This is a genomic window from Porcibacter vitabionis, from assembly GCF_046263795.1.
In the GTDB taxonomy this organism is placed as follows: Bacteria; Bacillota; Clostridia; order Lachnospirales; family Lachnospiraceae; genus Lachnocurva.
Genome location: NZ_JBJYZD010000004.1, coordinates 115,343 through 172,733, shown reverse-complemented (window position 1 = coordinate 172,733; position 57,391 = coordinate 115,343). Strand labels below are relative to the sequence as shown.

At 48.0% G+C, this 57,391-nt stretch carries 58 protein-coding genes (2 of these 58 cut by a window edge); 41 read left to right on the top strand and 17 right to left on the bottom strand.

The window, feature by feature from the left end:
• The 7 genes from ACKX2L_RS05135 to trxA form a co-directional block, all read left to right on the top strand.
• On the top strand, positions 1-40 hold the end of the coding sequence (locus tag ACKX2L_RS05135; RefSeq protein WP_497550544.1) for a V-type ATP synthase subunit I. 1,823 nt of this gene lie to the left of the window's left edge; the window shows 40 of its 1,863 coding nt (coding positions 1,824-1,863); its start codon lies beyond the left edge, outside the window; its stop codon occupies positions 38-40.
• Between the two features lie 27 nt (positions 41-67).
• On the top strand, positions 68-517 hold the full coding sequence (locus ACKX2L_RS05130; RefSeq protein WP_497550543.1) for an ATP synthase subunit C-like protein: 450 nt from the start codon (positions 68-70) through the stop codon (positions 515-517).
• 14 nt (positions 518-531) lie between these two features.
• The gene (locus ACKX2L_RS05125; RefSeq protein ID WP_497550542.1) at positions 532-1,272 is read left to right on the top strand and encodes a metallophosphoesterase; all 741 of its coding nucleotides are present in this window, start codon (positions 532-534) and stop codon (positions 1,270-1,272) included.
• A gap of 211 nt (positions 1,273-1,483) precedes the next feature.
• Entirely contained in the window at positions 1,484-2,278 is a 795-nt protein-coding gene (locus tag ACKX2L_RS05120) for a tRNA threonylcarbamoyladenosine dehydratase (RefSeq protein WP_497550541.1), read from the top strand.
• Positions 2,279-2,310: 32 nt separating this feature from the next.
• Positions 2,311-3,216 (top strand): ABC transporter ATP-binding protein, encoded by a 906-nt coding sequence (locus ACKX2L_RS05115; RefSeq protein WP_497550540.1) that lies wholly within the window; start codon positions 2,311-2,313, stop codon positions 3,214-3,216.
• The gene (locus tag ACKX2L_RS05110; RefSeq protein ID WP_497550539.1) at positions 3,188-5,473 is read left to right on the top strand and encodes a DUF6449 domain-containing protein; all 2,286 of its coding nucleotides are present in this window, start codon (positions 3,188-3,190) and stop codon (positions 5,471-5,473) included. The genes ACKX2L_RS05115 and ACKX2L_RS05110 overlap by 29 nt, the downstream gene beginning before the upstream one ends.
• A gap of 208 nt (positions 5,474-5,681) precedes the next feature.
• Positions 5,682-5,993, top strand: coding sequence for a thioredoxin (gene trxA, locus ACKX2L_RS05105; RefSeq protein WP_497550538.1), 312 nt, complete (start codon positions 5,682-5,684; stop codon positions 5,991-5,993).
• A gap of 78 nt (positions 5,994-6,071) precedes the next feature.
• Here trxA and ACKX2L_RS05100 read toward each other — a convergent pair whose 3' ends face one another.
• Positions 6,072-6,662: a histidine phosphatase family protein gene (locus ACKX2L_RS05100; protein ID WP_497552755.1), complete on the bottom strand. Its 591-nt coding sequence runs from the start codon at positions 6,660-6,662 to the stop codon at positions 6,072-6,074.
• Between the two features lie 243 nt (positions 6,663-6,905).
• Here ACKX2L_RS05100 and ACKX2L_RS05095 point away from each other — a divergent pair, with 243 nt between their 5' ends.
• The 22 genes from ACKX2L_RS05095 (at position 6,906) to ACKX2L_RS04990 (ending at position 27,269) form a co-directional block, all read left to right on the top strand.
• On the top strand, positions 6,906-7,268 hold the full coding sequence (locus tag ACKX2L_RS05095) for a Fur family transcriptional regulator (protein WP_497550536.1): 363 nt from the start codon (positions 6,906-6,908) through the stop codon (positions 7,266-7,268).
• Between the two features lie 129 nt (positions 7,269-7,397).
• Complete coding sequence (locus ACKX2L_RS05090; RefSeq protein ID WP_497550535.1) at positions 7,398-7,949, top strand: NADH peroxidase; 552 nt, start codon at positions 7,398-7,400, stop codon at positions 7,947-7,949.
• Between the two features lie 340 nt (positions 7,950-8,289).
• On the top strand, positions 8,290-8,850 hold the full coding sequence (locus ACKX2L_RS05085) for an HdeD family acid-resistance protein (RefSeq protein ID WP_497550534.1): 561 nt from the start codon (positions 8,290-8,292) through the stop codon (positions 8,848-8,850).
• Positions 8,850-9,080 (top strand): hypothetical protein, encoded by a 231-nt coding sequence (locus tag ACKX2L_RS05080; RefSeq protein ID WP_497550533.1) that lies wholly within the window; start codon positions 8,850-8,852, stop codon positions 9,078-9,080. The genes ACKX2L_RS05085 and ACKX2L_RS05080 overlap by 1 nt, the downstream gene beginning before the upstream one ends.
• Positions 9,081-9,371: 291 nt before the next feature.
• A complete protein-coding gene (iscB, locus tag ACKX2L_RS05075; protein ID WP_497550532.1) occupies positions 9,372-10,610 on the top strand; it encodes an RNA-guided endonuclease IscB in 1,239 nt (412 codons plus the stop codon).
• A gap of 26 nt (positions 10,611-10,636) precedes the next feature.
• On the top strand, positions 10,637-11,254 hold the full coding sequence (locus ACKX2L_RS05070; RefSeq protein ID WP_497552754.1) for a TetR/AcrR family transcriptional regulator C-terminal domain-containing protein: 618 nt from the start codon (positions 10,637-10,639) through the stop codon (positions 11,252-11,254).
• A gap of 167 nt (positions 11,255-11,421) precedes the next feature.
• The gene (locus ACKX2L_RS05065; RefSeq protein WP_497550530.1) at positions 11,422-12,000 is read left to right on the top strand and encodes a manganese efflux pump; all 579 of its coding nucleotides are present in this window, start codon (positions 11,422-11,424) and stop codon (positions 11,998-12,000) included.
• Between the two features lie 211 nt (positions 12,001-12,211).
• Positions 12,212-12,853: an endonuclease III gene (gene nth, locus ACKX2L_RS05060; protein ID WP_497550529.1), complete on the top strand. Its 642-nt coding sequence runs from the start codon at positions 12,212-12,214 to the stop codon at positions 12,851-12,853.
• 318 nt (positions 12,854-13,171) lie between these two features.
• Positions 13,172-14,713 (top strand): VanW family protein, encoded by a 1,542-nt coding sequence (locus ACKX2L_RS05055; RefSeq protein WP_497550528.1) that lies wholly within the window; start codon positions 13,172-13,174, stop codon positions 14,711-14,713.
• Positions 14,714-14,742: 29 nt separating this feature from the next.
• The gene (locus tag ACKX2L_RS05050) at positions 14,743-15,327 is read left to right on the top strand and encodes an AIR synthase family protein (RefSeq protein WP_497550527.1); all 585 of its coding nucleotides are present in this window, start codon (positions 14,743-14,745) and stop codon (positions 15,325-15,327) included.
• Entirely contained in the window at positions 15,309-15,791 is a 483-nt protein-coding gene (locus ACKX2L_RS05045) for an Lrp/AsnC family transcriptional regulator (protein ID WP_497550568.1), read from the top strand. The genes ACKX2L_RS05050 and ACKX2L_RS05045 overlap by 19 nt, the downstream gene beginning before the upstream one ends.
• A gap of 28 nt (positions 15,792-15,819) precedes the next feature.
• A complete protein-coding gene (locus tag ACKX2L_RS05040; RefSeq protein WP_497550526.1) occupies positions 15,820-17,019 on the top strand; it encodes an aminotransferase class I/II-fold pyridoxal phosphate-dependent enzyme in 1,200 nt (399 codons plus the stop codon).
• Positions 17,003-17,887: an energy-coupling factor transporter ATPase gene (locus ACKX2L_RS05035; protein ID WP_497550525.1), complete on the top strand. Its 885-nt coding sequence runs from the start codon at positions 17,003-17,005 to the stop codon at positions 17,885-17,887. Before ACKX2L_RS05040 ends, ACKX2L_RS05035 begins: the two co-directional genes overlap by 17 nt.
• 5 nt (positions 17,888-17,892) lie before the next feature.
• On the top strand, positions 17,893-18,750 hold the full coding sequence (locus ACKX2L_RS05030) for an energy-coupling factor transporter ATPase (protein WP_497550524.1): 858 nt from the start codon (positions 17,893-17,895) through the stop codon (positions 18,748-18,750).
• A 45-nt stretch (positions 18,751-18,795) separates the two neighbouring features.
• Positions 18,796-19,596: an energy-coupling factor transporter transmembrane component T family protein gene (locus ACKX2L_RS05025; RefSeq protein ID WP_497550523.1), complete on the top strand. Its 801-nt coding sequence runs from the start codon at positions 18,796-18,798 to the stop codon at positions 19,594-19,596.
• A complete protein-coding gene (locus ACKX2L_RS05020; protein WP_497550522.1) occupies positions 19,596-20,447 on the top strand; it encodes a tRNA pseudouridine synthase A in 852 nt (283 codons plus the stop codon). The genes ACKX2L_RS05025 and ACKX2L_RS05020 overlap by 1 nt, the downstream gene beginning before the upstream one ends.
• A gap of 333 nt (positions 20,448-20,780) precedes the next feature.
• Positions 20,781-21,197, top strand: a complete 417-nt coding sequence (rplM, locus tag ACKX2L_RS05015; RefSeq protein WP_497550567.1) for a 50S ribosomal protein L13 — start codon at positions 20,781-20,783, stop codon at positions 21,195-21,197.
• 22 nt (positions 21,198-21,219) lie between these two features.
• A complete protein-coding gene (gene rpsI / locus ACKX2L_RS05010; RefSeq protein WP_497550521.1) occupies positions 21,220-21,612 on the top strand; it encodes a 30S ribosomal protein S9 in 393 nt (130 codons plus the stop codon).
• A gap of 177 nt (positions 21,613-21,789) precedes the next feature.
• Positions 21,790-23,079: an MFS transporter gene (locus ACKX2L_RS05005; protein WP_497550520.1), complete on the top strand. Its 1,290-nt coding sequence runs from the start codon at positions 21,790-21,792 to the stop codon at positions 23,077-23,079.
• 83 nt (positions 23,080-23,162) lie between these two features.
• Entirely contained in the window at positions 23,163-24,275 is a 1,113-nt protein-coding gene (locus ACKX2L_RS05000; protein ID WP_497550519.1) for a helix-turn-helix domain-containing protein, read from the top strand.
• A 908-nt stretch (positions 24,276-25,183) separates the two neighbouring features.
• Positions 25,184-25,531, top strand: coding sequence for a hypothetical protein (locus ACKX2L_RS04995; RefSeq protein ID WP_497550518.1), 348 nt, complete (start codon positions 25,184-25,186; stop codon positions 25,529-25,531).
• Between the two features lie 328 nt (positions 25,532-25,859).
• Positions 25,860-27,269, top strand: coding sequence for an ATP-binding protein (locus ACKX2L_RS04990; protein WP_497550517.1), 1,410 nt, complete (start codon positions 25,860-25,862; stop codon positions 27,267-27,269).
• A 24-nt stretch (positions 27,270-27,293) separates the two neighbouring features.
• On the opposite strand, the gene ACKX2L_RS04985 is transcribed toward ACKX2L_RS04990, so the two are convergent.
• From ACKX2L_RS04985 to hisC, 11 genes are all read right to left on the bottom strand, one after another.
• Positions 27,294-28,268, bottom strand: coding sequence for a histidinol-phosphatase HisJ family protein (locus ACKX2L_RS04985; protein ID WP_497550516.1), 975 nt, complete (start codon positions 28,266-28,268; stop codon positions 27,294-27,296).
• 69 nt (positions 28,269-28,337) lie between these two features.
• Positions 28,338-28,865, bottom strand: a complete 528-nt coding sequence (locus ACKX2L_RS04980; RefSeq protein WP_497550515.1) for an NUDIX hydrolase — start codon at positions 28,863-28,865, stop codon at positions 28,338-28,340.
• Positions 28,866-28,871: 6 nt separating this feature from the next.
• On the bottom strand, positions 28,872-29,216 hold the full coding sequence (gene hisI / locus ACKX2L_RS04975; RefSeq protein ID WP_497550514.1) for a phosphoribosyl-AMP cyclohydrolase: 345 nt from the start codon (positions 29,214-29,216) through the stop codon (positions 28,872-28,874).
• 132 nt (positions 29,217-29,348) lie between these two features.
• Complete coding sequence (gene hisF / locus ACKX2L_RS04970; RefSeq protein ID WP_497550513.1) at positions 29,349-30,107, bottom strand: imidazole glycerol phosphate synthase subunit HisF; 759 nt, start codon at positions 30,105-30,107, stop codon at positions 29,349-29,351.
• Entirely contained in the window at positions 30,104-30,835 is a 732-nt protein-coding gene (gene hisA, locus ACKX2L_RS04965) for a 1-(5-phosphoribosyl)-5-[(5-phosphoribosylamino)methylideneamino]imidazole-4-carboxamide isomerase (protein ID WP_497550512.1), read from the bottom strand. Before hisA ends, hisF begins: the two co-directional genes overlap by 4 nt.
• Before the next feature lie 115 nt (positions 30,836-30,950).
• A complete protein-coding gene (gene hisH, locus ACKX2L_RS04960; protein WP_497550511.1) occupies positions 30,951-31,559 on the bottom strand; it encodes an imidazole glycerol phosphate synthase subunit HisH in 609 nt (202 codons plus the stop codon).
• Between the two features lie 118 nt (positions 31,560-31,677).
• Positions 31,678-32,964, bottom strand: coding sequence for a histidinol dehydrogenase (hisD, locus tag ACKX2L_RS04955; RefSeq protein WP_497550510.1), 1,287 nt, complete (start codon positions 32,962-32,964; stop codon positions 31,678-31,680).
• 128 nt (positions 32,965-33,092) lie between these two features.
• Complete coding sequence (gene hisG / locus ACKX2L_RS04950) at positions 33,093-33,749, bottom strand: ATP phosphoribosyltransferase (protein ID WP_497550509.1); 657 nt, start codon at positions 33,747-33,749, stop codon at positions 33,093-33,095.
• Positions 33,742-34,830 carry an ATP phosphoribosyltransferase regulatory subunit gene (locus ACKX2L_RS04945; protein WP_497550508.1) on the bottom strand — a complete coding sequence of 363 codons (1,089 nt, stop codon included), beginning with the start codon at positions 34,828-34,830 and terminating at the stop codon, positions 33,742-33,744. The genes hisG and ACKX2L_RS04945 overlap by 8 nt, the downstream gene beginning before the upstream one ends.
• Positions 34,831-34,959: 129 nt before the next feature.
• Complete coding sequence (gene hisB, locus ACKX2L_RS04940) at positions 34,960-35,547, bottom strand: imidazoleglycerol-phosphate dehydratase HisB (RefSeq protein WP_497550507.1); 588 nt, start codon at positions 35,545-35,547, stop codon at positions 34,960-34,962.
• A gap of 127 nt (positions 35,548-35,674) precedes the next feature.
• Positions 35,675-36,742, bottom strand: coding sequence for a histidinol-phosphate transaminase (gene hisC, locus ACKX2L_RS04935; RefSeq protein ID WP_497550506.1), 1,068 nt, complete (start codon positions 36,740-36,742; stop codon positions 35,675-35,677).
• Between the two features lie 180 nt (positions 36,743-36,922).
• On the opposite strand from hisC, the gene ACKX2L_RS04930 reads away from it, so the two are divergent.
• The 5 genes from ACKX2L_RS04930 to ACKX2L_RS04910 all read left to right on the top strand — a co-directional run bounded on the left by ACKX2L_RS04930 (position 36,923) and on the right by ACKX2L_RS04910 (position 42,478).
• Entirely contained in the window at positions 36,923-37,642 is a 720-nt protein-coding gene (locus ACKX2L_RS04930; protein ID WP_497550505.1) for a DUF2628 domain-containing protein, read from the top strand.
• Between the two features lie 95 nt (positions 37,643-37,737).
• Positions 37,738-40,227, top strand: a complete 2,490-nt coding sequence (locus ACKX2L_RS04925) for a cation-translocating P-type ATPase (RefSeq protein WP_497552753.1) — start codon at positions 37,738-37,740, stop codon at positions 40,225-40,227.
• A 170-nt stretch (positions 40,228-40,397) separates the two neighbouring features.
• On the top strand, positions 40,398-40,667 hold the full coding sequence (locus ACKX2L_RS04920) for a fatty acid kinase subunit FakA-related protein (RefSeq protein ID WP_497552752.1): 270 nt from the start codon (positions 40,398-40,400) through the stop codon (positions 40,665-40,667).
• On the top strand, positions 40,664-41,410 hold the full coding sequence (locus tag ACKX2L_RS04915) for an alpha/beta hydrolase (RefSeq protein WP_497550502.1): 747 nt from the start codon (positions 40,664-40,666) through the stop codon (positions 41,408-41,410). Before ACKX2L_RS04920 ends, ACKX2L_RS04915 begins: the two co-directional genes overlap by 4 nt.
• A 90-nt stretch (positions 41,411-41,500) precedes the next feature.
• Entirely contained in the window at positions 41,501-42,478 is a 978-nt protein-coding gene (locus ACKX2L_RS04910) for an alpha/beta hydrolase (RefSeq protein WP_497550501.1), read from the top strand.
• Between the two features lie 124 nt (positions 42,479-42,602).
• Here the strand turns inward: ACKX2L_RS04910 and ACKX2L_RS04905 are convergent, their stop codons facing one another.
• A complete protein-coding gene (locus tag ACKX2L_RS04905; RefSeq protein WP_497550500.1) occupies positions 42,603-43,205 on the bottom strand; it encodes a cytidylate kinase-like family protein in 603 nt (200 codons plus the stop codon).
• Positions 43,206-43,335: 130 nt separating this feature from the next.
• Here ACKX2L_RS04905 and ACKX2L_RS04900 point away from each other — a divergent pair, with 130 nt between their 5' ends.
• From ACKX2L_RS04900 to ACKX2L_RS04885, 4 genes are all read left to right on the top strand, one after another.
• A complete protein-coding gene (locus tag ACKX2L_RS04900; RefSeq protein WP_497550499.1) occupies positions 43,336-44,466 on the top strand; it encodes a tRNA-dihydrouridine synthase in 1,131 nt (376 codons plus the stop codon).
• 944 nt (positions 44,467-45,410) lie between these two features.
• Entirely contained in the window at positions 45,411-46,394 is a 984-nt protein-coding gene (locus ACKX2L_RS04895) for a hypothetical protein (protein ID WP_497550498.1), read from the top strand.
• A gap of 46 nt (positions 46,395-46,440) precedes the next feature.
• Positions 46,441-47,898 carry a nicotinate phosphoribosyltransferase gene (locus tag ACKX2L_RS04890; protein WP_497550497.1) on the top strand — a complete coding sequence of 486 codons (1,458 nt, stop codon included), beginning with the start codon at positions 46,441-46,443 and terminating at the stop codon, positions 47,896-47,898.
• Between the two features lie 15 nt (positions 47,899-47,913).
• Positions 47,914-48,552: an HD domain-containing protein gene (locus tag ACKX2L_RS04885; protein ID WP_497550496.1), complete on the top strand. Its 639-nt coding sequence runs from the start codon at positions 47,914-47,916 to the stop codon at positions 48,550-48,552.
• 191 nt (positions 48,553-48,743) lie between these two features.
• Here ACKX2L_RS04885 and ACKX2L_RS04880 read toward each other — a convergent pair whose 3' ends face one another.
• The 3 genes from ACKX2L_RS04880 to ACKX2L_RS04870 all read right to left on the bottom strand — a co-directional run bounded on the left by ACKX2L_RS04880 (position 48,744) and on the right by ACKX2L_RS04870 (position 53,083).
• The gene (locus ACKX2L_RS04880) at positions 48,744-50,024 is read right to left on the bottom strand and encodes an FAD-binding oxidoreductase (RefSeq protein WP_497552751.1); all 1,281 of its coding nucleotides are present in this window, start codon (positions 50,022-50,024) and stop codon (positions 48,744-48,746) included.
• Positions 50,025-50,026: 2 nt separating this feature from the next.
• Positions 50,027-51,586 carry a phytoene desaturase family protein gene (locus ACKX2L_RS04875; protein WP_497550494.1) on the bottom strand — a complete coding sequence of 520 codons (1,560 nt, stop codon included), beginning with the start codon at positions 51,584-51,586 and terminating at the stop codon, positions 50,027-50,029.
• A 135-nt stretch (positions 51,587-51,721) separates the two neighbouring features.
• Complete coding sequence (locus tag ACKX2L_RS04870; protein ID WP_497550493.1) at positions 51,722-53,083, bottom strand: FAD-dependent oxidoreductase; 1,362 nt, start codon at positions 53,081-53,083, stop codon at positions 51,722-51,724.
• 379 nt (positions 53,084-53,462) lie between these two features.
• On the opposite strand from ACKX2L_RS04870, the gene ACKX2L_RS04865 reads away from it, so the two are divergent.
• From ACKX2L_RS04865 to ACKX2L_RS04855, 3 genes are read left to right on the top strand one after another with little or no spacing between them, the layout of a single operon-like run.
• Entirely contained in the window at positions 53,463-54,839 is a 1,377-nt protein-coding gene (locus ACKX2L_RS04865) for a class I adenylate-forming enzyme family protein (RefSeq protein ID WP_497550492.1), read from the top strand.
• Between the two features lie 46 nt (positions 54,840-54,885).
• Positions 54,886-55,167, top strand: a complete 282-nt coding sequence (locus ACKX2L_RS04860) for an acyl carrier protein (protein ID WP_497550491.1) — start codon at positions 54,886-54,888, stop codon at positions 55,165-55,167.
• Complete coding sequence (locus ACKX2L_RS04855) at positions 55,164-55,889, top strand: acyl-[acyl-carrier-protein] thioesterase (protein ID WP_497550490.1); 726 nt, start codon at positions 55,164-55,166, stop codon at positions 55,887-55,889. The genes ACKX2L_RS04860 and ACKX2L_RS04855 overlap by 4 nt, the downstream gene beginning before the upstream one ends.
• Positions 55,890-55,954: 65 nt before the next feature.
• Here ACKX2L_RS04855 and ACKX2L_RS04850 read toward each other — a convergent pair whose 3' ends face one another.
• Positions 55,955-57,391: the 3' portion of a TrkH family potassium uptake protein gene (locus ACKX2L_RS04850; protein WP_497550489.1), read on the bottom strand. The gene runs 81 nt beyond the window's last position; the window shows 1,437 of its 1,518 coding nt (coding positions 82-1,518); the start codon falls outside the window, past its right edge; its stop codon occupies positions 55,955-55,957.

Sequence of the window (57,391 nt, the reverse complement as noted above, 5' to 3'; positions counted from 1 at the left end):
CTATGATCCCTTCCGAAAACAGGATCAGCTGAGGAATTAGTAGTAAAAATTGTAAAGGAGAAAAACTATGAATATCGCTTATGTTGGAATGGCAGCAGCACTTGGTTTATCCGCACTGGGATCAGCACTTGGAACCGGAATCGCCGGTCAGGCAGCCGTTGGAGCATGGAAGAAATGCTATGCAGAAGGCAAGCAGGCTCCCTTCATCATGACCGCTTTTGCCGGTGCACCTCTGACCCAGACCATTTACGGTTTCCTTCTTATGAACTTCATTGCAAGTGCATGGAAGGCCGGGACCATTGATCCGGCTCTGTCCTTCGGTATCGGTATCTTCGGCGGTGTAGCCATCGGAGCATCCGCACTCTTCCAGGGCAAGACGGCAGCAGCATCCGCAGATGCGCTCGGAGCGACCGGAAAAGGAACCGCGAACTACTTCATTGTTATCGGTGTCATTGAGACTGTCGCCCTCTTCTCGCTGGTATTCTGCATGCTGCTTCTGTCCGCAGCTGCCAAGTAAGGACCGGCTGAGGAATGGCGCTTTATGCGCTCGGGGATCTGCATCTTGCCTTTCAGAGGCCGGATAAAAGCATGGATATCTTCGGCGGCGTCTGGAAAAACCATGAGAGAAAGGCCAGAGACAGGATCAATCGCCTCATGGGACCAGAGGACACCCTGGTCCTTACCGGTGACCATTCCTGGGGGAAAAATCTGGACCAATGCCGGGATGATCTGCAGTTTATCTCAGATCTTCCCGGCAGGAAGATCCTCTTACGGGGTAACCATGACATGTTCTGGAATGCCAAGAAGACGGAAAAGCTGAACCGGGAATACGATGGCAAACTTTTCTTCCTGCAGAATAATTATTATTCCTATGAGGATTATGCCCTGGTGGGAAGTAAAGGCTACACTTTTGAAGGACCCTTTTATCTGAATGCCCGTGGCCGGGTGATCGGCTGGGATGAGGAGAAAGCGGCGGCCGCAGAGAAGCTTGTTCAGAGAGAATGTAAGAGACTTCGTATTTCTTTTGAAGCGGCTCGCTCGGACGGCTATCAGAAATTCATTGTCTTCCTCCACTACCCGCCGACCAATATCATGGAGCTGGATAGTCCCTTCACCAGAATGGCGGAAGAATACGGGGCCGAGCAGGTCATCTACTCGCACTGTCACGGAAGCGCACGCTTTCATGACTCTATCATGGGATATCACAACGGGGTCCTCTATCGGCTGGTTTCCGGAGATTTCCTGGATTTTACGCCGGTGAGGGTGCTCTGAAGGAAGTTCCCGCAATGCGAAATTATTGAAACAAGAGCTATGGAACAAGAGCTGTGGAAAATGAGGAATCATTTTTCACAGCTCTTTTGGAATCACGAGATTTTCCCACATCTGCTTTGTCATCGTCCCCATTCTATGTTAGATTAATCATAAATGAGTGGAAAAGTTGTTTAGACACTCATATCACAGCATACATCAGAAAGGAAGCACCATGTTAAACCAGTTTGCCCGTACCCAGCTCGTTCTCGGCAAGTCCGCAATGGAGATCCTGAAGGGGTCCCGCATTGCAGTTTTCGGAATCGGAGGGGTCGGGGGATATACGGTAGAGGCCCTGGCCCGAAGCGGAGTCGGCACCCTGGATCTCATTGACGATGATGAAGTATGTCTTACCAATCTAAACCGCCAGATCATTGCCGTCCGGGGAAGTGTTGGGAAATATAAGGCTGAGGTCATGGCGGATCGAATCCATTCCATCAATCCGGATTGTAAAGTCAATGTCCGAAAGACTTTCTTTCTGCCGGAAACTAAGGACCAGTTCGACTTCAGTGACTATGACTATGTGGTGGATGCCGTGGATACGGTAACGGCAAAGATTCAATTGGTCATGGCTTGTCAGGAGACGGGGACCAGGATCATTTCTTCCATGGGAGCAGGAAATAAGCTGCATCCGGAAATGTTCGAAGTGGCCGATATTTATAAGACATCGGTCGATCCCCTGGCGAAGGTCATGCGGAGGGAATTGAAGAAACGGCGGGTCCGTCATCTGAAAGTTGTTTACTCCAAGGAGAAGCCTTTACGACCGATCGAAGATATGGCGATCAGCTGCAGGACGCACTGCATCTGCCCGCCGGGAGCACAGCATAAATGCACGGAGAGAAGGGACATCCCGGGCTCGACGGCTTTTGTTCCGCCGGTTGTCGGAATGATCATTGCGGCGGAAGTTGTTCGGGACCTGACTTATGATGCCATGATGGAGGAGAGACGGGCAGCCGGACTGGCAGACTGAGTTGCAGGCGCTTTTCATCTGGGGGGAAGGATATGATTGAAATTCATGAATTAAGCAAGAGCTATGGGCCGGTCCAAGCCATACGATCCGTTGACCTGAATATCAGGGACCAGCAGATTTTCGGCCTGGTCGGTGCCAACGGGGCGGGAAAGTCGACCCTTCTGGGTCTTCTGGCGGATGTACTGGATGCAGACAGCGGCTGGATCCATATCGACGGCCAGCCCATCCGCGATCATGTGGAAAGCAAACAGGAACTTTTCTACATTCCGGATGACGCCTTTTATTTTCCATCCTCAACGCTTTCGAAGATGGCGGACTACTATGCTGCCTTCTATCCGGCATTTGACCGGCAGAAACTGGATGAACTCTTTCGATTCTTTGAATTGGACAGGAATCGAGCCATCGATACGTATTCGAAGGGAACCAGAAAGCAGATCTTCATTTTGATGGCACTTTCCGCAGGAACCCGCTATCTGGTTCTGGATGAGACATTTGACGGCCTCGATGTCTTCGTCCGACAGGGCATCAAGGCCCTGATCCGGAAGGAAGTGAAGGAGCGCGGACTCACGGCTGTGATCGCATCCCACGACCTGTCCGAAGTAGACGACGTCTGCAGCCATCTCTGCATCCTTCATGAGGGCAGGGTCCTCATTTCTCAGGATGGCATTGCCCAAACGAAGACCATACAGAAGGTTCAGTGCATCTTCCGAAATGAGGAGGACCGGAAGAAGACGGAAGGACTTATGACCATTCGAAGACATGAGCGGCAGGGCAGTATGCATATCTATATTACAGATGGAGGGAAAGAAGAAGTGGATGCGATCTTTAGGGAAGCGAATCCTGTCTTCTATGAATTCTTGAAATTATCCCTGGAAGAAGTCTTCTTTACGCGTACAGAGGAGGAAGGATATGACATCCGAAGATACACAAGGCTATAAGAAGCGGGGGATCGGCCACTTTGCTTATCAGCGCATGATCTGTCAAAGACGGTCGGCATGTCTGGTTCTGACATCTGTTCTGCTCTTTCTCTACTATGTCATCGGCCTTCCGGTTTTTATCATCTATACCAGAACAGAGAATGCGGTGGCAGAGGCATTAAAAAGCGAAGAAAGCCTGCGTGTTTTTCTGTCTCAGAGGATCCTTTTGGGCTTTGATCTCGGTGCACCGGCTGTCGTTCTGGTCAGCTTTCTTGCTCTGATCAATGGCCTGTCCGCTTTCTTTTATCTATTCAACCGGAGAGAGTCCGTTTTCTACCGGTCTCTTCCCATCAGCCGAAAGGTACGCTTCCGGGAACGCTATTGGAATGGCTTTCTGTCCTTCCTGCTTCCTTTTATCCTCTGTTCTCTGATCTCCTGGTCCATTGCCATCGGAATGAAGGCCATGACCGGTCAGATGCTGAAAGCAGTATGCTACGGTGCTTTCCGCATGATCGTTTTCTATCTGGCAGTCTACAGTCTGGTGGTTTTATCCGCCATGCTGGCCGGAAGACCCGGTATGTCCCTCTTACTCCTTTTGTTTTTTACGATCGTTGAAATCGCAGCCAATGTCCTGATCGGTCTGGCCCGGTCTGCATTTTTCTATACCTACTATGCCAGAAACAGTTCCTGGTATGATCAGTACCGGCTCTTCACATCGCCGGTCTTTTCCTTCTTTCTGGGACGCCATCGGATGAAGGATCTGATCACGCCGGAGGGCAGCCTGATCTCCGGAAACCGAATGGTTCAGGCGGACCTCACAAGCCTTCTCTGGATGCTGGTTCTGGCGGCCCTTTTTACCGGTCTGGCACTTCTGGCACAGCATTATCGGAGGATCGAAATGGCGGGGGAAAGCATTATCTTTGCCCCGGTCCGCATTCTGACCAAGATCTCCTGTGCTTTCCTCCTCGGAAGTTTTCTGGCTGTCCTCGGCGATACCATTCTCTGGCGCTTCTCCGCCGGCATCGCATCGATCCTTCTCTTGCCATTGGCTGCGATCCTTACGATCCTGATCTATCTGCTTTTCGATTTTGTCACCAAAGCAGACTTAAGGTCCGCATTCCGCCAGGTCTGGCCCCTTCTTCTCACCGCCGGCCTGTCGGTCTGCTTCTTATCGGTCTTCCGTTATGATCTGATCGGCTATGACAAATATATACCAAGCCCATCGAAGGTCAGTACAGCCGGGATCTATCTCCTGTCGCCCAATGATACCAGGACCTATGACGGGAAATCACTGCAGTTCAACATGGAATTGACAAAGATCCGGGCGGTGGAGAAAATTGCCGGGATCGGACAGAGGGAGCTTCGTAAGAATCCGGATGTCTCAAATGCCTCTCTTGGCAGCCGGCTGACCGGTCAGTTGTTCGGATTCGGACGGGAGAACTCGGAGACCAGTCATAAGGAGATCGGCTTCGATGCCCTGGTGGTTTATGCGATGAAGGATGGCACTACGGTCTATCGGAAGATGCTGATCCCCTATGATATTTCGCCGGACGACATGGATCCGATTCTGTCCTCGGAAGCCTATAAGGAAGCCTGGTTTCGATTTACGGAAGCATCCCAGCTTCCGAAACAGGCCAATCTCAGCCTGACCTATGACAGCGGCTATACCAGCCGGAGTGTAGCAGATACTCAGGGACTCATGGAGGATTTCATCCATGCCTACAGCGCGGATCTGACGCAGTACAGTTTCCGTTTCGCCAAGGACAATGATCCGATCGGGACCATTCGCTGGTCGACGGATACTTCGAATTTCAATTATGAAGTCTATGCTTCCTACACCAACACGATTGCTTTCCTTCGGAAAAACGGACTCTATACCTCAAGAGTCCCTTCCGGACGCCAGGTCGGAAGGCTGACTCTGATTCGTCAGGAGAAAAGCAGGCGGGAGTCGGAGGAAAAGAAGACTCTGCATGCGTCCGGTCTGAGCCGCCTGGAGCTGGCCGGCTCCAGAATCAGTGGAGAGAGGCTGGGAAGTGTGACTGAGCTTTCGGCAATGGAAGAGATCCTGGGCAGTCATCTGATGAATGACGGGGTTCGGGCGGACTGGAAGGATGATATCTCTTCCAAGTCGGATATCTGGGTCACGGAAGGCCAAAAACAAGTTTGCTACCGTCTGGCAGGGACTCTGAAAACAGATGAGGGAGGAAATGAAAGTATCGCTTATACCTTCCATGGCAAGCCGGCGGAAGAGATTCTGGCTTTGTTTGCGGAGAAATAGAAAAGTACCTTTTGATACGGTCATCCATTCATTAATATTTTATAAAATATAATCACATGAGTTGCAAACCGACAGGACTCGTGCTAACCTATCAAGAGATTCGAGATTGCTGAAATTACAAAATTGATGAAAAAACAATTGATGGAAAAAGCAATTGATGGAAAAAACAATGCTATAAATCATGCATGTAAACCAAAGGAGGTTTCTTATGGCAGCGATTCAGATTAAGAATGCAGATTTTAATGAGAAGGTAATGAAGTCCGATAAACCGGTTCTTCTGGATTTCTGGGCAACCTGGTGTGGACCTTGCCAGATGCAGGGACCGATCATCGAGGAACTGGCAGACGAACTGACCGATACACTGGTTGGTAAAGTCAATGTCGATGAGGAACCGGATCTGGCAGAGCGTTTCAATGTCATGTCCATCCCGACGCTTCTTGTGATCAAGAATGGTGAAGTCACAGCTAAGGCTGTTGGTCTTCAGGCCAAGGAAAGCATACTTGATATGCTTCAGAAATAAGTTTTTTTAGAATAAAAGAGTGGCAGAAGGTACTGTATGAATTGTACTTTTGCCACTCTTTTTTTATACCTATTCTGTTTATTTTCCGGGAAGGAGCAGATCTTTCGTTATTTTAAAGTGACTGCCGTCAGGGGTAAAAACCCGTACCTCGCAGTTATGAGGCTTAGGCCTCCAGACATATTGACTCTTCTTTCCCAGGAGACATCCTGTCAGGACACGCATGATTCCCCCATGACAGGTGATCAAGACATTTTGATACTTCTCTTCAGCCAGATCCCGGAGAAAGGACTGGCTTCTTTTTATCATGTCAGGAATGGGCTCTACCGTCTTTGGCTGGGACAGAATTTCCGGGAAGGCCCAAAAGAAGACCAGAGGGAGACTGCCCGGTCTTAAGTACTTTGTGGCATCATACTTTCCAAAATCCGCTTCGATCAGTCTGGGGTCGATCCTGATCTGGCTTCGGTCTACATTTCCGAGGATCGATGCGGTCTCGATTGCCCGGTCAAGAGGGCTGGCGTAGACGGCGTCAAAAGTTATATTTCCAAGCTTTTTTCGCATGGTTTGGGCCTGGATCCGGCCTGTTTGGTTCAGGGGCTGATCGATACGACCCTGCCAGCACTTGGCCAGGTTCAGATCCGTCTGTCCATGGCGCGCTAACCAAATCTGCATAAGAGGAATCCTTTCTACTGTTGGTGACCTTTCAGTTCAGCGTTGATCGCCAGATCATCATACCACAAAGGAAGGTCATCCGGATCGATTCAAATATTTTAAAGGAAGGTCATCCGGGTCGGTTCAAATATTTTAAGGGAAGATCATCCGGATCGATACAAATATTTTACAAAAATCACTTGCATTCTATTTTGGATTGGGTATAATAAGCTTAACGATAATGATTATCAATAAGGAGCGCTCTTGAGAAATACATTACAACGTACTGCAGTTCTCAATGATCTGAAAAAACGTAGTGATCATCCTACTGCAGAAATGGTTTATAACAATGTGAAAAATGAGATCCCGAATATCTCTCTGGCAACGGTTTATCGAAATTTGAGGAGCCTGGCAAAGGATGAGGAGATCATATCTTTTACACAAAATGGAAAGGAACATTTCGATGGGAATACCCTTCCTCACATGCATCTCTGCTGTAAGTCCTGCGGTAGTATCGAGGATCTGACACTTACGGAGGAAGCTGTCCAAAGAATGGAATTCCCGGAAGACTTTCTGGTTCGAAATATCATTGTGGAAGGCATTTGCAGTAAATGCATGCAAATGTGAGCACAGAAACAAAAAAACAGTAGAATCCGCATCGTTTGCGAAGAAACAAAAAACAGTAAGATCCGCATTATTTGCGATCTGATATAGAGAAAAGTTGTTATTGTAATACAAGGAAAAGGAGAAAGAATTATGGCAAAATGGGTATGTCAGGTATGTGGTTATGTTTATGAGGGAGAAGAGCCCCCGAAGGAATGTCCGGTATGTCATGCACCGGCTTCTAAGTTCACCAAGCAGGACGAGGGCCAGGAATATACATGGGCTTCCGAGCATGTAATCGGTGTAGCTAAGGGCGTTGAGGATGACATCATCGAGTCCCTTCGTTCTGAGTTCCAGGGTGAGTGCAGCGAAGTCGGCATGTATCTCGCTATGAGCCGCGCAGCTATGCGTGAAGGATATCCTGAAGTCGGTTTATATTTCGAGAAGGTTGCCAACGAAGAAGCCGTTCATGCTGCAAAGTATGCTGAGATGCTGGGCGAGGTCGTAAGTCCTTCTACCGCTGAGAACCTGAAGGTTCGTGCAGAAGCTGAGAACGGTGCAACTGCAGGTAAGACCAAGCTGGCTAAGCTCTGCAAGGAGCGTAACTACGATGCTCTGCATGATGCAATCCATGAGATGGCTCGTGACGAGGCTCGTCACGGCAAGGGCTTTGAAGGCCTCTACAATCGTTATTTCAAGAAATAATGAGAGCCTGGGAGAGTTTTTCCCGAAGGTTTTTCCAAAATACAGGAAATCATGAAAGTCCGGGAAAGCTTTTTTCTTAAATCATAATCATCGGAGGGATCGGCTTGGAATGCGTTTCCGAGCCGGTCCCTTTTTTCTTTTTTTCCGGACTTTTGCCGGACTTTTCCGGACTTGGCCGGACTTTGCCGTCTGCAATTTTCTCCTCGCACTTTTTTCTTTCCTTTAATGTGGTATGATTAAGAATAAGTTTTGAATCAGGCAGGCGAAGATTCGCTTTATATTTTATATAGAAATGCAGACCGGAATCAGGAAATGCATTGTGGGAAAGTGAGGCATAAGGATGAAGGAAAAGCTAAAAGAAATTCATTTCAGTAACATGATGGTGGCCGTTCTGACCATTCTTCTCGGCATTCTGATGATTGTCTTCCGAAGCGGCGTGATCTATACCCTGGCCAGGCTTATTGGTATTGCCATTGCTGTGATCGGCCTTGTTCAACTGATCCGTACTTTGACGGATGAAGTACATAACATGGGACTTACCGTCCTCTATATTGTCGTAACAGCACTTGGCTTATGGATGATGGCATTTCCGAGACCAATTGCGAACTTTATTCCGATCGTGATCGGGATTTTTCTGATCTTCCACGGAGCGGACACGATTCATACGGCATGGCGGGGGAAAGAGATCGGAGCATCCAAATGGGGACTGATGCTTGGCACAGGAGTCATCAGCGCAATCATCGGTGTCATCTGTGTCTTCCGGTCGGAGTGGTTTCTGTCCGCAGGCATGGTTCTTCTGGGGATCCTTCTGATCTATGATGGTATCAGCTCCCTTTTCGTCACCGGAAAGGTAACTTCGTTCGAGCGTGTAATCGATTCAACAGCAAAGGATCTGGACTGATGAGACAGATGGAATTCAAAATGGAGCGCCCCAATCTTACCAAGCCGGGAGATGTCTTGAAGGTGAAGGAAACCAAGCTTCCGAATTCTTATTTCTATACGCTGGAACATGCCATTGGGATGTCCGGAAATTATCCGACGGTAGAGAGGCTGAAATCTGACCAGGGAAAGGTCGTGGATGTCCGGGAGACTCCCCGTGGCTTCTTTGTCACGGTCGAGTTTGATGAGTGAGTGGTTAATAGGTGGATTCTCACTAATACCCACGGGCAAGCCCGTGGGGCTGTCTAACAACCCTTAGTGAGTAGCCTAAGTGCTTCGGGCACTACGTTAAGAGAGAATACATAGTTACCTACGGATGTAGTACCAAGTCTGTAGCTCTAAGGTCTGTGATTAAACAGTTCTGTGGTATAGGAACGGTGTTGCAGGCACATAAACCTCTCATTAACATTGGCGATGGTACACGAACCGCTCTTCGGAGCGAGTAATTAAAACCTTTCGAGGTTTTGAGAAAGGAGAATGCGTATGGTTTACGTACTGAATCAAAACGGACAACCTTTAATGCCTACAGAAAACCATGCTAAAGTGCGTGTTCTCTTAAAGCAAGGCAGAGCAAAGGTGGTAAATAAGTGTCCGTTTACAATACAACTGTTGTATAGCAGCACGAACTATACGCAAAGGGTAACTTTAGGCGTAGACAGCGGAAGCAAGCATATTGGTCTTTCAGCGACCACAAAAAACAAAGTGCTTTTCGAGTCAGATGTAGAGATTAGAAACGATATTGTAGATTTGCTTTCTACTCGTAGAGAATTAAGACGTTCCCGTAGAAATCGTAAGCTTCGTTACCGTAAACCAAGATTTAATAATCGTAAGCGTAGTGACGGATGGTTGGCACCCTCTGTAAAACAAAAAGTAGATTCTCACATTACGATGATAGCAAAGGTGCACAAAATACTGCCTATCTCAAACATCATAGTAGAAGTAGCCTCTTTCGATATACAAAAAATTCAGAATCCTGAAATTAGCGGTACGGATTATCAACAAGGTGAACAGTTAGGCTTTTGGAATGTCAGGGAATATGTGCTATTCCGTGACGGTCATAAATGTCAATGCTGTCACGGAAAGTCAAAGGACAAAATTCTTACTGTGCATCATATAGAAAGCCGTAAGACAGGCGGTAATGCACCTAACAACCTCATTACTTTATGTGAAACTTGTCATACTGGGTATCACAAGGGAATTGTAAAACTACCCAAGACAATACATAGAGGAATGTCTTTTAAGGATGCCACGTTTATGGGTATCATGCGATGGACTTTGTACGAAAAACTTAAAACGATATATTCGGATGTAAAACTTACTTACGGATATATCACTAAAAATATTCGTATTAAAAATGGCTTGCCAAAAGACCACTACATAGATGCTCGTTGCATTAGTGGTAATCCTAATGCTGTTAACAATGGAGATGTCTATTATTACAAAAAAGTCCGTTGCCACAATAGACAGATACACAAGAACACCATTCTTAAAGGTGGCTATCGTAAACGTAATCAGGCAGCCTACGAAGTGAAAGGGTTTCGGTTGTACGATAAAGTTCTATGGAAAGGGCAGAAATGCTTTATTTTTGCTCGTAGGTCAACAGGGCGTATGGATTTGAGGCTTTTAGACGGAACACATCTCAACGCATCTGTAGGATACAAGAACTTAAAGTTGTTAAAAATGCGTAGTAGTTATCTTATAGAACAAAGGAAGGTAGGTTAAAGGCGGTTCCTCCCACAGGTAAGCCTGTGGGTTTCCCCGCCATAGATTTTATGACGGTTCAGAGCAAAAACAATGCGATCGATCTCCTTCTGGCAGAAAGTCTGAAGGAGATTGCGATCACAAAGCCCATAGAGAAGATCACGATCCGTGAGATCACGGATCGGGCCGGCGTGATCCGGCCGACCTTCTACAACCATTTTCAGGATAAGTACGAACTCTTGGAATGGATCGTACAGAATGATCTGGTCGGCCCCATGGATCCCTTCATAAGGCGGGGCATGCTGAAGGAAGGTCTTACCCTGGCTTTGAAGAATATGGAGAGGGAGAAAGCTTTCTATATCCAGGCAGTCCATCTGGAGGGACAGAATTCTTTTCATGATATTCTGAAACGGTCGGCCAGGGATCTGATCCTTTCTTATATGAAAGACCGGGAATACGAACAGGTTCAGAAATATGAATGGCTGACCAATGAGAAAATCGCTGATTTCTATGCGGAATCCATCAGCTATATCATTACGACCTGGGCTTTGGAAAGCATGAAGGCACCGGAAAGTGAGGTCTCAGAGGTCTGCGTCTATCTCTATGGACACTCGATTGCGGATGTCCTGAACGGGCAGCGATCAAAGCAGCTGGGATCTCGTTAAACTTCAGTTGCGGGTGTTTGGCTTGGATCAGGAAATTGGCAGCCTGGTATACATTTTATAAGAAATGTATACCAGGTCCATACACGAAAGTTCGGTTGCATATTTCCACTGCTTTGAGAAATCATTAGACTGGTTTCGTTAAGTAGGAATAATGCCGGAGGGAATCAATGGTTTGGCTTGAAAATATATTGGTGATAGCGGGGATCAGCTTGGATATGCTGGCTTCTATGGAAGTTCAGGGTGCGATGCTTCAGAAGATCCAGAAGAAAAAACTTTTTGCAGTGACGACATTAGTGGTGCTTTTGCAGTGCATCTTTTTCTATGGGGGCTGCCTGATCGGTTTTGGCCTGGAAAAGTTCCTGGGGATCTCGAATCCTCACCGGGCAGGCTATCTCCTTTCTGCGATTATTTTTCTCCTTCTGGGAGTCCGCCTGATGGTGAAGGCGATTCGAAGCGAATTCGTCGATGAATGCCGGAGGGAGATCACAGTTAAGCAGTATGTCCAGATCATCGCGGTATCTTCCGTCTATACGATTTTTGCCGGACTGGCCTGCAAGCTGATCGGATCCAATCTCTGGTTTATGTTATTTATGATCATTCTGTTCTCCTTCTTCGCCGTATTCTGCGGGATTTATGTCGGCTACAACTTCGGCTTCGAAGCGAAGAACAAGATCTATATCATCGGAGCAATCGTACTTTTCCTGGCCGGAGTTACCATTCTGCTTGGAAATGTCATCTTAGTTTAGCCGGGGGTCCTTTCTATCCCTGCAATGGCTGTCATGAATGGCTGTCAGGAATGGTTGTCAGGATAGAAACAGGACAGAAATGAATGAAAGAATAAAGAGGGGCTGTGGAGGATGGAACTTCCATGGCTTTTTCTTGTATTGAAAGGCTTAATAAAGAGCCTGGGGTTTTATGATGTTTGCCGCCGGCCCTGGCGGTGGAATGGAGACTTTAATGACGAAAAAAGAACGCATCGCTCATATTCTGGAAGCGCTCGATCAGACCTATGGGGACCTCACGGAGGCAACTCTGGATTATCGGAATGCCTGGGAACTCTTGGTTGCGACTGTGCTTTCCGCCCAGTGTACGGATGCCCGCGTCAATCAGGTGACACCGGATCTCTTCCGGAAATATCCGGATGTCTATGCTTTTGCAGAGGCAAAGCAGCCGGACATGGAGAAGGCGATCCATTCCTGTGGCTTCTATCATAACAAGGCCAAAAATCTGATCGCCTGTGCGAAAAAGCTGGTCTCAGACTTCGGCGGGGAAGTGCCTTCCTCTCTGGAGGATCTGACTTCGCTTCCCGGTGTTGGCAGAAAGACAGCAAATGTAGTGCGTGGCCATATCTTTCATCAGCCATCGATCGTTGTGGATACGCATGTGGGTCGGATCTCCAGGAGACTGGGCCTGACGAAGAAGACGGATCCCACACAGGTGGAATATGATCTGATGAAGGTTCTGCCCAGGGAGTATTGGATCTCCTGGAATCTCTGGCTCATTACCTTCGGGCGGGAAACCTGTACAGCCAGGAATCCCAAGTGTAAGACCTGCCCCCTGAGGGAATATTGCAATTCCAAAGATCGGACAGATCGCTAGAGCGGCATCTTGCATGGTTATGGTAGAATAGTACATAACTGTAATGATTCGATTCGATAGAAAGAAAAAAGTTGAAAAATCCAAATCAAATGAGAAAAGTATTTGCCATGGTTTCCATGGTCTTAATTGTTACAATGGTTGTTACCATGATCGTTTCATTTATGATCTGAGGGAAATATGAAGAAAAAGAGCCTGAAAGTAACTCCTTTTAGATGGTCGACCGGCTTGCATTCTGGCATTCTGACCGGATTGCTTTTTGCAGGCATAGGAGTTTTCTGCCTTTTTTCAGCCGGCAAGGCTCTCGGCTCTCGGACGGTTATGGCAGATAATTCGGGAAAAAACACTGTTTCCACCATTCCCAAGGGAATCTCCATAGAAGGAAAAGATGTCTCCGGTATGACGGCCCATGAGGCAGAGGCAGTCATTTCTGATCTTTTGAAAGCAGAGGGAACGAGAGATGTTACTTTGCAGGCTTCGGACAAGACGATCACCGTTAAGGCTTCGGATCTTGGCCTGGAAACGGTGAACAGCGATCTGATTTCAAAAGCCATGCATTATGGCAAGAAGGGAAATCCGGCAGAACGTTTCCTGAATCAGAAGGCGCTGCAATCGGGGAAAGGGAAGGATTTTAAGCTTTCCTACGGATTGAAGAGCGATACGGCCAGGGCGCTTTTGACTGCAAGATCTGCCGATTTATCCCATCCGGCCGTAGACAACGGCTTGTCTCTTTCCAATGGTGTCTTCACCTTTGTCCCCGGGACTTCCGGAAGCAGTTTGAATATTGATCCATCGCTTGAGGTTCTGGAGGCTTTTTTTGATCAAAAATGGACCACAGGATCTAAGAGTCCTGTGACGATCAAACTTACTACTGAAGAGGCGAAACCCCGCGGAAGCAAAGCAGAACTGTCCCAGGTTCATGATCTCCTTGGAAGCTATACCACGGAATATCAGAACTCAACCAATGGGCGGAGGATCAATATACAGAGAGCGGCTGCTCTGATGAATGGGAAGATCCTCTATCCGGGCGACAGCATTTCCTTTTTTCAGACGGTTTCTCCTCTTTCAGCAGCCAATGGCTATGCAACGGCGGCTGCCTATTCCGACGGTGAGGTCGTGAACGAGGAGGGCGGCGGCGTCTGCCAGGTTTCCTCGACCACTTACAATGCGGCTCTTCTGGCGGAACTTGCCATTGAAAACCGTGCCGCACATTCCATGCCGGTTCATTATGTCCCTTTGTCTTTTGACGCAGCGACTGCAGGCTCTTCGGATGGGACCTATGCTCTGAAGGATCTGGAATTTAAGAACAGTACCAGCGCTCCGGTCTATATTGAAGAAGTGGCAACGGATTCGGCACTTACAGTCAATATTTACGGTAAGGAGACCCGGCCGGCCAATCGGAAGGTTTCTTTTGACAATCATCTGGTTTCCGAGACACCGATCAAGAACAAATATAAGGCGGATCCATCGCTCCCCGCAGGGACCCTTCAGAAGACCAAAAGCGGCAGTACCGGATATGTCTACCAGTTGATCAAGACAGTCACGATCGACAATAATGTGGAATCGACCAAGGTGCAGAATAAGTCCAATTACCGGGAAGTTGATGCAGAATACTCGGTTGGCGTCCAGTCCGGGGATCCGGCGGTCACGGCGGCTTTGCAGGATGCCGTAAAGAGCCAGGATGATACCAGGATCATGGCGGCGATCCAGCAGTATACCGGGGTAAGTGTCCGGCCGGACACCCTGTATCAGACGGAACAATTGAAAGCCCTGAAGGAAGTGGCAGAAGACAATCCGGATGATGAGAAAGCAAAGAAGGCTTATGAAGATGCCAGGAATGCAGTGAGTGGCGCATCTCAATAAGCATGAACAAAAGAGGAAGGGAGCCTTTCGTGCAAAAAGCAGACATTACGATTGCAGGTTCGGTTGGATTGGCCGGAACCTTCCATATCCTTCATGCAAATCGAGAGCTTCTGGAGAAAAATTTTCCTGCTTCTTTTCTGGAAGGGGCAGATCAGATCCTGTCGAAGGAGGATCCGAAGCGGCTGGCTTTTTCTGTGAAGGAGATGTCGGAGGAAGATTTCGGACTGGTCTATATTTGCGAGGGTGGACCGGGAGGAATCGAAGCGGATCTCTGGAAGGCCGGGGAGGCCTTGCGATCCGGACTTTCTGCGGATATAGGAGAAATCCCGATCCATCAGGAAACGGTGGAAATCGCAGAATTTCTGAATATTGATCCATATCGGCTTGACTCTGCCGGCTCCTGGGTTATACTTTCAGAAAACGGTCGCTCCATCACAGAGTATTTCAAGCGACTGGGCTTCCGAGCGGCCACGGTCGGAGCATTGACATCTGACAAGGGAAGAATCCTTCTTTTTGATCATGGAAGGGAGAAACGATTCCTGGAGAGGGTCAGAAGTAAGGAAATATCCGAAGGAAAGGAAGAGGAGAAATGGAAATGCAGGAAAAGATCTTAAATTACATTGAAAAAAACAGCAGGATCGATCTTCATGAGCTCGCGGTCATTCTTGGGGAAGATGAGGCGGCGGTATTGAACTGCCTGGAAGATATGGAAAATAAGCACATCATCTGCGGTTATCATACATTGATCAACTGGGAAAAGGCCGGCGTCGAGAAGGCTAAGGCCATGATTGAGGTCCGTGTGACTCCTCAGAGAGGCAGCGGTTTTGATAAAATCGCTCAGAGGATCTATAACTTCCCTGAAGTCAGCGATGTCTATCTGATCTCCGGCGGCTTTGATTTCATGGTCATTCTGGAGGGCAAGTCCTTACGGGAGATTGCGGACTTTGTTTCCCAGAAATTGTCTGTTCTGGATTCTGTCTTCTCCACTAAGACGAATTTCATTCTGAAGAATTACAAGGAACAGGGTACCATCATGGTGGATGTTCCCAAGGAAGAACGGATGAAGATGTCTTTGTGATGCAGAGGAAAGGGCAGGAACTTTTGTTATGAGAAGTATGGTGAATCAGACGATCACGGGGATCGCTCCCTCCGGGATCCGGAAATTCTTCGATATCGTAAATGAAATGGATGATGCGATTTCTCTTGGCGTAGGCGAACCGGACTTCGACACGCCCTGGAGGATCCGTGATGAGGCGATCTATTCCCTGGAACAGGGGCGGACTTTCTATACGTCGAATACCGGTTTGAAGCAGCTTCGGGAGGAGATCTCCAAATATCTGGAGCGCCGCTATCAGCTCTATTACAGCCCGAGCTCTGAAATCATGGTAACCGTCGGCGGATCGGAGGCCATTGATGTGGCTCTCCGTGCCATGCTGGATCCGGGGGATGAGGTGTTGATTCCTCAGCCATCTTATGTGAGTTACGGACCCTGCACGATCCTGGCAGGTGGAAAACCGGTCTACATTCCTCTGAAAGAGGAGAATGAATTCCGGTTGACGGCAGAGGAGCTGGAGGATGCGATCACGGAAAGGACCAAGGTCCTGATCCTTCCTTATCCCAACAACCCGACGGGCGCCGTCATGGAGAAAGCTGATCTGGAAGCGGTTGCCGAAGTGGTGAAGAAACACGACCTCTTTATTCTTACAGACGAGATCTATTCGGAACTGACTTATCTGGAAAAGCATGTGTCCATTGCTGCCTTGCCCGGCATGAAGGAACGGACGGTCTATATCAACGGCTTTTCCAAGGCTTATGCCATGACCGGCTGGCGGCTGGGTTATGCCTGTGCCCCGCGGGAACTTCTGTCTCAGATGTTGAAGATTCATCAGTTTGCCATCATGTGTGCACCGACCAACAGCCAGTATGCGGCAGTGGAGGCATTAAGAAACTGTCAGGATGAGGTCGACAAGATGCGGGAGGAGTATGACCACCGCCGCCGCTATCTCATGGACCGTTTCAAGAAGATGCAGCTCCAGTGCTTCGAGCCTTTCGGGGCCTTCTATATCTTCCCTTCCATCAAGGAATTCGGGATGACCAGTGATGAATTTGCAACACAACTTCTGAAGACTAAGAAGGTCGCCGTCGTACCGGGGACTGCCTTCGGTGACTGTGGCGAGGGATTTATCCGGATCTCTTATGCCTATTCTCTGGAAGATCTGGAGAAGGCGGTCGATCGGATCGAGGAATTTGTTACAGAGTTAAGAGCCGGGAAGAAAGCAGACGAAAACAGTGGCAGACAAGAATAAGAAATATGACAACATTATCGAGGCGGTCGATCTCTCTCATGAATATGTCCAGCGGGATGAAGAGGGAAATGTAGAGCGGATCCTGACTGCGGTGGATCATGTCGATCTGGATGTCCGCCCCGGTCAGTTTATTTCCATCCTGGGCCATAACGGTTCCGGAAAGTCGACATTGGCAAAGCATTTGAATGCTCTTTTAGCGCCGACCGGAGGAAGCCTCTATGTCGATGGCAAGGATGCTTCTCTGGAAGAGAATGTTCTTCCCATCCGAAAAACAGCCGGCATGGTCTTCCAGAATCCGGACAATCAGATCATTGCCAGTGTTGTCGAAGAGGATGTCGGATTCGGCCCGGAGAATATCGGTGTTCCGACCGATGAGATCTGGGAACGGGTAGAGAAAAGTTTGAAATCTGTCGGTATGTGGGAATATCGGAAACATTCTCCCAATAAACTTTCCGGAGGGCAGAAGCAGAGAGTGGCCATTGCCGGTGTCATGGCAATGGAACCCAAGTGCATTGTTCTCGATGAACCGACAGCCATGCTGGATCCGGACGGACGGAAAGAGGTTCTTGCTGCAGTGCATGAGCTGAATAAGAAGAAGGGCGTTACGATCATCCTCATCACGCATTATATGGAGGAAGTCGTGGGCTCGGACTATGTCTATGTCATGGACCAGGGCAAAGTCGTTATGCGCGGTCAGCCCAGAGAGATCTTCTCTGATGTCGACAAGTTGAAGTCCTTCCGCCTGGATGTTCCCCAGGTAACGCTTCTGGCGCATGAACTCCGCGAGGCCGGTCTGGACATCCCGGAGGGAATACTGACACGTCAGGAACTGGTAGAAGCCTTACGTATGGCAGCAGGGGAGGAGTAAAAGGCATGGGACTTCGCTTAGAGCATGTGACTTATCGGTACAGCAGCGGCACAGCCTACGAGATCAAAGCCTTGGATGACGTCAGTCTGGAGATCAAAGACGGCCAGTTCTTAGGCATCATCGGTCATACCGGATCCGGGAAATCAACCCTGGTTCAGCATTTGAACGGTCTCTTGAAGGCAAGTTCCGGGCAGATCTATTTTAATGATCAGAATATCTATGCAGACGGCTATGATTTGAAGGGACTTCGAACCAAGGTCGGTATGGTCTTCCAATATCCGGAGCACCAGCTTTTTGAGACGACGGTTTTCGCAGACGTCTGCTACGGACCTAAGAATCAGGGACTGTCGGAAGAAGAGATCAAAACGAGGGCAGGGGAAGCTTTGGAAGCGGTCGGCTTTCCGGAAACCCAGTATGATGCGTCTCCCTTTGAATTGTCAGGAGGGCAGAAACGCCGGGTGGCGATCGCCGGTGTTCTTGCCATGCATCCTGAGATCCTGATTTTGGACGAGCCGACGGCCGGCTTGGATCCGGCAGGCCGGAATGAGATTCTGGATTTGATCCGGGATCTTCATGAGCACGGGAATACCATTGTTCTGGTCTCTCACTCCATGGAAGATGTGGCAAATTATGTTGACCGGATCCTTGTTATGGACAAGGGGCGGCCGAAATACGACGGGACTCCGCGTGAGGTATTCCGCCATTATAAGGATCTGGAGGAGATCGGCCTGGCCGCACCCCAGGTGACTTATGTCATGCATGACTTGAAGAAGGCAGGTTTTCCGGTCGATGTCGACTGTACAACGGTCGAAGAAGCCCGGGAGGAGATCCTTCGGGTCTTTCGGGCGAAAGAGACAAAGTAAAACCTGATGCCAGATGTGGCACAGATATTTGCGAAAGGCAGCATTATGTTTCGAGATATTACACTGGGACAATATTATCCGGCGGACTCTGCTTTGCACCGGATGGATCCGCGGACCAAGCTTCTGGCGACCCTGGTCTATATTATTGCGCTATTTATTGCGGACAATCCGATTGCCATCCTCTTTGTGACGGTCTGCCTGCTTATCATCATTGCCCTTTCCAAGGTGCCCTTTTCCTTTATGGTAAGGGGACTTCGCGGCATTGTCCTTCTGATCGTGATTGCAGCAGTCTTCAATCTCTTCCTGACGCCGGGCAAAGTGGTCTTCCACTGGGCTTTTCTTACCATTACAGAGGAAGGTATCAAGAATGCAGCCCTTATGACAGCGCGAATGATCCTGTTGATTATCGGAAGCTCCATCATGACGCTGACGACCACGCCAAATCAGCTGACGGACGGCCTGGAGTCCGGTCTGCATTTCTTAACCTATATCAAGGTCCCGGTTCATGAAATCGCTATGATGATGTCCATCGCTCTTCGTTTCATCCCCATCCTCATCGATGAGACGGACAAGATCATGAAGGCACAGATGGCCCGTGGAGCTTCCTTTGATACCGGAAATATTGTCCAAAGGGCCAAATCCATGGTGCCTCTTCTGGTGCCGCTTTTTGTCAGTGCTTTTCGCCGGGCCAATGATCTGGCCCTAGCCATGGAAGCCCGCTGTTATAATGGCGGCGAAGGCCGGACCAAGATGAAACCGCTCCACTATGAGAGACGGGACGGCTATGCGTATGGCTGCCTTATCGTATTCCTGGCCCTTGTCATCTGTCTCGGGGTGCGTTTCTGATGAGGGTCCTCATAAAAGTCGCCTATGATGGCACAGATTTTGCCGGCTGGCAGAAGCAGCCCGGCCAGAGAACCGTGGAAGGGGAGCTTTTGAAGGCTTTGGCGGACCTCTTTTCAAGAGAAATTGATTTGATCGGTGGCAGCCGGACGGATGCAGGTGTGCATTCTTACGGAAATCCGGCGGTCTTCGATATCGAGACCAGGATGCCGGTGGAGAGAATCGCCCCGGCATTAAATGTAAGGCTTCCGGAAGATGTCCGTGTCCTATCGTCAAGTGCTGTGGCAGAGGATTTCCATCCTCATAAGATCAAATCCAGAAAGACTTATGAATACCGGATCCGGGTGGCAAGAACTCTGCTTCCGACGGACCGCTATTATTTCCATACGGTTCATGTAGCCCTGGATCTTACAGCCATGCAGAAGGCAGCGGATCTTTTGGTTGGAAAGCATGATTTTACGAGTTTTTCCTCGGTCCATGCCCAGGTGACAAGCCGTGTGCGGACGATTTATGAACTTCAGGTTACAGGGGAGAGGCATGACTCTCTGGAACCGGAAAGATACCGGAGAGTGGAAAACTTTGGCGGATCGGAGCATTTGCAGCAGGCAGATCCTTCGGATCAGCGAACAGACCACCCGGAATTGACAGAAATGGATGTCAGGATCCGTGTCACAGGCGACGGCTTCCTCTATAATATGGTCCGGATCATCGCAGGCACTCTGATCGAAGTCGGACGGGGCGCTATGAGTCCCCTGTCCATGAAAGAAATCCTGGAAGCAAAGGACCGGAGCCTGGCCGGACCGACGGCACCGGCAAAAGGGCTCTTTCTGATCGGGACAGAGTTTGAAAAATAAGTGGCAAAAGGGCTCTTTTTGATTGGAACGGCGTTTGAAGATTAAGTGACAAAAGGTACTATGGACACTCCTATTATCATGATTGTGAATAATTGATAAGAAACCTGGAAAAATATTGTATATTTTTCGTCGAGAAATAGCCAGAAATCGTTTGACACTAAAGGAAAACCGTAATAAAATGTAAAGGCTGATGTAGTTTCAGAAGGTATGTTCCAAAGCCCCGGAGCAGCCTTTGACTATATAGAGCGTATGGAATCCGGTTTGGTACATTTCCCGGAGGAAAGCGCATGAACCTGATTTAAGGAGGAAGCTCTAATGAACAATTCGACTTATATGCCGAACCCGACTAAGGTTGAGAGAAAATGGTATGTCGTTGACGCTGAAGGCCAGACACTTGGCCGCCTTGCTTCTAACGTCGCAAGAGTTTTAAGAGGCAAGAACAAGGCAATCTATACCCCTCACGCAGATACCGGTGATTATGTCATCGTTGTAAACGCTGAGAAGATCAAGGTTACCGGTAGGAAGCTGGATCAGAAGGTTTACTACAGACATTCTGATTATGTTGGCGGACTGAAGTCCACTACTCTGAAGGAAATGCTTCAGAAGCATCCGGAGAGAGTCATTGAAATGGCTGTTAAGGGAATGCTCCCGAAGGGACCTCTTGGCCGCGAAGAATACAAGAAGTTATTCGTATATGCCGGACCGGATCACAAGCATGCAGCTCAGAAGCCGGAAACTTTAACATTTTAATCCTTGAGGAGGGTATCGAATAATGGCTGATAACAAGTATTACGGAACCGGTAGAAGAAAATCTTCTGTAGCAAGAGTTTATCTTGTACCTGGCACAGGCAAAATCACGATCAATAAAAAGGACATCGACGAGTATCTTCCCCTTGAGACTCTGAAGGTTGTCGTTCGTCAGCCTCTGGTTGCAACCGAGACTGTTGATAAGTTCGATGTACTGGTTAATGTAAAGGGCGGCGGACTTGCTGGTCAGGCCGGCGCTATCCGTCACGGAATCTCCCGTGCACTGCTTGAAGTCGACGGTGACTTCCGTCCGACCTTGAAGAGTGCAGGTTTCCTGACACGTGATCCTCGTATGAAAGAGCGTAAGAAGTACGGTCTCAAGAAGGCACGTAGAGCACCTCAGTTCTCAAAGAGATAATACTTCTGCAATGGCAGATTTCAAAGGCTCGGTACATTGTACCGGGTCTTTTTTTATACAGTTCAAAAACTTTCCACAACGGAAAGCTTTTCTTTTACACCTAGTACAACAAGTGTATTATAATTTGTGTGCTTACATATAAAATGAAGTCATGAAAACAAGTAAGGGGCTTCAGATATGGAACAGAACAGGAAAATGTATGGGGAAATTATTAAGGAACATGAATATAGAAAGCTGATTTTTGCTACGGTTATCAACAGATTTGGTGATTCTGTAGATGCAATTGCTTTTACATGGTTGGTTTATCAGATTACACATAGTGCAGCATGGTCAGCAATAGTTTTTGCGCTTAATACACTTCCAAACGTGGTGGTGCAGCCTTTTGCAGGAGCCATTGTTGAGAAGATGAACAAGAAGCATGTGATTGTAGCAACACATCTTCTTAGAGCAGTCATTATTACATTGTTTGCACTTTTATATAGAGCAGGTCTGGTGAATGCCCTGGTTATAGCAATATTTACTTTGGTCATCACAACAGTGGAGTCCTTTAATCTTCCTGCAACTTCAGCATTTACAATGCAGGTGTTCAAGAAAGAGCATATGACTTGCGGAATGAGTCTTAATTCCATGCTTTCAAGTGCTGCATCACTGGCAGGTACAGGTGCTGCCGGCATAATCATTGCAACAGCAGGTGTTACTACAGCAATGATGATTGATGTAGTAACTTTTGCAGTTGCAGCGGCTCTTGTCGGAGCAATGAAGGCTGGAAGAGTAGCAATTACTGAAGCAGCACAAAATGAAGCATTCAAGACAACATCCGCTACCGGAGAAACAGAGAACAAAATGGAGCAGAGTAAAATTGAATTTTTCCTGGATGGATTTAGATATGTGGCAAGCTCACGAGTTATTTGTAATTATGTCTTACTTGCAGTCGCTCTTAATTTTATGCTCATTCCAATAAATGCACTTCAGGCACCAATTGCCAGCGAGATATTCAGAATGGGCGGTGAAATCCTTAGTATTGCAGGCGCATTTGCTGCAATCGGAGGTATTGCTGGATCTGCATTTGTACCAGTTCTTTCACAGAAACTCTCTCCACTTAAGATGATCATGTTTGGAACATCACTTCTCGCGGCAGGAATGCTTGGTATGGCCTGCGGTGGAGTTTTTGCTGGAAATAATATTGCTTGTTATGTGGACGTAGCTGCTTCATTTTTTATCATGATGGTGGCAGCTTCAATCATAGGCGGCACAATCAATATCCAGTTTATGAAAAATGCTGATCCAAAATATATTGCAAGAGCAGCCGCAGTAATGGGAGCTTGCGGAAAAGCATGTATGCCTGTGGGTTCACTTCTTTTAAGCGCAGTTGTAACTAAGGTCAGCATAGAAGCAATTCTTGTATTCTGCGTGATTTTTGCAATAGCTATTTTTGCAATCTTAGTCTTTGTAAAGCCACAGATGTAGCTTGAGGAAGGCTCCATTGGAATTAAAAACGAGAAAGTATCAGAAAATTTAGTATAAAAATTATTTCATTAAAGGAGTTTGCTATGCAAATAAAGCTTAATGAAAACATAAAAAAATACCGAAAGAGCATGAATTTGACACAGGAAGAACTGGCGGAAGCCTTTGGAGTTACGGTTGGAGCTGTATCAAAATGGGAAAGTGGCAGTAATATGCCGGATATTCTAACTCTTATGCAGCTGGCAGACTTTTTTAGCATTTCTGTCGATGTACTTCTGGGCTATAGCATGTCCTCCAAGAACGTCAAAGATATTTCTGACAGGCTGGAAGCTCTTTTACATGAGGATCAATATGACGAGGCTATTGCTGTGGCAGAAAAAGCGCTGGTTAGATATCCGGGTAACTTTAAGATTCTCACAAGTTGTGCGGATGCATACCATATTGTTTCAGCGATAAAAGATTTGAAGGATTATCGTGACAAAGCAATCGAACTTTATGAGTCGTCTCTTCGCTATGTTCCACAAAGTGACAATCCGGAGCAGGAAACCTTTAGCATTAAATATCGCATCGCAACTTTAAAAGGTCGTGATAACCCTGAGAAAGCTCTTGAGGAGTTTAAAAAGATAAATTATCAGGGGATAGCAGACATCAATATTGCCAATATTTTAAGAATGACGGGCAAGCCCGAGGAAGCAATGGAGGTTTATACAAGAGTTTTGGTTTCAATTCTAGTCAAAACCATGGAGTTTTCTACGGAAATGTTTATGGTGCTGGTTTCTATGGATAACACGAAGACATACAAGGAAGCCTGCGAGATTATGGATTGGTATATGACTATAGTAGATGCCACCAGCATTGATAGGAGCAAGAACAGTTATCTTTCCAAGATGAAGATCATGGGGCTTGTCTTTAAATCATTGGTTCTTTGTTGCCTCAAAAAGGATGATGAAATGAAAACCTGCATCGATACAGCTTTACAAATAGCAAAGCAGTACGACAAAAACCCTTCAAATGATTTCGCCGGAAAGATCAAATTCTGGCATGGAAGTAAGGATTATCACCATTCTCTATATGATAATATTGGTGTTGGTGCCGTGGCAGGTATCGATAATATTTTTAATATGGGACCAAAAGAGCTGCCTTATAATGTTATGAAAAAGATGGAAGCAGCCCTTGAATACTGGAATAGCGTAAAATAGACTGATTATGAAGATTTAAAAAGAATTTCCTCGTTCGCCGGAGGCATCATATTTGAGTAAAGCGATACTGAAATTTGGATTTTTTGAAAGAAATGACAAAGTTGCAACCAGCCGCATACAGTAGCCCTGAACTTTCTGCCGTACGCAGCAGGCGAACATCGAGTTTTCAGGATATAGCTTGAAAAAAAGCTAAAATATAGTATTATAAAGCTAACAGAGTTGCCAGGTGCGAATAACACATGGGACCAAGCCGAGCGTTGAGCTTGGCTTTTTTACTTTATGGAGATTGTATGGATTTAAAGAAATATGAGAAGGATATAGATCTCAGCCTTATAGGATTTTCCAAAAACTATAGAGAACTGATGTATATAAAGAATTTGAAGAATATTACTTAAAGTTGCCATCAACCGCATACAGTAGCCCTGAGCTTTCTACCGTACGCAGCAGGTAAACAGCAACTTGAAGGAGAAATGCCAAAAATACGCACTTTCACTTCATTAACAGTTCTCAAAGAGATAATCGTTTCACAACGTATTACGTCTTTGGACAATCATATACGATTTATTACACCTCAGGACAACTGTTCTGGGGTGTTTTTTCATAGGTACATTACGTGGTGATAGTAATGTGAAAGTGATAATTCAAGATTCGAATGCTGTAAAAGCACCCGAGTTTTCACATACCCCAGGCAGAGTATACGCTGTAGTCAAAGATGGTCAGTTAAAGCATGTAGCCTATTATGATGAGAATCATAAACAAGCTGTGAGCATAGATTTAGCACATCCGCATAAAGGGGTACAACCACATAGACACGTATATCTTAGTCACAACAAAAATGATCCTGGAATACCACCTACTGATGCAGAGACCGCGTTAATTAAAAAAATAAAGAAGGAGTTTCAGCTAAAATGAGAAAAAATGAATATGAATCATTAGATCAATTTAAGTCACAGTATGTTGGCGAGTGGAATCCTTCAGGAGGACACTGGTTTGGGTTGGATTTTATATATGAAGGAGTGGAATATCGATTTCATACAGGATGTATGTATGATGAATCAGGGGTTCTTCCAGATGGAAGAGAAGTTATGTTTGGATTATATTGTAAAAAAGAATTTGTTGGAGCGGATAAAAGAGAATATGAATTACTGGGCGAGTATGCAGACATGAACGATGTACTTGAAAGTACTGTAATAAATGGTAGACCATTTAAAGAAGTTATTATGGATGATGATACTGAGATTGTAGGTCAGGATTAAAAATTGTACTTACCGAGAGCTCTGGGGCGCAAGAGGTCCAGAGGACCTCTGCTATGCGCCGACCGGAGTGGAACGAAGACCTCTCGGTAAGCAACAGGTAAGAAACAAAGCTTTCAAGAAATGCTGTATTTTCAAGGATTTCGCCCATACCAATGTTTCCAAAGAGATAATCATTTCACAACGTATTACGTCTTTGGACACACAGAGCGACCTTTTTATTCGGATACAACCGACTCGGTGATGACCGAATAAAATCTGTACAGAAAAACAAATATAAGGTATAATCATTTTAACTCGATAGCGGCCGAGTCGGAAAGGACCGAGTAAAATGAAATTTATCGGTAGAGTAAAACAACTGACACAGATCAAGAAAGAACTGCTTACAGATGGTATGCGAATGGTTCTGATCTATGGAAGACGCCGGGTAGGGAAGAGTGAGCTTGTGAAACAGGCGATCAAGGAATCCGGAGTCAAAAGCTTTTATTATGAATGCAAACAGGTGACAGAGGCGAGTAACGTCCATAGTATCTGTGAAATCATTTCTGAAGTGCAGAAACTACCGAAGTTAGGATATTCATCCATAGAAGAAGTACTGAACTATGTGTTTAAGCTTGCAAAAGAAGAGAATATTGTCTTTGTTTTGGATGAATATCCCTATCTCAGGGAAAATGTAAAAGGCCTCGATAGCATTCTTCAGTCATTGGTCGATAAATACAGGGAAACATCAAAACTTAAATTGGTCATCCTCGGCTCTTATGTAGATATCATGAAATCGTTATTGGAACCTTCGAATCCCCTGTTTGGCAGAGTTGATCTGCCTATGAATCTGAAGCAGATGGATTATTACGAGTCAGCGATGTTTTATCCTCTTTTGTCGAATGAGGATAAGGTCAGGATCTATTCTGTCTTTGGCGGGATCCCCTATTTTAACCGGTTAATTGACGATAAGAAATCTGTAAAAGAAAATATCATAGATTTAATAGCCTCTTCCGGGGCAAGACTGGAAAATGAGGTCTCCATGTACTTAAGCTCTGAAATCTCCAAGATCGTGAATGCAAACGAGGTATTCTATACACTTGCCAAAGGATTCTCTAAGTATAGTGATATTCTGTCCCAGTCTCATGTATCAAGCGGTCCCACTCTTGTTGATGTCCTTGACAAGCTCATCAATATGGAAGTGGTGGAAAAGAAAGCACCGATCAATGATGATAGTAACAAAAAGAAGATGGGGTATTATATCTGTGACAATCTTTCTCTTTTTTATTTCCGCTATATCTTTAAATATTCTTCTCAGATGAAAATAATGGACTCGGATGTATTTTATGAGAAGTATATCCAACAGGATTTTGAGGAAAATTATGTCCCCCATAAGTTCGAGGAAATTTGCAGGCAGTATCTGATCCGTCAGAATCGGCTTGGAAATATAGACCCTGTTCTTGAGAAGATCGGAAAATATTATTATGATGATCCGAAGACTAGGTCAAATGGAGAATTCGATGTTGTGTCGGAAGATGAAAAGGGATATATCTTCTATGAAGTCAAATTCAGAAAAAGAAAAATATCACAGGAAGTGATCGATGAAGAAATACAACAGGTAAAGAATACCGGTCTCAATTGTTATAAGTATGTCTTCTTTTCGAGGGCCGGATTTACGGTAAAAGAGACCGATACAGTAAAGCATATCGAACTCGACCGGCTATTCCAAGGAATGCTTCCGGAAGTTCGAAGGAGAAATTAAGAAACTGCACGAAGAATTGGGACTCTACTTGTGACCTTCGATTACTCCGCCGATCTCCACTTCCTCCCAATAAAGGGGAAGTGAATCTCCCTGCCAGGAAGTAAGATCCGATTGGCTGTTTTTCGCCGGATGGCGGGTTTTCTGCCGTGTAAGAAGAAGGATATGATCGAATCCTAAGGAGCGTGCCAAAGTAATCCCGTCGGAGAATCCGCCGTCTAACAACTCCTTTTGGTGGGCATCGCTGCTGAGAAGGATCTCGCCGCCAAGCTCATGAAGCGTGCCGAGGAGTTCCCGCCTGGGATAAGGCTCTGCCTTTCGTCCCCGGTTATAGGCACCAAGATTCAGTTCAAAGGGGATCTGATAGGAAACAAGCTTTTCCAAAGCATCTTTTGCCGGATTCAGATATGCCGGATTGGTCTCGTCCAGGAAATGACCGCCCTCTTCCCAAGGCAGGTCATTGAAACGGCTTACGATATCAAAATGCCCGATGAAAGTTGGCCTGGTTCGTTTCACGACGTCTGCTTCAAAACGGTAATAATCCCGGGCCAGTGCATAGAAATCGCCCTGGTAATAGGTCTTGCAGTCTTCTCTTAATTTCATCGGGTCCCCATCCATTCCGATGATCTGGTCGCCATTCTGCCCGCCTTCCCGGATCTCACTCAGGGCACAGGTCTCCTGCCACAAAATGCTGTCCGGAATGGGAATAAAATGCGTGGAACCAATGCGGTATTCGACATTCGGGGCACAATCCGGCCCTGTAATACTGTCAATTTCCGCCCCGCGAAGGATTTCAATCTGGTCCGCATAGCATTCTTGCAGGCGGCGGATCTCGGCATCATAGGAAGGAAAGTCCATCCTTACACCGGGATCCATGTGCCCGGAGAAACCCAGATGCAAAAACCCCTTCTTCAGGGCTTCACGGACCATATCTTCGGGCGTGTTTGTCCCATCGCAGAAGCTGCTGTGTGTATGATAATTTGCCGGAATACAGCTTGACATGATGAACGATTTCCTTTCCGGATCCTGGAATTGATGCCGTTTAACCTGTCGATGGAAGGTTCCTTTGGATCAAGGGATTGATTCCATCTTCAGGGCATGACAGATCCTTTTATAATGGAGAAATGCGGACCGGTCGTTTAATTCCCGGATTTCATCCCATGAGGCAAGCCGGCAGGCGATCGCTTCTGATTTCTGCAGGGTGATATCTGTTTCTGTAAAGGGAAAGCAGAAGTGATAGATATCCATAAAATAAGGATCCCCATCGTCATTTCGATAACGATCGATTGGAATTGCCTTGGATTCAAATCCCGGAATACGAGAGGCAAGATCCAAACCGGTTTCTTCCGCTACTTCACGCTTCAAGGCATCCATTGACGATTCACCGGACTGTACTCCACCGCCTGGTACTTCCCAGTCGCCGGCTGCCCACTTTTTATCCAAAGCCCGCCGTGTGATCAGAAACTTATGATCCGGTGTCTCCAAGAGGGCAAGAATATAGAGCATGTACTGCCCGTCCTTGAGATGGTCCGACTTCCGGTCGATGATCTGCCCGGTTTTTTCTCGGTTTGCATTATATACGTCGATCCATTCTGCCATTCTGTCTTACTCCCAGGTCTTTACCATACTATCATCAAAACAGCTGTCACAGCCTCTGTGACAGGCCGGCCCGTCCTTTTCCACCAGAACCAGGATGGCATCCCGGTCACAGTCCGCTTCCATGCGGACGATATGCTGGTAGTTTCCGGAAGTTTCTCCCTTCAGCCAGAGCTCTTGCCGGGATCTTGACCAGAAGCAGGTCAGACCGCGTTTTAAAGTGATCTCCAGAGATTCCCGGTTCATATAGGCCAGGGTCAGGACCCGCTTGGTATGCACATCCTGAACAATGCAGGGAACCAGGCCCTTGTCATCAAATTTTACTTTATTTATATCAAATGCTTCTGTTGCCATTGGTCTGCCTTTTCCTATTATGACTTTTATCAGATAAATTTAGAGTGGAATGATACATCCTTATGAGGATCTGTGCTTAGAAAAATAAATCATTCCCTGTTTCTACTTCTGGTGAATTCAAAGCGGCTCTGTTCAAATTCTGACCGGAATGCCTTCTTCCTTAAGCTTGGCTTTGAGATCCGGAATGGTCACTTCACCGAAGTGGAAGATACTTGCAGCAAGTCCTGCCGAGATGGTCGGAATCTCATGGAATAGATCAATGAAATCCTGAATAGAACCTGCGCCGCCGGATGCGATGACCGGAACCTTGACAATCTCATTGACGGCCTTTAGCATTTCGATATCAAATCCCTGTTTCACACCGTCGGTATCAATCGAATTCAAAACAACTTCTCCGGCGCCGTTTTCGACTCCCTGCCGGATCCATTCCAGGGCATCCATACCGGTGTCGATTCGGCCGCCGTTCTGGAAGACATGGAAGCTTCCATTCACCCTCTTTGCATCCACGGAGAGGACCACGCATTGATTCCCGTATTTCTGCGCTGCTTCCGGGATCAGATCCGGATTCTGAATGGCTCCGGAATTGACGGATACTTTATCTGCTCCACATTTTAAGACCCGGTCAAAATCATCGAGTGTGCGGATTCCGCCTCCGACAGTCAGGGGAATGAAGATCTGGGATGCCACTTGTGTCAGGATCTCGGTGAAGAGATTTCTGCCCTCGGCAGAGGCTGTGATATCATAGAAAACAAGCTCATCAGCTCCATGGTCGGAATAATATTTACCGAGGTCTACCGGGCTGGAGACATCCCGCAGACCTGTAAAGTTTACGCCCTTTACAACACGGCCGTCACGGACATCGAGACAGGGAATAATTCTTTTCGTTATCATTCGCTTTCCTCCTCGCTATAAACCAGCTTCAAGGCTTCTTTCACATCTACGGCACCGGTATACATGGCTTTTCCGAGAATGGCTCCATAGATACCGAGTTTTTTCAGAGCTTTTATTTCCTCCAGACTGGATATGCCGCCGGATGCTGTGATCTTAAGCTTTTTTGTGCCTGAAAGTTTCTGATAGAGGGGAAGATTGGTGCCCTGCATGGCACCGTCTTTGGAAATATCTGTGACGATGGCGCATCTTACGCCGATTTCTTCCAGATGACGGAGAAAGTCGATCATGTCGACATCCAGTACTTCAAGCCAGCCCTTGACTGCCACTTTTCCGTTTTTTGCATCCACGCCGACGGCGATTTGATCACCGAAACGTGCCAGAGCTTCCTGAAGGAAAGCTTCATCGGTAACGGCCTTGGTGCCCAGAATGACCCGGCTGACTCCGGCATGGAGATACTTTTCAATGGTTTCAAAGGATCGGATGCCACCGCCGATCTCGCATTTCAGACCGGTTTCTTTACAGATGGATTCGACGACCGGGAAATTCGGTGTACTGCCGTCCCGAGCCCCCTCGAGATCCACCAGGTGAAGCCAGCGGGCGCCGGCTTTTTCCAGATTCTTGGCATTGGCCAGGGGATCATCGGAATAGACGGTCATTTTCTGGTAGTCGCCGTGCAAGAGGCGGACAACTTTTTTGTCATATAGATCAATGGCAGGGAATAAGTCCATATTTTTTACTCCATAGCGGGATACTGCGAAGCGAGGAAACCACGCCTAATCATTTCATATCATTACTTTATTACATAGCACAGAATTACATAACACAGAATTACATGGCACAGAATTACATAGCACAGAAATTCTGTAAGATCTTCAAGCCGACAGGGCCGCTTTTCTCCGGATGGAACTGGGTACCGCAGACATTGCCATGCTGGACGGCAGCGGTCAAGGGGCAGCCATATTCCGCCTGGGCAATCAGGTCTTTTTCACAATCGAAAGCGGCGTAGGAATGGACGAAATAGACAAAAGAGCCTTCCGGAATGCCCTGAAAAAGAGGGGAGGGATTCCGATAGATCAGGCGGTTCCAACCCATATGGGGGATGTCGAGATCCTTTGGGATGACATCTTCGATGCCCCTTACCTCGCCATGGATCAGTCCAAGGCCCTGATGGAGACCATATTCTGTAGACTGGTCGAAGAGGAGCTGCATACCGAGACAGATGCCGAGGATAGGCTTTTTCGCCCTGGCTTCTTCCCGGATCCTTTCAAAGAGACCGACCTTATGAAGCTTTTTGGCGGCATCTTCAAAAGCGCCGACACCGGGCAGGATGATATGGTCGGATGCCTGTATTTCTGCCGGATCCCTGGTAACAATCACTTTCTGACCAATCGCCTTCAGGGAAGACTGGAGAGAGAAAATATTGCCGGATCCGTAGTCGATGATTGCTATCATGGCTTATACCTCGTCTTTCTGCTATGTATCCATTCGATGAGCATCTCGCATCGGTCTATCTTTCCGCACGGAAAAATGGATCATCCATCTTCAAAGAAAGGGTTCTTAACAGGTGGTTTTAGTCCCGGTCTTCCTTGCCAAAACGGATATCTACGGCTCTGGCATGTCCGGTCAGACCCTCCCTCCGGGCGAAAAGAGAGACCTTATCGCAGTCTTTTTCTAGTGCTTCTCTGGTATAGTAGCTGTACTGCATCTTCTTTACGAAATCATCCACAGACAGAGGGCTGTAGAAACGGGCTGTTCCGGAGGTCGGCAGGGTGTGGTTGGGGCCTGCGAAGTAGTCGCCTAAGGGCTCTGGATTGTAGCGGCCCAGGAAGAGCGATCCGGCATTTTTGATCTGTCCGAGATAGTCGAAAGGCTGGTCAAGGGCCAGTTCCAGGTGCTCCGGGGCGATCCGGTTGGCAGCGGCGATTCCTTCTGTGATATCGTGGGCTACGATGATTTTGCCATGATTGTCTATGGAGGCACGGGCGATTTCTTCCCGCTTCAATTTCTTCAATTGAGCTTCGATCTCTGTCTGGACCGCCTTCGCTTCTTCGATGGAAATGGTTACCAGAACAGCGGAGGCATTCTTGTCATGCTCGGCCTGGGAAAGGAGATCGGCGGCCAGATAGCGGGGATTGGACTTTCCATCGGAGAGAACCAGGATCTCGGAAGGCCCGGCGATCATATCGATGTTGACCTGGCCGAAGACCTGCTTCTTGGCTTCTGCAACGAAGGCATTTCCGGGGCCGACGATCTTATCGACGCGGGGGATGCTTTCGGTTCCGTAAGCCAGGGCTGCAATGGCCTGGGCTCCGCCGACCTTGTAGATCCGGCCGACGCCGGCGACCTTGGCGGCTGCCAGGATATAAGGATTGACCGAGCCTTCCTTGGAAGGCGGCGTTGTCATCACAATCTCGTGAACGCCTGCGATCTCCGCAGGAATGGCATCCATGAGAACGGTGGAAGGATAAGCTGCGGTGCCGCCCGGTACGTAAAGGCCGACCTTATCGAGCGGAATGATCCGCTGTCCTAAGACAACGCCTTCCCGGTCCGTCTGAATAAAGCTCTGTCTGACCTGATTCTTGTGGAAGGAACGGATGTGGTCGGCTGCCTCTTTCAGAACCTCCAGAAATTCAGACTCTACTTTCTTTAGAGCGGTCTCCATTTCCTCATCAGTGACAAGGAAATCATCCAGTTCTACGTGATCAAAGCGGGCGCTGTAGTCATGAAGGGCGGCATCGCCACGGCTTCTGACATCGGAGATGATGTCCCGGACGATTGCCTCGACCTCGGAGGTCGGTTCGCTCCGGGCGAAGATCTCTTCATCCTTGATTTTTCCCATTTCAAAAATTCGAATCATGTCGAGCCTCTTTTCTTTCTTTGGTGTAATGTAGACCGGCCCCGTCGCTTTTCAGACGGCCGGCCATTGGAATCATACTTAAGATCCCTGCTGCAGGTGCTTCCTTTCGGATCGAACCTTTCAAAGGCTTAGTGCTGCAAACTGATCGTTTCTACTTTCTGCCCGGAAAGGATCAGGTTCTTCAGGCCGTCCCGAACCGCCTGGATCTCGTCATGGCGGAACTGGAAACTGACCTTATTACTGATCAGCCGGGCACTGATGGGGATGATCTCCTGGAGGACCACGAGGTCATTTTCCCGGAGGGTGCTGCCGGTTTCTACGATATCGACGATGACATCGCTTAATCCCAGGATAGGAGCGATCTCGATGGATCCGTTCAGATGGATGATATCGATATCACGGCCGACGGATTCATAATATTCTCCGGCAATGTTCGGAAATTTTGTTGCGACACGAAGGGTCCGGTCTCTTGGATCGATAAAATCACGAGGACCGGCGACGCACATGCGGCACTTGCCGATTCCGAGATCCAAAAGTTCATAGACATTGGGCTGATATTCCAGGAGAATGTCCTTGCCACAGACTCCGATATCCGCAGCGCCGCGTTCCACATAAATCGATACGTCGGATGGTTTGACCCAGAAATAGCGGACTCCCTTTTCGGAATTCTCAAAGGTCAGTTTCCGGTTCTTTTCCAGAATGGCAGGGCAGTCGAAACCGGCAGCTGCCATCAGACTGTAGGTCCGGTCACCCAGACGCCCCTTGGGCAGTGCGATATTAATCATTGGATTTGATCTCCTTCTCTGCTTCCGTCGGATTCAGCACAGATCGTGCATTGACTTTCTGCTCCATGGTCTTCCTTTCATCTTCGCGGACCGTGCGGACCTTGTGCCCCCTGGCAATCAGGCCTTCCACGATGGAGGCAAGTTTTGCCGGATCTTCCTCCTCGGAATAGACCAATAGATCATCCACATCATAGGTTTTCGGCTTGGAAAGATAATTTTCCACCAGATCCAGATCCAGGGCGAAGCCGATGGCACCCTCTTTCTTTCCCATTTTCTCAGGCAGCCGGTCGTAACGGCCACCGGTCAGGATGGTGAAAGGAATCTCGGCAACAGCTCCCTGAAAGAGTATGCCATTATAGTAGTCCATAGAATTGACAAGAGAGAAATCCAGGTAAATAGAGTCCAGAACACCATAGGCATCGAGGACCCTGGCAAGGTCAGAGAGATTACGAACCATCTCCATGGAAGCGTTGGAAAAAGCATATTTCCGGATTTCTTCCACGCCTTCGCGGAAGGGGAGATAGAGGTCTATGAGATGGCGGATGCTGTCTGCACTGGCAAGGGTCAGGCGGCCATCCTTCACCATTTCATCGATTCCCGAGGTGTTCTTCATGGAAAACATGACAAGCAGTTCTTCCCGGGTGGAAGGGCTGATGCCGAAAACCTGAAAAAGTTCCCCGAGAAAAGCCGCATCCGAAAGGCGGATGATGTACTTTTTACTGATGAGTTGAATGGATTTTGCAGCCAGGGCGATGACTTCGGCTTCAGAGAAACGATCGATCTTCCCGATCCGTTCCACGCCGGCCTGGAGGATCTCCCGGTAGTGGTTTTCCTTGGGACGGTAGACGGTCTCATTATAATAGACCTTTTCCTCGCCGCCACTGTTGGACTTTACAATGCTTAAGGTGACATCGGGTTTTAGAGCGAGAAGGGATCCGTCCAGATCCGTAAAGGTGATGAGCTGGCTGGATTTCAAAAAGTCCCGGTTATCGGCATAGAGATCATAGGGTTCAAATTTGGAGATCTTGAATTTCCGGTAGCCGTAGGTCTCATATAAGGCATTTAATTTCTGTTCGATCATGCGGTTGGTCTTCTTTCAAAATTTTCGGATCGTGTTGGTGAACAAGACATAAGGAAGGCAGAGACAGCAGTTCGCTTTTGTCTGCCAGATCCCCTTTCTAAACAAGTTCCTGCGATTCTAAGGGGCCTTTTACAGGAGTCCCTTGGTGGAAGGAATGCGATCAGCCTGCTTTGGGTCGATGGAAACTGCAGCGCGAAGGGCATGTCCCAGTCCCTTGAAGGCAGCCTCAGCGATATGGTGGCTGTTTTCTCCGGTCAGTTTCCTGACATGAAGCGTGATTCCGGCATTGGCTGCCAGAGCCAGGAAAAATTCCTTCACCAGCTCCGTATCGAAGCTTCCGATTTTTTCGGAAGGGAAGGTCAGGTCGGTGAAGGCCTGGCCCCGGCCGGAAATATCGACCGCTACCAGAACAAGTGCTTCGTCCATGGGAAGCGCCAGCGAAGCGTAGCGGCAGATCCCACGCTTGTCTGTGAGCGCTTCGCGAAAGGCAGCGCCAAGAGTAATACCGATATCCTCTACGCTGTGGTGGTCGTCTACCCAGGTATCTCCCTTGCAGATCAGGGCCAGATCAAAGTTGGCATGGCGGGCAAAAAGGGTCAGCATATGGTCGAGAAAACCAACCCCGGTGTGGATATCGGACTGGCCGCTTCCATCCAGATTTAAGGTGAGCCGGATATCGGTTTCTGTTGTTGTGCGGCTGACTTCAGCAGCTCTCATGGCAGGCTCCTTTCTTGATCAGATCAGTGTTGTTTTTAGTAATAGTATAGCAAACAGCAGGGCTTTTATTCTATGAAATAGATGCGAAATAGATGCCAAAAACCTTTTGATATGGCAAGAGTTCACTCTATTTGATACCGGCTTTGTCCAAGAGGCTTTCGATCGTCCGGATCAAGGCCTCCATTTCTTCCATGGCTCCGATGGTGATCCGGTTATAGGAAGTGATCTTCGGATCGGTGAAATGACGAACCAGGATGCCATTTGCCTTCAAATCCTGATAGAGCTTTTCTCCGTTGTAAGCGGGATGACGGGCAAAGACAAAATTGGAGGAAGAAGGGATCACCTGGAAACCGAGTTTTTCCAGGGCGTCTTCCGTATAGGCACGATTGGCCTTGATTTCCCGGATCCTTGCCTGATAATAGGCAGGATCCTCGACGGCTGCAATGGCACAGGCCATGGAGATCCGGTTGACATTATAAGGATTCAGGGCAAATTTTATCGTTTCGAGATCCTGAATCAGGGCCTTTGGGCCGATGGCATAGCCGACACGGGCGCCTGCCAGAGACCTGGACTTACTGAAGGTCTGGATGACTAAAAGATTATCGAACTCCTTTGTCAGGGGAATGGCAGTCTGGCCGCCAAAGTCAATATAGGCCTCATCGATCATGACCACATGCCCGGGGTTGGATCGGGCAATCGACCGAATGTCATCAAGAGATAACAGGAGACCGGTTGGTGCATTGGGGTTAGCGATACAAACGGCCTGGTCTACATTTGTATAATCAGAAATATCGATGGTGAAGTCCTTTCGGAGGGCTTTCTCCTCATAGGGAAGATGGTTGGCCTCGACCAGGACTTTGTAGAAGCCGTAGGTGATGTCAGGGAAAAGGATACCATCCTGTCCGAAGGCCATGAAGGCGTAATTCAGGGCCTCATCCGATCCGTTGGAGACGAAGACATTCGAAGGATCCAGTCCATAGGCAATAGCCAGGGCAGCTTTCAATGGTTTTAGTTCAGGGTCTGAATAGAGGCGGAGGTTTTCAGCCTCCTTCTGATTCACAGCATCAATGACTCCAGGCGCTGGCGGGAAAGGAGACTCGTTGGTATTCAATTTGATATACTTCTTGTCCTGAGGCTGCTCTCCCGGTGTATAAGGGGTCAGATCCTGATAAAGACGGTTGAGAAATTTTGACATATCTGTATTTTTATCCCTTTATTCTAAAATCTCTTTTGCGTGTTAACTTGCTAAAGTTATAAACCAAATGGAAGCACAAATCAAGATTTAAGTTAGAAACAAGAGTCTTTCTTGGCATTCGGATGCGGTTTTGTGGTATTGTAAAGTAGACGAAAAAGCATGAAATGAGAAGGTGATACTATGCTGATCTGTAAAAATTGCGGAGCCAGACTCGCAGATCATTCGAAAATATGCTATGCCTGCAAAACCCCTGTGACGCCGGAGACCGTCATAAGGGAAGACCCTTTTGCAGAGGGAGAGCCGACTGCCGATGGAGAGCCGGCTGCCGTTGGAGAGAAGCAGGGCCCGCGTAATATCTGGGAAGAGCGTTATGGCAAGGATGCAGAAAATAAAAAAGACCCCATTGCCGATTATGACTGGCAGGATGAGGGAGACCTGCAGGATCTGTTAAAGCGCCTGGAGTCCGGCGAGGCAGGGCTTACGGACGAGGAACTTCTGATCGGGCCCGGTGCCTTCGGTTATGGAGAAAAGTTCAAGAAGATGCGGGAGAAAAACCGCCTTTTCGGATGGAACTGGGGCGCCTTTCTCCTGGGACCCATCTGGTTTGCCTATCGGAAAATGTATCCCATGTCGATTGTAACCATACTGATGGCCGGCTTTTTCGGCCTCATTTTCCGTTCTCAGCTGGCAATGATCATTTCGCTGATCCTGGATGTATCCATGGCACTCTTCGGAGATCGGATCTATCTCGAGCATATCAGTCGTCTTTTGAGTAAGGTAAAGAAACTGTCCAAGGATCAGAAACCGGCTTTTATCCGCCGCCATGGCGGAGTTGCCATTGTCCCGGTCATGATCTTGTTTCTGGTTTACTGGATCTTCAGTCTGGCCGTGATGCGGTGAGGCTTGTCATTTGAATAACAGGGAAGCTCAGACTGGAATAAAGTTGTAAGCAAGAGAATATCAGTCACAAGAGAATATCAGTCAACAGGTGATTTATGGAAGAAACGATTCAGGGTCTGACCTCAAGGGAGGCAGCCGAAGAAATCAGAAAAGGAAATCAGAATATTCAAAGTGATAAGACCCAGAAAACAGTCGGGGATATTATTCGTGAGAATGTACTTACTTATTTTAACCTGATCTTTCTGATTCTGACGATTCTTTTGATTGTCTCCGGGAATTTCCGGGGACTGACTTTTCTCCCGGTCATTATTGCCAATACTCTGATCGGCATTGCCCAGGAGATCTATGCGAAGAGTGTTTTGGATAAGCTGTCTATCATGAACACAATGGCTGCCCATGTCATGAGAGACGGGGAAGTCAGAGAAATTCCGATCGACAAGCTGGTTTTACATGATCTGGTTCTTCTGCAGAGTGGAGATCAGATCCCGGCCGATGCCAGAGTGGAGAAGGGGACGGTTTCTGTCAATGAAGCACTACTCACCGGTGAAGCAGATGAGATTGAGAAGAAACCGGGGATGAATCTCATGTCCGGATCCTTTGTCGTATCCGGCAGATGTTTTGCCAGACTGACAAAGGTCGGGGAAAATTCTTATCTGTCCAGACTGACCAGGGAAGCAAGGGAGATGTCAAACGGGGAGCAATCGGAGATGGTGCGGTCGATTGACCGTCTGGTCCGAGTCATGGGTGTCCTTTTGATTCCAATCGGCCTGATGTTATTTATCCAGGGCATGTTCTGGAGAGGCAGTTCTTTTCAGGCTTCGGTTTCTTCCATGGTAGCCGTTGTTCTCGGTATGATTCCCGAAGGACTCTACCTCCTGGTCAGTGTAACTCTTGCCATGAGTGCTGCAAGGCTTGCCCTGCAGAAGGTCATGCTGCATGATATGAAGAGTATTGAGAGCCTGGCCCGGGTCGATGTCCTCTGTGTAGATAAGACCGGAACCATTACAGATACCAAGATGCTGGTTGCAGACTGTGTTCTGCCCGGCGAGGAGGCTGACATTTTGAAACCGGATGCCGATGGGAATCCCGGAAAACCGCGGTCAGTGGAGGAAAAACTGAATTCGGAACTGGTTCTCCGCTTCGGCTCTTATCTCTCGGCTCAGACGGATGACAATATTTCCATGCAGGCCATCCGTTCTTATTTTCCTTCCAATCGAAATTTCCCGGCTAAGGAGGTCCTTCCCTTCAGCTCGCGGAATAAGTACTCCGGAGTGGCTTTTTCCGATGGGGTTTACCTTTTCGGGGCACCCGAGATCATTCTGGGTAAGAATTTTGAAAAGTACCGGCATCAGGTCGACAGCTATGCCGAAAAGGGCTACCGCGTGATGGTCTTTGCCCGCCTTGTCGGAGAAGGGAAAGACCAGCTGCCGAAAAAGGGGATGGGCCTTTCTGAGGCAGAGGCACTCTTTTTCACTCTTCTTCAGAATCCGGTCCGGGAGAATGCGCCCAGGACCTTCCGCTTCTTCCGAAAGCAGGGCGTCTCGATCCGGGTGATTTCCGGAGACAATCCTGTGACGGTATCGAATGTGGCCAGGCAGGCGGGCATTGAAAATGCAGACCGTTATGTCGATGCTTCCACTTTGAAAACAAGGGAGGAGATTCGAAGGGCCGTCCAGACGATGACGGTCTTCGGTCGGGTGACGCCGGAACAGAAACGCACGATCGTGCAGGAATTAAAGGCCCAGGGACATACGGTTGCCATGACGGGTGATGGTGTCAATGATATCCTTGCCATGAAGGACTCTGATTGTTCGATCGCAATGGCATCCGGTTCCGATGCAGCGGTGCAGTCGGCCCAGGTGGCCCTTCTGGATTCCGAGTTTTCCCATCTTCCGGAGATCGTCGGAGAGGGCAGGCGGATCATCAATAATATTGAGCGGTCGGCAACGCTTTTTCTGGTAAAGAATATTTTCTCGGTTCTTCTGGGTCTGTTTTCCATTTTCTCTATCATTCAGTATCCTCTGGAACCGAATCAGATCTCTCTGATTTCTGCTTTCAATATTGGAATACCGGCTTTCTTTCTCGCTATGGAGCCTAACCGCCAGAGGATCAAGGAGCACTTTATGCGGAGAGTCCTCATTCGGGCACTGCCGGCTGCATTGACGGACTTTCTGGCAATCGCCGCTATGGTCGTCTTTGCAGATACTTTTGGCGTGTCAGGGCGGGATGTCTCGGTGGCAGCAACCTTTCTCCTTGCGATCGTAGGTTTTATCATTCTGTTGAACATCAGCGCACCATGGAATGCTTACCGAATCGCGGTCATTACGGGCTGTATTGCCGGGCTGCTTTTTACAGGGATCTTCTTCAACGATCTCTTTGGAATCAGCTTTGTCTCGACCAAATGCGCCATGCTTTTTGTTCTCTTTGCTATTGCGACGGAACCCTGTATGCGCTATCTGACCAGGTTTGCAGACTGGGTGAACCGGAAGGTGGACGAGAGGGCCGGGCGAAAGAGGAGAGGAAGGTCTGTGAAAAGCAAAGGGAAGAATAGGAGCAGGGAAAATAAAAGACGAAAAAACCTATGAATGTAATCCATGCACAGGTGTGATATAATATTTCATTCCAAGGTCATCTGTATTACAGTAGGATATGTGCGATGTTGAGCAGTTTGTTGATGGCACTGAAGCAAAGACGCGTAAGCGTACTTTGGATACTGTGATCAGCATATTTCATTTGAAATCAGGAGGAAACCAAAATGGCACAGTCAATTGAATTCCGCTATGACACACAGCTTCTCTTAGAACCGGTAGATGATGAGGAACTGGATGTGGATGAGATCCATGATTATATTGCCGACCATTTCAAAGGGGATGAGCTTCTTTGCGTCGGAGATGAAGATTTGATCAAGCTGCATTTTCACACCAATGAACCTTGGAAGGTTCTGGAATATTGCGCTGGCAAGGGCGAGATCTATGACATTGTAGTTGAGGACATGGATCGGCAGACAAGAGGCCTGCAGGGATGATAAAGTCGCCACATCACAGACGTTTTCTTGCAGCCGGAATCTTTTTTTTGATTTCTACGGGCTTAGTCTGTCTGGTCCTAGCTTATGCATCTACTGCCTATTCTGCGGATGCCAGAGCTTTGCAGACCGAGAAGAGGCTGGAAGCTGATGGCCATCTGACCTGGGAAAACGGCTATGCAGTTCTAACCCCGGATGACTCGGATCAGCAGTCCGAAGGAATTATTTTCTATCCGGGCGGGCTGGTAGATGCCAGGGCATATCTGCCTCAGTTAGATGCTTTCCGAAAAAAAGGCTTTACCTGCGTTCTTCTTACGATGCCCTTCGACTTGGCGGTATTTGATATGAAGGCCGCGGACTATATTTATCCGAACCTTAAGAAACTTGATGTGAAAAACTGGTATCTGAGCGGGCATTCTCTGGGCGGTGTTGCAGCCGGTCAGACCTTCAGAAGTCAGAAGCATCCCTATGCGGGTTTGATTTTACTCGCTTCCTATGTGACCGATCCGAAGACAGATGCAGGGGATGTTCTGACCATTTACGGTAGTCAGGATCATGTCCTTCATAAGGAAAAGGTTTCTCTGAAAACGAGTCAGGTCGAGGTGCTGGATGGCGGAAATCACGGACAGTTCGGGGATTACGGTCACCAGGCCGGCGATGGGAATGCCAGGATTGATCACAAGACTCAGCAGAGTCGGACGGCTGAGGCTGTATGGGATTTTGTCTCCGGAGAGAGTCGGAAATAGTTCTTTTTTTCAGGCGGAGGGCCCGGCAGGGCTTCGAATCCGGCACATAATGAAATGAATCGTAAGAAATTCCAGAAAGGGTAAAATGATATGGGCCATTTGTTACGCCAGGTTATCATCATTTATCTCATTCTGTCACTGGCTTTGACAGTATTTATGATGGCCCGGATGTATTGGGTCGATCATAAGGCAACCAATAAGAAATTGGGGAAAGCACGTGTTCAGGACTTGAAACGGGCCGGCCGCTGGCGGCAGCTTCCTCTCTATACCATGGAGGAAATTCAGGCCGATAAGAAACTGGGGGATGTTCGGCTGACCATTTTCCCGTGTGACAGTGGAAAACGGGGAAAATATGCCATTGTTCTTCCGGGCGGCGGTTATGCTCATGTGATTACGGATACGGAAGGATACAGTGTCGCAGCCAAGCTGAACGAAGATGGGGTCACTGCCTTTGTCCTCGAGTATCGGACCGGCTTCAGCTGCTCGGATCATGCGCCCATGCGGGATCTGGCACGTTGCGTCCGCTTTATCACAGAGCATGCAGATTCGTTCAATGTAGACCCGACCGGTTATGCCCTGATCGGCTTTTCAGCGGGCGGCAATCTTGCAGGTATTTATGGCACTCGAAAATACGGCTGGCATCTCTATGGGACAGAAAAGCCGGGAACTCTGATCCTGGGTTATCCCTGGAGTAATATCAATCACTGGATGCAGCATCCTTACTGGAATATCTGGGAAGGCCTGATCGGCATCTGGTTCCAGGAGCGGGGGAATTTCTTCATGTTCCGTACCCACCAGGGAAAGGAAAAAAGAGATTCGCTCTGTGTACAGAAATGGATCGATGACGATTATCCGCCGGTCTATATGTTTACCGGGGATGATGACATTTTGGTCAAGGCAGGTGCACATACGGATGTTTTAGCGAAAGCGCTTCGGAAGAAGAATATACCGCTTTTGTATCAGCGTTTCTTCCAGGTTCCCCATGGAGTGGGCCTTGGAATTGGCACCAATGCAGAGGGCTGGCTGGAAGAAGCCCTGGAGTTTTGGAAAAAAGAGGCCGGGGAATAATTCCCCGGTTTGGATTCGCTTTTTTCCACTGTTCATCTGGTTTTGGAAAAAAAGAGGCCGGGGAATCATTCCCCGGCCCTTCCTGTGGGTAGATTTATTTCGCCCTCATCTCTTGTGGGCAGATTTATTTCGCCCTCATCTCTGCCAGCTGACAGATGATGTCAATGCAGCACTCTTCACCGAGGGTACCGGAATCCAGTGCCAGATCATAGTTGCTGTAATCGCCCCAATGCTGGTCTGTATAATAACGGTAGTAAGTGCGACGCTGCTTGTCCTTTTTCTTGATTCGCTTTTCCACATCCACGTCCTTGATTTCACCATAGCGTTCCAGGACTCTGGCTCTCCGATGTTCCATATCGGCATGAATCAGGACATTGATGCAGGGGATCTGTGCCCGCCGAAGGATATAGTCGGAACAACGTCCGACAATAACGCAGGGTCCCTTCTTGGCGGTTTCGAGAATGACCTTCCTCTGCGCCAAAAAGATTTCGTCCTGGGGACTCTGGAAGTACATGGTGCTGGCTGCGGAAACGTCGAACCATTTATTCGCCATGCTTGCTGTCTCGCCCTGCTCCTCGATCAGTTCCTTACAGTAACCGCTGTTGATTGCCGTCTGGTTGACGATCTCTCCATCCAAGAAGGGAATATTTAATTTCTTTGCCACCTGTTCTCCGATGGAATGTCCGCCACTGCCGAATTCACGGCTGATCGTAATAATAGGATACATAAAAATCACTCTCCTTGTATGGCTGGGAATATTCTGACTACACTCTTAGTTTAGTGAATTTGTTGGTAAAATGCAAGATTCCAGAATGCATACAAGGCAGTTTTTACAAAGAACTATAAGGAGATTTCACTTGTTACATATCGAATTTGCTCCCATGGAAGGAATCACCGGATTCCCCTTCCGAAATGCCTTTGCGAAGATTTATGGAGGAATCTCTGTCTATTACACGCCTTTCTTAACAGTGAACCAGAATAAGAAGTTCGGCAGTCATGATATCCGTGATGTCAATCCGGAGGTCAACCGGTGGATTCGTGGTGCTAATCCAGAGGTAAACCGATCGGTTCGTGATGCCAATCCAGAGGCAAACCGATGGATTCGTGATGCCAATCCAAAAGGAAATCAATCGGTCTGTGATGATGTGAAAGGTAAACAATCTATAGCACTCATTCCACAGATATTAACAAATAAGGCAGATCAGCTGGCTTGGGGAGCTGAAAAACTGTATGAACTGGGTTATGGGGAGGTGAATCTGAATCTCGGATGTCCTTCACCGACGGTTACAAAGCGACACAAGGGCGCGGGTCTCCTTTCTGACCCGGAGGATGTAGACCAGTTTCTGGAGGGAACATTTCGCATTTTGGAGGCAGATGGCTGTCCGGTCTATATTTCCGTAAAAAGCAGGATCGGGATGCAGGATAAGAGTCGGTTCGATGACTTGCTCCGGGTCTATGCTTCTTATCCTCTGCGCCGCCTGGTTCTGCATCCGCGGCTGGGATGCCAGGGTTATGATGGAAATGTGGATCTGGAGTGCTTTTCCGAGGCTCTGCGAGTCTTGCCCTGCCCGGTGATTTATAACGGGGATCTTCGGAAGGTGGAGGATGTAGAGGATGTTCGTGAGAGGTTCCACCAGGCGGCGGGGATCATGATCGGTCGAGGACTTCTCTATGATCCGAGCCTGGCCCTGAAAATTCAGGAGGGCCCGGATGGCGAGGGCCTCGGTCAGGATCTAAAAGGCCGCTTGAGTTTGTTCGTGTCCTTTCATGAGACACTTCTGGAGGAATACATCCGGGCAAATCCTTATCCGGACAGCTGTGTGCCACGGATGAAGGAATTGTGGAGCTTCTGGCTGGAGAATCCGGATCTTTTGGAAGTTTTTGGCAGAGAACCCCTCCGAAAGATGGTAAAGAAGATCAAAAAGAGCCGGAATCTGGAAGATTACCGGCTGGCAGTCAGGAATCTAACCGACATTTGTCTGATATGATCATGGATTGACATAGGCATCTCTTGCCTTTGGGAGCATCGTTTTTTCACAAAACCTTCTTTTCTTATACACAAAATCATCACAATTAGACGATATGATGTAATCATCAAATGAATGAATACTTCATTTGAAAAACTTTTTTTCATAATCCTCCCCCATACGAGCCGCGTCGAGAGACGCGGCTTATTTATTGCAAATAAAACGTCTGCAAACGGCCACGTCAGGAGACGCGGCTTTATTATTGTACTAGGAAAATATCTGTAAGCGGCCACGTCAAGAGACGTGGCTTTATTATGGTCTTGTCCCGGGCCAATTATCGTAATGCAGAACATTTTTCTGAAATACGATAGTACCGGACGTTGATCTGCAGCCTATTATCGTAATAGGAATTGTTTTTTTAAAATCCGATAGTAAGAACTTGAATTCAATATCTGATTTTGGAGAGTTACCTCCTATTACGATAAATTGGTCCAAAACCGGGCAAAAACAAGTGCCTAACTATCATAATTTGAAGAGTTTCCTCCTATTACGATAAACTGGTTCAAGATCGGGCAAAAACAGGAGCCTAACTATCGTAATTTGAAAGATTGACTTGTATTATGATATTGCTACAATATTTCGCATGAGGGCAGGCAAGACCAAATGTGTTATAATAAAAAAATCTGTAAGCACTTGAAACTAAGTACTGTAGTGTTACGGTAGGCTGACCAAAGTATAGTAGCAAGCTAACAGAAGGTCTGCAGCAAGCCAATAGAAAGCCAACGGAAGGCCTGCAGCAAGCCAACAGAAAGCGAACGACAGCCAACAGAAGGCCTGCAACAAGCCAACGGAAAGCCAACAGAAGGCCTGCAGCAAGCCAACGGAAAGCCAACAGAAAGCCTGCAGCAAGCGAACGAAAAGCCAACCGAAGGCCAACAGCAAGCTAACAGAAAGTGTACAAAACCATGGATCCTAGAGAACCTGCCAGGGCGAGAGTCCGGAAGGGAAGCCAAGAGGACAGTCAAGATGGAAGATTGGAGCTTACACCTTTTCCCATCATCGGACTTGATATGAGTGGAATTCTTCGGGAAGAGACCCTGCCTCTGACACGTCCTCTGATTGACTGCCAGGATATCAGCGGCACGGATTGTTATTGTGATGAGATCGCAGAAGAAGAGATTAAGTCCCGCCTGACCGGGATCGGGCCGGAGGGGGTTCATTTTCTGGATTCCGGGAACTACCATTACCTGACACTTTTCTTTCTGCAAAAGCTGCCAGAGGATCAGCCCTTTGAATTGATCCTGTTTGACAATCATCCGGATTCCAAAGAACCGGCCTTTGGAGATATCTTGTCTTGCGGTGGCTGGGTCAGGAAGGCTTGGGAGAAAGTCCCCGGACTTTTGAAGATCACGATGATTGGCATGGATCCTCTTCTTTTGAAAGAAGAGGGACTAAAGCCGGGCAGGAATTCTTTGAAGCGAAGGCCGGATCTTTCCCCTTTGATCATTGAATGTTATCCGAGTGGGCAAAATATAGACCAGAGGCCGGATCTTTCTCCTTTGATCATTGAATGTTATCCGGGTGGGCAAAATATAGACCAGAGGCAGGATCTTTCTCCTTCGATCATTGAATGTTATCCGAGTGGACAAAATGTAGACCAGAGACAGGATCAAGCATATGACATCCCGGTCTATATTTCCATCGATAAGGATGTGCTTCGAGTCGAAGATGCCAGATGCAACTGGTCGCAAGGAAATATGTCGAAAGAGGAATTGCTGGAGATGGTCAGTGAGATTTACCGGACACGGCGGGTCCTGGGCATGGATATTTGCGGTGAGGAAGACAGGAAGGACCTGACGGAAGGCACGAAGGAAAACGAAAAGCGAAATCAGGAATTAGCAGAGCTGCCAGGATGGTGTCATTTTACTGCTAAGAGCAAAAATAAATAGATCATGTGAAAGACAACGATGACGAATCGTGAAAGGAAGGAAGATTATGACAAGTCAGTCAGATGCCAGAAACCTCTCCATGGTCATGGATCTCTATGAGATGACCATGGCGAACGGATACTTTAAATATAAAGACGATCATACGACGGTCACATTCGACGTATTTTATCGCCATAATCCGGATCAGGGCGGATATGCGATTTTCGCCGGTCTGGAGCAGGTGGTGGATTATATCGAGCATCTGCATTTTTCGGATGAGGATATTGCTTATCTGGAATCGCTTCATATTTATCGGAAGGATTTCCTGGAGTGGCTTAGAAATTATCGTTTCCATGGGGATGTCTTCGCTTTTCCCGAAGGAACTATCATGTATCCCAATGAGCCGATCCTGACTGTCCATGCGCCACTTCTGGATGCCCAGCTGATCGAGACGGCAATTCTGGCTCTGATCAATCATGAGTCATTGATCGCCACCAAGGCCAGCCGAATCGTTCGTGCGGCCGATGGCAGAGGTGTTTCGGATTTCGGCGCCCGCCGGGCGCACAATATGGATGCAGCGGTCTATGGGGCCAGAGCTGCTTACATCGGCGGTGCCGGCTCAACAGCAACTGTTCTCGCCGGTCAGATGTTCCATATTCCGGTCAGCGGAACCATGGCTCATAGCTGGGTCATGTATCAGGAGGATGAATATACCGCCTTCAAGGAATTTGCAGAAACCTATCCGGATAACTGCATTCTTTTGGTCGATACTTATAATGTTTTAAAATCCGGCATGCCCAATGCCATCCGGGTAGCAAAAGAAGTGCTGGAGCCTATGGGTAAGCGCTTAAAAGGTGTTCGGATTGATTCCGGCGACCTGGCTTATCTGTCACAGAAGATGCGGAAGATGCTGGATGATGCAGATCTCAAAGATGCCATTATCGTCGGATCAAACAGCCTGGATGAATATACGATTTCTTCGATCATTTCTCAGGGCGGCTGCTTTGACAGCTTCGGAGTCGGTGAACGCATGATCACGGCAGAGTCCAACCCGGTCTTTGGTGCAGTTTATAAGATTTCCGAAGTTGAGCACGACGGTGTAAAGATTCCGAAGATCAAGATCTCCGAGACGGTTGAGAAGATCACCAATCCCGGAAGAAAGAAGGTCTTCCGGATCTATGACCAGGACAAGAAGGCGGTGGCAGATCTCATCACCATGGAGGATGAGACTCCGGACTTTAGTAAACCATATCGTTATGTAGATTCCAGAAAGCCTTGGAAGAACCTGTGCTTTGAAGGCTGTACGGCCAAGGAACTTCAGGTTCAGGTCATCAAAGATGGCAAGAGAACCTTCCCGGAGAGAGATCTGAAAGAAATTCAGACTTATGTCAAGGATCAATTGGATCATGAGATCTGGGCATCCGAGAAGCGGTTTGAAAATCCCCATGTCCACTATCTGGATATGAGTCCGGCTTATTACGAAATGAAGATGGATCTTCTTTATAAGAGTCAGAAGGCAGATTGAGGAGGCTGGTACATCATGTCAGAGGAAATCAAGGCCAATTTGCCCAAGGACCTTCCGGAGCGGCTGCGCCGGCAGCTGGAATTTGCTCTTGCAATTGATCAGGAGAAAAATGTCCTTCGTCAGACCCATTTGACCGGTCATGGCAGGAGAGAGGATGATGCGGAACATGCCTGGCATATGGCAGTAATGGCGGCAGTCCTTGCAGAGTATTCGGATGAAAAGATCAATAAAGGCCACACGATCCTTCTCTGTCTGATTCACGATCTAGTGGAAATCTATGCCGGTGACACCTATGCCTATGACGAAGAGGGTAAGAAGTCGCAGAAGGTGCGGGAAGAAGCAGCGAAGGAAAGGCTTTTTTCCATTTTGCCGGAAGATCAGAAGAGCTTTTTTTCGGATCTCTTTGAGGAATTTGAGGAAGCGAAAACACCCGAAGCACGATTCGCAAGGGCCATGGACAATCTCCAGCCCCTCCTTCTCAACAATTCGAATGACGGAGGCGACTGGAAGGAACATGGTGTCTCTGTCGATCAGGTGGAAGGCAGGCAGAAGAGGACACGGGAAGCCTCGCAGACGCTTTACCGTCTGACGGAAGAAATCCTGAAAGAGAATGTGAAGAAGGGAAGTCTTCGTGGCAGTGAAGAAGACCGGTGATGTAGAGCCTGACAGGTGACACAGTAATTCTTGTAAGAAAAAAGCCGTAACTCTGGTGAATCACTAGAATTACGGCTCTTTTTATAGGCAGACTTCAAATGCAAAGCAGGAAGCCAGGGCTCTTTTTATAGGCAAACTTCAAATGCTAAGCAGGAAGCCAAGGCCATTTTCTTAAGAAATCTTAACAAATCTTAAGAGATAATGATCTGAATCGTGCAGTCTCCGAGAGGGAAGGTGGAGCAGGCGTGGATATAGCCGAATTTCTTATCGGCATAACGTCTTCCGTCTCCAGCGTCCGGGACGAAAACTTCTCCCTCGATCAATTTGGATCGGCAATAGCCGCATGCACCGCTTCTGCAGCGGGTTTGATTGGGAATACCGGCTCGTTCCAGAGATACAGCCAGAGGCTCTGTTGAGAGAGCATCGATGACCGTTTTTTCCAGACCGCGGAGTACGGTCAGATGGTAAATCGTTTCGGCCTGATCCTCGGGATAAGGAGCAATCTCGCTATTTACCGGAAGGTCTTTATTTGCCTTTCGGATACGGTAACCACTGGCTTTCGTAATATCTCGAGGTGCACCGAAGACCTCCATCCGGATTCGTTTGGCCGGGACATTCAGCGCTTTTAACTCACCGCTTACGAAGTTGTACATAGGCAGAGGACCGCAGACAAAGTAACTGGTCTCTCCATCCGACGGTTTTCCGTAAGAATATTTCTCGATCAGATCCCGGGAAAGGAATCCCTTCTCACCATCATAGTCCGGATCATCGGACAAGACGTTAATAAAGCGGACTCTGTCACATTCTGCTTCGATCTTCGAGAGCTCATCGACCAGAATAATATCCTTTCGGTCACGGGATCCATAAAGGATCGTGAGATCACAATCCAGACTTCCGTGAGCAATTTCCTGAGCCATGGAGTAGAAAGGCGTGATTCCGGAACCACCGGCCAGAGCCAGGATATGTTTTGCATCCCGCAGGGGCTCATAGTGGAACTGTCCGAAAGGCAGATGGACCGTAAAGTGATCGCCGACATGAGCTTTTTCATAGAGATAGCTGCTGATAAAGCCCTGACCGGGGCGGCCGTTTCGGATGGTCAGTTCGAAAAAGGATTTCTCTCCCTGTCTGGCCTGATAAGGGGCCGATGAAATGGAGTAAGGCCGGGTGGTGACAGTCGTTTTGCCACTTTCTTCATCCTTTACCTTAAGGTCAATCGAACAGTACTGGCCTGCATAGAAAGGGGGAAGCGTATCACCGTCTTCCGGAACAAAGGTGAACTTCCGGGCAGTTGGGGAGACTTCTTCGACTTTGGTGATCCGGACATGAGTCTTATTGGGATGAACTTCCTCTGCAACCTCCCGGATATGATCCTTATAGAGGTTTTCAGGGCTTCCACTCTGAATCAGCTGTCTTCTGGCTTTGATGACGCGGTTGGCGCCTGTGACATCTTTTAAAAATCCATTGACTTTCATGCTCAGGCCTTCCTTTCTTTCTGCATCTCATCCAGAATGATCTTGGCTGCGATCTTACCGTTATTGATATTACATGCCATACCGTCGCCGACTAACTGGTGGCTGGCACAGCCGACAAGACCTTTGATATACATTTCCTTATCAACGTCTTCCAGACGGGCAACGACAGAGTTGTCCATGGAATGCTGATAACCGTAGATACCGCCCTTATAGTCGCTGGTATAGTGGGAAATCGTGACGGGGGTCTCTATTTCGATATCATAGATATGATCTCTTAAATTGACACCAAGCCGTTTGGATACCTGATCGATCATCTGTCCGGCGATCCGGTCCTTGGTTTCAAAGTAGTTATCCGCATTTACACCGTCAAAGCATTCCGGCAGAGGCAGATTGGTGATGGAAAGCGAGGTCATGCCATCCGGTACACAATCCGGATTCGCGTAATTCAAGCAGATCGTGGTCAGGAAGTCCCAGTTGCCAAGTCTTTTCCCTTGTTCCCAAAACTTGTCCGTATCCATAGAGCTATCTGCAGAAAAGACGGAGTAGGCATGAATATTGAGATCCTCCGGTCTGGCATCGAGAAGAAGCACGACAGAGAAGCAGGAAACGGACATCGGCATGGCATTGGCATACTTTCTGGCGGCTGCCGGGACTTCTGACTGGGGCTCGATCATCTTGCCGTAAACGGTATTGGGATAAGGTGCACTGGCAACGTAATCGCAGTGGATCTCTTCGCCGTGGGCCGTCCGGACACCATAGACCCGGCCATTTTTCACGAGGATCTTATCAACATTCTGACCGAATTCCATCTGAACGCCAAGCTGTATGCAGCGCTCCGCCATGGCAACGGACATCTCATGGGAGAAGCCGCGTGCGACATAAGAGCCGCCCAGAAGATAATCAGCCATGAGGAAGGAATAAATGGTAAAGGGCATAGTGGACAGGGGCTGACCGACATAGATCCAGTAGGCCGACAGGATCTGCTTTACTTCCTTCTTCATATTGGGACAGATCTTATCAATGACTTCTTTCGCAGAATAGCCGGCCGTCTTTGCCAGTGCCTCGTGATTCTTTAAGGTCTCGAATTTTGAGATACTGTGTTCGTTCAGATAGAGAACGGACTCATAGACCTGTTTTGTGACCTCCAGGAGCTTATTGACATCATCACGGGATCCCGGATACTGAGCCTCAATTTCGTCGGCGCAGATCCAGCTTCCGTCCGGGCGTCTGCCGGCATGAAGTTCGATATCGATATGATCTTCCGGGGAAACGAAGACATAGGCCTCCGGAACCCTGAGCCAGTCGATACAAACCTTCATTTCATCCAGATACTGGCGGATGAAGAGTGGATCTTTCTGGCTTCCGATGGACATCATCTCATGTAAGGTGGCTTCGATCTCAATGCCGTCACGGACAAAGGAGGTTGCGATTCCGCCCGGCAGATTGTGCCGTTCCAGAACCAGAACGTCCTTCCCCTCGGAGGCCAGCTTCATGGCACAGCTCATGCCGGCCAGGGCGCCGCCGATGACGATGACATCATATTTATTCTTATAAAATGCCATAGATTTCTCTTTCTAACGATATGGAAAAATACAGACCAATGCGAAGACTTTTTCTGCATTTCCCATCGTGACTGAAAATAAGGCACCGCAAGATGCGATGCCCTACTTTATTTTATATCATGTGGTCAGGAAGACTTAGAAGAAACGCTCTACCAGTTCTCTGGAGTATTCAGCGGTCTCATCCATATCGCCGAAGGACATGATCTCGCCTGCATAGAAGGTATCATACTTATCCTGCATTGCCTCGACATCGTCGTACCAGCCGGCTGCATAGTCCTCAGAGAATACATGCGGGAAGTAGTACCATTTGCCCTCGTTGATGACTTCCTCAGCGGGATTATGCATCTCTTTCAGATCATTCAGAACGACCTTCTTGGTCTTCTCATAATCAAGCTCAGGGCCTCCCTTATGCTTACGAAGGGTGTAAGTTACGATCGGCTGATTGATGTCATCTCTCCATCTTCTGTAGTAAACCATCAGATGCCCAAGACGCTCCGGTGTCATATTCTCGAAGATATAGTAGGAGATCTCCGGATGGTTCTCCGGTGTGGTGGTAACTGCCATGGTGTCGTAGCGCTCATAATCGATCTTGTCGAAATGAGACTTCTCATCCTCACGGATATCTGCATAGTCACCGAAGAACTGGAGAGGAGCAGTAACGATCAGCTTGTCATATTCTGTGGTCTCTCCGTTGGCGGTAACATAGACCTTGCCGTCTTTTCTCTCTACCTTTTCGATCTTCATATTGAGAAGTGCCGGATGCTTCAGATGATCGTTCAGGCTCTCCCAGATGGACTGGGTTCCGTTCTTCCAGGTCCAGAGGTTGATATTAACGAAGTTCATGCAGGTCTGGAAATCCAGATACTTTAAGACATAAGCAGCAGGGATCTCATCGAAGTAGCCATATCCGAAGGAGGTAAAAGGTCCGACCCAGATATCCTGTGTCAACTCGACACCATTCTTCTTACAGAATTCACTGAAAGGAAGAGCCAGATCCTTCAGATTCTCGTTTTCACCCTCGACCTTGTTCCGGTTAGGTGTGCAGTCCCAGCCGTCATAACGTCCCTGGGCAACACCGCGGTGTCCATTGACATCATAACCCTTGTACTTGGTCTCGAGGATACGTCCGAGTTCCTTGACCTGTTTCTTCATCTTCATAAGCTTGGGAATCTGCAGAGGGTTTTTCTTGGGATCGAAAGGATGAATGACATCGCCCTTCAGGTTCTTATAATCTCGGTTCAGTTTCGGACCGTCATGCGTGATTCCGCAGAATTCCTCAACATCATGTACGGCATAATAGGAAGGAACGCCCATGATGGCACCCATCTCATATCTCCTGCCGTTGTACTCCGGAGAATGGCATTTACCGCCAACCCAGCCATTTCTTTCCAGGATGGTGTAATTCTCATAACCCTTTTTCTCGAGATACATGCCGGCAGAAAGTCCTGCAGGGCCGCCACCGATGATACAGATCTTGGTATTCGGATCAAACTTCATAATAACCTCCATATGTGCTGCTATTAAATGAACCGTTTGCGTCGGAAAGGGCTTTTGCTTCTTGTCATTAAGCTAAGTCGAAGACCGCTTTTTTATAGACATTGAAGGAAACCAAAATCGTTCGAAACAGTTCCAAAGATCGATAATATTTTAACATTCACAGTCAGGAAGGTAAACAGAGAAAGCACGGTCGTTTTTCACGAAAATCATCGTTAAAATTTTGACAAAATGACGAATGACAGATCAGATGGATCATGCTATAGTTATATAGGTTGTAGTTATAGATCAATGACAACCAGCTTATAAGTCATCGACAGATATGGACGGATGCGGATCCTCTTCCCAATCCGTCTTTCTTTTTGTCAGGGAGGAGACAGATATGGATCCGTTTTTTCATTCATTTCAGGAGCTTCTGGATCATATGGCAGAAAGCTGTCCGGACCGGATCGCCCTTCGTTTCTCACCGGATGCGAAGGAGTCACATCTTACCTATCGGGAACTTCGGGACGAAGTCGTAAGACGGAAGGAAAGAATCCTTGATGAAGCGACAGCCGGGGACTTTCCACCGGCTATCCGGATGGAAGCCGGAAGGACTGTTTTACTGACCGGGAAAACGGACCTGAACTGGATTCTGAACCTTCTGGCTTCCGTAACGGCCGGCTGCATGACCGTCCTTTCCGATCCCAGCCGACCGAAGGATCAGGTGCAGAAGGAGTGGGAGAAGAGACGTGGGCCTTATTATCCCGGAGCCCTTCTCTTCTATACTTCCGGAACGACCAATCGGGGTAAAGCGGTTGTTCTGACTCAGGAGAGCCTGCTTCGGGCCGCCTGGAACGGGCAGTCTATGCTGCCCTGCCAGAAAGAAGACCGTCTTCTTTCGGTCCTCCCTCTCAACCATGTTTTCGGATTCGTCTGTGCCTTCCTCTGGCCCCTGACTCAGGGAGCAGAGATCGACCTTGGAACAGGCCTTCGCGGCCTTCTGACAGACTGCGGCAAATATAAACCAACCATTCTGACCTGTGTACCGACATTGCTTGGCCTCTTCCTGCAGGCGGATGTCCTGAATCCGGAACTTCGGATGGTCCTGGTTGGTGCCGGTCCCTGCGATCCGGACCTCGTCAATGCAGTTTTAAAAAAAGGAATTCACCTGCGCTTTGGCTATGGTCTGACTGAGACATCGAGCGGCGTGGCAATCAGTATCGAGGACAGTGACCCTTATGGTTTTGTCCCCTGTCCGGATACCTCTTTTCGAATCACAGAAGAGGGAGAATTGCTGTTGAAAACCCCCTGTATGATGCAAGGTTATTATGATCTGCCGGACAAAACAGAAGAAAAACTGATTCAAGGAGAGCTTCATACCGGTGACCTGGCTTCCCTTGACGAGAAAGGCCGGATCCATATTCTGGGAAGGATCAAGGATGTTCTGGTTCTGCCAAACGGAGAGAAAATTTTCTGTCCGGAGGTAGAGGCGGCCCTGCAGAAGGTCCTATTGGATTCTGTCGAGATTGCCCTCCTTCTGGATCACAAAAAACTGGCTTTGGCAGTGAGAAGGAAGAAGGAGGATCAGGGAAAAGCTTTTCATGGACTGACTCCGGAGGAGGCGGTAGATCAATGGAATGCCGGGGAGAGCCTGGGACGGCGGATCCAGAAGATCCTTTATCTGGAGGAAGAATTTCCCCGAACCACGACGGGAAAATTAAAGCGTTATCTCCTGCAGGAAATGGTAGAGAATCGAAAATCCGCCGGAAGGAACTAAGAAATACCGGATAGGAAACAAATGATAATAGAAGAAGGAGAAAAAAATGGGAGAGCAAAAGATCAGTTATACAGATGAAGAAATCTTTGAAAAGTTAAAAGGGATCCTGGAAATCTGCTGTCCGGACCTGGATGTCAATACGGTAAAGCCGGACTCTGTCATCAACCGGGATCTTGGTATTGATTCTATGAATTTTGTTATGATCATGGTGAAAGTGGAAGCTGCCTTTGATATCCGTGTCGAAGATGAAGAATGGGATCATCTCCATACCGCACAGGATGTCATTGACAAAGTGAAGGAAGAACTTGCAAAGAAGGCCGAGGCATGACAAGTATTTACACCCGGGACTGGAAAGTTTTGGCATCGGATGTAGATCGTTATCAGCATCTTCGGATGAGCAGGATCTTTCAGCTTCTGCAGGAACTTTCCATTGCGCATACGGAGGAACTTGGCTTTCCGAGAGAAACCACATTAGACCGGGGCATGCTTTGGGTCATTTCCCGTATGCAGGTGGAACTCATGCGGCCGATCTCTTATGACGAGAAAATCTGCATGACTTCTTCGCCGGAAAAAATGCTCCATATGATCTATCCCAGACGTTATGAGATCCTGGATCAAAAAGGGAAGACGATAGGACGGGCGATAGCTCTCTGGATGCTCATTGATTCCGTGAGCCGAAGATTCTGTATGCCGGGGACCAGCCATGTGATCATTGACGGTCCCGAGCCGGACAAGGATCAGTCTTATCCGGAGGGCCTGCCCTCTTTTGAGCCGTTGAAGGAAACGGCTCATACCGTGACCTACAGTGAGCTGGATCTAAACGGTCATGTCAATAATACCCGCTATCTCAACTGGATCGATGATCTCCTGCCGGATACATATCACAAGAAGGGCTCGATTCGGTCGATTCAATTGAATTTTCAGAAGGAAATTCAGGCCGATACAAGGGTTACCCTGGCAGAGAGGATCGAGGGACCATCCTTTTCGGTAGCAGGGATCCTTCCAAACGGAAATCTTGCCTTTCAGGCAAAGGGCGAGATGTTTTCCTGAAGATAATAAAATCCCCTTCCTGAGAACGGAAGGGGATTCTTTTGTATCTGACATCAGATTGTTTCTTAACAGATATGTTTGGCGTTTTCCATCGCTTTCTTTGCCATCAACCGGCGATGCACCTTATTTTTTTTCTTAGCGATGAAGGTCTCGGTCCATATTTCCGGCGTGAAGAGGATCAGCATGGGGAAGAGTTCCAGACGGCCGGCCAGCATGTCGAAGGATAAGACGAGTTTCGACAGGTTCGACATTGCATGGAAATTCCCGGCAGGACCAACGACTCCGAGACCGGGTCCGATATTGTTGAAGGTGGCTGCAACTGCCGTAAAGCTGGTCACCAGATCCTTTCCATCAAAGCAGATGATGAAGAGGGAGATCACGAAGATCATAAAGTAGGTGACGAAGTAGACATTGGTGGAACGCAATACGTCATGCTCAATGGTTTCGCCATCCATTTTGATCTTTTTGATGCTCTTGGGATGGATATAGGAAACGATCTCCTTGATGAAGGTCTTGAATAGGATCACGACCCGGGAGACCTTGAGACCACCGCCGGTGGAACCGGCACAGGCGCCGATGAACATCAGAGTGACCAGGATCATTTTCGATACGCTGTCCCATTTGTTGAAGTCCACCGAGGAAAAACCGGTTGTTGTTATGATACTGCTGACCTGGAAGAAAGCCTGCCGAAGGGCACGCTCTATATTTCCCACATGGCCTATGATCCGGCTGAAAATGGTCAGGGTGGAGAAGGCAATGATGATGAAGTACCAGCGGACTTCCTCCATGGCCAGAGATTTCTTCGGCTGCTTATGAAGAAGGAAGTAGTAGAAATTGAAGTTGACACCGAACAGCATACAGAAGGTACCGATGATCCATTGCTGGGATATGGTATAGCTTGCGGCGCTGTCATTCCGAACACCGAAACCACCGGTTCCGGCGGAACCGAAGGTCATGCAGAGGGTGTCAAAGAGCGGCATGCCGGTGCAAAGGAGCAGGACGATCTGAATTAAAGTCATGCCGACATAGATGAGATAGAGGATCTGTGCGGAAGACTTGACTTTGGGAACCAGCTTTCCAACGGAAGGTCCTGGCGATTCTGCCTTCATGAGGTTGATATTCGAGCCTCCGGTCAATGGAATGATGGCAAGAAGGAAGACCAAAACTCCCATGCCGCCGGTCCAGTGGGTGAAACTCCGCCAGATCAGGGAAGTGTGGGAAACCGCCTCAACATCGGTAAGGATACTGGATCCTGTGGTCGTGAAACCGGAAACTGTTTCGAAAAAAGCGTCAAAGAAGGAGGGAATCTCTCCTGTCAGCATAAAAGGAAAACAGCCGAAGACGGACATAATGAGCCAGGACAGAGCGGTTGTGACGCATCCTTCTTTGAGATAAAATAGTGTATTCCTGGGCTTCTTCAGACTGAGAAGGGTTCCCAGGACAAAGCAAATCAGTGCCACAATGACATATGCATAGCCCTGTGATTCCTGATAGATCAGTGC

What these genes read in the sequence shown, in the direction of transcription:
- hisB (WP_497550507.1), bottom strand. Translation starts at nt 35,547, where the DNA reads ATGAGAGCTGCTGAAGTCAGCCGCACAACAACAGAAACCGATATCCGG.
- ACKX2L_RS05065 (WP_497550530.1), top strand. Translation starts at nt 11,422, where the DNA reads ATGGTTTGGCTTGAAAATATATTGGTGATAGCGGGGATCAGCTTGGAT.
- ACKX2L_RS05040 (WP_497550526.1), top strand. Translation starts at nt 15,820, where the DNA reads ATGAGAAGTATGGTGAATCAGACGATCACGGGGATCGCTCCCTCCGGG.
- hisG (WP_497550509.1), bottom strand. Translation starts at nt 33,749, where the DNA reads ATGATTAATATCGCACTGCCCAAGGGGCGTCTGGGTGACCGGACCTAC.
- hisH (WP_497550511.1), bottom strand. Translation starts at nt 31,559, where the DNA reads ATGATAGCAATCATCGACTACGGATCCGGCAATATTTTCTCTCTCCAG.
- iscB (WP_497550532.1), top strand. Translation starts at nt 9,372, where the DNA reads ATGGTTTACGTACTGAATCAAAACGGACAACCTTTAATGCCTACAGAA.
- hisF (WP_497550513.1), bottom strand. Translation starts at nt 30,107, where the DNA reads ATGATAACGAAAAGAATTATTCCCTGTCTCGATGTCCGTGACGGCCGT.
- ACKX2L_RS05120 (WP_497550541.1), top strand. Translation starts at nt 1,484, where the DNA reads ATGTTAAACCAGTTTGCCCGTACCCAGCTCGTTCTCGGCAAGTCCGCA.
- ACKX2L_RS04895 (WP_497550498.1), top strand. Translation starts at nt 45,411, where the DNA reads ATGGATCCTAGAGAACCTGCCAGGGCGAGAGTCCGGAAGGGAAGCCAA.
- hisD (WP_497550510.1), bottom strand. Translation starts at nt 32,964, where the DNA reads ATGATTCGAATTTTTGAAATGGGAAAAATCAAGGATGAAGAGATCTTC.
- ACKX2L_RS05090 (WP_497550535.1), top strand. Translation starts at nt 7,398, where the DNA reads ATGGCAAAATGGGTATGTCAGGTATGTGGTTATGTTTATGAGGGAGAA.
- nth (WP_497550529.1), top strand. Translation starts at nt 12,212, where the DNA reads ATGACGAAAAAAGAACGCATCGCTCATATTCTGGAAGCGCTCGATCAG.
- trxA (WP_497550538.1), top strand. Translation starts at nt 5,682, where the DNA reads ATGGCAGCGATTCAGATTAAGAATGCAGATTTTAATGAGAAGGTAATG.
- ACKX2L_RS05125 (WP_497550542.1), top strand. Translation starts at nt 532, where the DNA reads ATGGCGCTTTATGCGCTCGGGGATCTGCATCTTGCCTTTCAGAGGCCG.
- ACKX2L_RS05100 (WP_497552755.1), bottom strand. Translation starts at nt 6,662, where the DNA reads ATGCAGATTTGGTTAGCGCGCCATGGACAGACGGATCTGAACCTGGCC.
- ACKX2L_RS04855 (WP_497550490.1), top strand. Translation starts at nt 55,164, where the DNA reads ATGACAAGTATTTACACCCGGGACTGGAAAGTTTTGGCATCGGATGTA.
- ACKX2L_RS05115 (WP_497550540.1), top strand. Translation starts at nt 2,311, where the DNA reads ATGATTGAAATTCATGAATTAAGCAAGAGCTATGGGCCGGTCCAAGCC.
- ACKX2L_RS04980 (WP_497550515.1), bottom strand. Translation starts at nt 28,865, where the DNA reads ATGGCAGAATGGATCGACGTATATAATGCAAACCGAGAAAAAACCGGG.
- ACKX2L_RS04880 (WP_497552751.1), bottom strand. Translation starts at nt 50,024, where the DNA reads ATGAAAGTCAATGGATTTTTAAAAGATGTCACAGGCGCCAACCGCGTC.
- ACKX2L_RS04910 (WP_497550501.1), top strand. Translation starts at nt 41,501, where the DNA reads ATGGGCCATTTGTTACGCCAGGTTATCATCATTTATCTCATTCTGTCA.
- ACKX2L_RS04995 (WP_497550518.1), top strand. Translation starts at nt 25,184, where the DNA reads ATGAGAAAAAATGAATATGAATCATTAGATCAATTTAAGTCACAGTAT.
- ACKX2L_RS04875 (WP_497550494.1), bottom strand. Translation starts at nt 51,586, where the DNA reads ATGGCATTTTATAAGAATAAATATGATGTCATCGTCATCGGCGGCGCC.
- ACKX2L_RS04920 (WP_497552752.1), top strand. Translation starts at nt 40,398, where the DNA reads ATGGCACAGTCAATTGAATTCCGCTATGACACACAGCTTCTCTTAGAA.
- hisA (WP_497550512.1), bottom strand. Translation starts at nt 30,835, where the DNA reads ATGGACTTATTCCCTGCCATTGATCTATATGACAAAAAAGTTGTCCGC.
- hisI (WP_497550514.1), bottom strand. Translation starts at nt 29,216, where the DNA reads ATGGCAACAGAAGCATTTGATATAAATAAAGTAAAATTTGATGACAAG.
- ACKX2L_RS05130 (WP_497550543.1), top strand. Translation starts at nt 68, where the DNA reads ATGAATATCGCTTATGTTGGAATGGCAGCAGCACTTGGTTTATCCGCA.
- ACKX2L_RS05020 (WP_497550522.1), top strand. Translation starts at nt 19,596, where the DNA reads ATGAGGGTCCTCATAAAAGTCGCCTATGATGGCACAGATTTTGCCGGC.
- ACKX2L_RS05080 (WP_497550533.1), top strand. Translation starts at nt 8,850, where the DNA reads ATGAGACAGATGGAATTCAAAATGGAGCGCCCCAATCTTACCAAGCCG.
- ACKX2L_RS04860 (WP_497550491.1), top strand. Translation starts at nt 54,886, where the DNA reads ATGGGAGAGCAAAAGATCAGTTATACAGATGAAGAAATCTTTGAAAAG.
- ACKX2L_RS05025 (WP_497550523.1), top strand. Translation starts at nt 18,796, where the DNA reads ATGTTTCGAGATATTACACTGGGACAATATTATCCGGCGGACTCTGCT.
- ACKX2L_RS04885 (WP_497550496.1), top strand. Translation starts at nt 47,914, where the DNA reads ATGTCAGAGGAAATCAAGGCCAATTTGCCCAAGGACCTTCCGGAGCGG.
- ACKX2L_RS04865 (WP_497550492.1), top strand. Translation starts at nt 53,463, where the DNA reads ATGGATCCGTTTTTTCATTCATTTCAGGAGCTTCTGGATCATATGGCA.
- ACKX2L_RS04945 (WP_497550508.1), bottom strand. Translation starts at nt 34,830, where the DNA reads ATGATCGAACAGAAATTAAATGCCTTATATGAGACCTACGGCTACCGG.
- ACKX2L_RS04925 (WP_497552753.1), top strand. Translation starts at nt 37,738, where the DNA reads ATGGAAGAAACGATTCAGGGTCTGACCTCAAGGGAGGCAGCCGAAGAA.
- hisC (WP_497550506.1), bottom strand. Translation starts at nt 36,742, where the DNA reads ATGTCAAAATTTCTCAACCGTCTTTATCAGGATCTGACCCCTTATACA.
- ACKX2L_RS04890 (WP_497550497.1), top strand. Translation starts at nt 46,441, where the DNA reads ATGACAAGTCAGTCAGATGCCAGAAACCTCTCCATGGTCATGGATCTC.
- ACKX2L_RS04870 (WP_497550493.1), bottom strand. Translation starts at nt 53,083, where the DNA reads ATGAAGTTTGATCCGAATACCAAGATCTGTATCATCGGTGGCGGCCCT.
- ACKX2L_RS05000 (WP_497550519.1), top strand. Translation starts at nt 23,163, where the DNA reads ATGCAAATAAAGCTTAATGAAAACATAAAAAAATACCGAAAGAGCATG.
- rplM (WP_497550567.1), top strand. Translation starts at nt 20,781, where the DNA reads ATGCCGAACCCGACTAAGGTTGAGAGAAAATGGTATGTCGTTGACGCT.
- rpsI (WP_497550521.1), top strand. Translation starts at nt 21,220, where the DNA reads ATGGCTGATAACAAGTATTACGGAACCGGTAGAAGAAAATCTTCTGTA.
- ACKX2L_RS04930 (WP_497550505.1), top strand. Translation starts at nt 36,923, where the DNA reads ATGCTGATCTGTAAAAATTGCGGAGCCAGACTCGCAGATCATTCGAAA.
- ACKX2L_RS04985 (WP_497550516.1), bottom strand. Translation starts at nt 28,268, where the DNA reads ATGTCAAGCTGTATTCCGGCAAATTATCATACACACAGCAGCTTCTGC.
- ACKX2L_RS05085 (WP_497550534.1), top strand. Translation starts at nt 8,290, where the DNA reads ATGAAGGAAAAGCTAAAAGAAATTCATTTCAGTAACATGATGGTGGCC.
- ACKX2L_RS05045 (WP_497550568.1), top strand. Translation starts at nt 15,309, where the DNA reads ATGCAGGAAAAGATCTTAAATTACATTGAAAAAAACAGCAGGATCGAT.
- ACKX2L_RS05005 (WP_497550520.1), top strand. Translation starts at nt 21,790, where the DNA reads ATGGAACAGAACAGGAAAATGTATGGGGAAATTATTAAGGAACATGAA.
- ACKX2L_RS04905 (WP_497550500.1), bottom strand. Translation starts at nt 43,205, where the DNA reads ATGTATCCTATTATTACGATCAGCCGTGAATTCGGCAGTGGCGGACAT.
- ACKX2L_RS05055 (WP_497550528.1), top strand. Translation starts at nt 13,172, where the DNA reads ATGGCAGATAATTCGGGAAAAAACACTGTTTCCACCATTCCCAAGGGA.
- ACKX2L_RS05110 (WP_497550539.1), top strand. Translation starts at nt 3,188, where the DNA reads ATGACATCCGAAGATACACAAGGCTATAAGAAGCGGGGGATCGGCCAC.
- ACKX2L_RS05030 (WP_497550524.1), top strand. Translation starts at nt 17,893, where the DNA reads ATGGGACTTCGCTTAGAGCATGTGACTTATCGGTACAGCAGCGGCACA.
- ACKX2L_RS04915 (WP_497550502.1), top strand. Translation starts at nt 40,664, where the DNA reads ATGATAAAGTCGCCACATCACAGACGTTTTCTTGCAGCCGGAATCTTT.
- ACKX2L_RS04990 (WP_497550517.1), top strand. Translation starts at nt 25,860, where the DNA reads ATGAAATTTATCGGTAGAGTAAAACAACTGACACAGATCAAGAAAGAA.